The following is a 57,671-nucleotide window of genomic DNA, read 5'->3' on the forward strand; positions in this document are numbered from 1 at the left end:
TGGTATTCGTCATGAAGCTGATGACAGTATTGAACGTGAGTGATTGCTCCATCCCTCCGGTTCCATTCGGATTCATCGGTAGTGCGCCTTGCAGACGAAGGAACAAGTAGCTGAAGGCTACCAGTACAATGTTTGTCCCCAGGAAGCTGATAGCATAACCCTTCCAACTCATTCCCTCACGGTTCTTCAGTCCGCTCCATTTGAATATCCCGCGTTCGAACCCGCCAAATAGACGGTCTGTACGATTCGGCTCATTTGAGAATACATGATATAAATAAGTTCCTGCCGGTTTTACCAGCAGCAGCAGTATGACAATGACTACGGCAATTTGCACAATACCCACGAAGGCCCCTCCTTAAGTTGACACTCTCTCTTATAGCATCATTGAATGAATTTTTAGAATTTCTCTGGATGAATCAGGGCGTATACCAAATACAGAAACAGCAGCAAGGCAGCTGCAATAACGATAGTCATTGTTCCGTCCCCCTTGCATCATCAGTCATATGTCCACACCACTGAGCAAAGGTGTAGAGGAGTACGAATAGCACCGCCAGAGCTGCTACCATATACACATCCATCATTTTCTTTGCCACTCCTCTCTCTCTATCATCTTTTATTTTCTCTCCCTTATTACTTCAATCCAGCGTAACATTTCTGCCATTAGTTAAGGATTAGAGATTCTATAAGCGAATTAAGATTGTATTAAGATTTAGGAGGCTCCTTATCATCCTCGTTCTCCTCACTGAACAGGCTTTGCCAATAGTAATGGTCATAGAATTTTTTCACAATAAAAAGAAACATGGCTATGATGGAGATAAGACCCGCATTTTTCAAAAATTCATTCATACATAACTCCTTCTCTCTTCGGCTGTTCACTACCCTTCCAGCGTATCACTATCGTCATTTATTCAGGATTAGGGATTGCTGGAGCGGATAAAGATCACGTTAAGGTTAAGAGGGAAAACAGGATCATTCTCCGGGCAAAAAAAAGCGGAAGACCAAGGCTGTAAGTATAAGCCTTGGTCTTCCGCTTTTTACACATATTCGGCTAAATGGCTTTGTTGTCATCGCCAACCTGAAGCATCCGGTATCCGACGCCAATATGCGTTTGAATGAATTTGGGCTGAGAGGGAGTTCTCTCGATCTTTTTCCTTAAGGTGGCCATAAAAACACGCAGGGCAGGAATGTCGTACGTATGGCTGCCCCAGATTTCATGAAGAATGTAATTATGAGTCAGCACTTTGCCCACATTTTTGGCGAGCAGGCACAGCAGCTTGTATTCAATAGGGGTCAGATGAATTTCTTCATCATCTAGCCATACACAACCTGCCGCATAATCGATTTTGAGGCCCTCATTCGTAAAAACAGAGGCATCCTTCAACAGCTTGTCACTGTCATACCGGATGCGCCGCAGACTCACCCTGAGCCGGGCCAGCAGTTCCTCCACGCTGAACGGTTTGGTCAAATAATCATCCGCACCTGCATCCAGAGCATCGATTTTGTCCCGGTCCTCGCTGCGGGCGCTTACCACAATAATGGGGAGATTGGACCAGGAACGTACTTTTCGGATAATCTCCACCCCATCCATATCCGGTAAACCCAGATCCAGAATCATAAGATCAGGCTGCCCCGATACTGCTTCAAGTATTGAGGCTGCTCCAGTTTCAGCCGTATGGTATTTGTAGCCTTGGGTCTCCAGTGTGGTGGTAATCAGCTTCCGGATCGGTTTGTCGTCTTCAACTACAAGAATCAATGGTTTATTCATGAACGTTCACCTCCTCTGCCTGCAGGGTAAAGCGAAATATGGTGCCTTGCGGGAAATTATCATGCACGGCAAACATGCCGCCATGGGCATGGATAATGGATTTGCACAATGACAGCCCGAGGCCCAGTCCGCGGCGCCCGTCTCCACGGATATTATCAGCCGTATAGAACATGTCGAACACTCTAGTCTTCGCTTCATCGGATATGCCGGGACCATCATCGGCCACCTCAACCATGACCATTTGTTTATCTCTTTTGACCGAAATGGTGATATGAGAACCGGTTCCCGTATACTTAATTGCATTGTCTAGCAGGTTGATCAGCACTTGTATAATCAGCCTGGAATCCATTCTGGCCATAATTAGCCCATCACTCTGAACGGTACGGATGATGTGTTCACTGCTTTTCCGATTCAGGTGAAGCAGCGCTTCAGCAATGACTTCCTCCATAAGCTCTGCCTGAACGTTCAGATTCAGACTTCCATTTTCTATACGGCTAATCGACAGCAGGTTCTCTACGAGATTAATCAGCCACATGGAATCGTCATAAATATCTGTATACAACCCCGTTTTCTGTTCCTCACTCAACAGACTGGAATTCCCAATGAGAATACCGGCATTCCCTGAAATACTGGTGAGCGGTGTACGCAGATCATGAGAAATGGCCCGGAGCAGGTTAGTCCGGAGCTGTTCCTGCTGAATCTGGATGGAGATTTCCTTTTGTTTTTCATTCAATTGCTCTTTCTCCAGCGCCAGTGCACATTCTCCCAGCATGGCAATCACCAGGCTCTTGTCAAATACCTCGAGCGGATCTTCATTCTCCATTACAATGGCGGCTACGGCAAACACGCAGTCTCCCCCGCGAACCGCATGATACAGGCAGCCCGCAGCTGAAAAAGTATCCGTGGTGGCTCCGGCACGCTTGTTGTTTTTGTAGACCCAGTCAGCTACTGAACGCTCACTGTTACTTGTGTAAATGTGTGGATCGGCAGTTGAATCCTCTTTGGGGAAAATCATCGGTTCCGCCAGGGAACCAGGCAATACGGAATAGAAAATAACCGTTCTGTCCAATAGCTTAACCATTTGCTGCGCGGTTTCATTGATAATGGCAGCCGGATCTTTGGCTTGTTGCAGCTTGCGGCTGGTTTCCAGCAGGACCTCGGTACGAAAGGCTTTTTGAGCGGATTGCCGGGCCTGCTCCTTAACCCGCATAGTCAGAGTACTGGTTATAAAAGAAGCCGACAGCATCACCAGAAAGGTAATCGGATATCCCGAATCGTACGCCCGCAGGGAAAAGTAAGGCTCGGTGAAGAAATAGTTGAACACAATCACACTGAATACCGAAGTTGCCGCGCTGTACAGCCTTCCTTCAGTAATCATTGCACTCAGCAGAACACCCAGTATATACATTGTGATGATATTCGCTTCCCGAAAACCAAGCGCTTTGAACCACAGACCAATCAAGGTGCAGATCAGGAGTATCCCAAAGGTTATAAAGGTGTCGGCCAGTGACAGCTGCGGCGAAATCGTATATTGCGGAAACCTTTTGTAGAGGGAAGGCTGGGTGTCTGGAATGATATAAATATCAATATTCGGCAAGACGGCATCCAGTTTGTCCATGACATTTGTGTTGCCGAACCAGCTCTTTTTATGGTGTGAGCGGCCCAGAATGATTTTGGAGACCCGGCTTGTTTTGGCATATTCTGCGATCTGTACTGAAATATCCTCACCGTAAGTTGTCGCAATCTGAGCGCCGAGCTGTTCCGCCAACCGCAGATTCGCTCTCAGCTCGGTCTTATTCTTTTGCGTGAGTCCCTTCGTGTCCGGTGTTTCCACGAACAGCGCTGTGAATTTTCCGTGGAACGCCTCGGCCATTCTGGCGGCAATACGGATTACCTTTTTATTAGACGCTGCCGAAGACAGGCATACGAGAACATGCTCATTGGAGTAATGCTCATGATTAGACTCCTGTGCACTGATCTGGAGCGCAATCCGGTTCAACTGGTTCGATGTATAGCGCAGGGCAATCTCGCGGAGCGCATTCAGCTTATCCGGGCTAAATCCGCTAGAATCTTCATCTTGAGGGGGTTCATTAGAGATTTTCCCTCTATTCAGACGTTCGATCAGATCATCAGGTTCTATATCAACCAGCTCCACTTGATCGGCACTTTCAAATATTCGGTCTGGAATACGCTCTGGTACGGTGTGGCCGGTGACGGAAGCCACTATATCATACAGGCTTTCTATATGCTGAACATTAACGGTAGTGTAGACATCAATTCCCGCACGCAGTAATTCTTCCATATCCTGATACCTTTTTTTGTGCCGGCTTCCCGCAGGATTGGAATGTGCCAGCTCATCCAGCAGGATGAGCTCCGGTTGTCTTTGGATCGCCCGGTCCAGATCAAATTCCTGAAAGACAGTTCCTTCCCGGGATATTTGGATAGTTGGAATCCGTTCCAGTCCATCCAGTAGCGCCTCAGTTTCCGGCCTGTCCCGGTTCTCAATAATTCCGGCAACCACATCTATGCCGTCTTTTTGCTCTTCACGGGCAGCATTCAGCATGGCACAGGTTTTGCCGGCTCCTGCCGCATAGCTAAAATATATTTTTAACTTTCCCCGTACTGCCATTTCATGCCCTCTTTCTGTCTATCCGCAGCTTCAATATCTGAAAAAAACGTTATTACGTAAGTATAGCATGAGGCAAATCAGCATAACATTACGGTTTTGGAGCAGGCATTAAGATTGCATTAAGATTCTCTTGTGAACCCTGGGAATTCACAACTCTCCGGATAAACCCCCACAGAATTATCCATACTACACGGTATCTAATTATGGAGGGTTCAATATGAAAATGACAGGCGATCGGCTGTGGATTGCAGCGCTGGGTGGTGTATATGAAATCGGCAAAAACATGTATCTTCTTCAATACGCTGAAGACATTATCGTTATTGATTGCGGGTCGAAATTCCCGGATGAGACTCTACTTGGCATCGACCTTATCATCCCCGATATTACCTATCTACTCAGTAATCTGGATAAAGTCAGAGCATTGGTGGTTACTCATGGACATGAAGATCATATCGGGGGAATCCCTTATTTCCTCAAACAACTGAATATCCCGGTGTATGCTTCCCGTCTGACACTCGGCTTAATTGAGACAAAACTGAAGGAGCATGGGCTCCTGCGCCAGACTGAGCTGCATTGCATTGATACGGAGTCCACGCTGAATTTTGGTTCCATCACCACAACCTTCTTCCGGACAAACCACAGTATTCCGGATTGCCTTGGTATTGTCTTCGATACACCAGAAGGAACGGTGGTTCATACCGGCGACTTCAAGTTCGATATGACCCCTGTCAACAAGCAGTATCCCGATATACATAAAATGGCGGCTATTGGAGAAAAGGGGGTTAAATTTCTTTTATCGGAGAGTACGAATGCAGAACGGCCTGGATTCACTCCTTCAGAAAGGCTGGTAGGAGCGCATTTGGAGGAAGCCTTTCATAACGCGGAGAATAGAATTTTCATCTCTACCTTTGCTTCCAACGTGCACCGTTTGCAACAGATTGTAGACGCAGCCGAGCATACCGGACGCAAGCTTGCCCTGCTGGGCAGAAGTATGGTCAATGTGGTAGGGGTGGCTCAAGAATTGGGGTATTTGAACATCCCTGAAGGCATGCTGATCGAAACGGCCGACGCAGGCAAAATGGAACGTGATAAGATTGCTGTATTATGTACCGGCAGTCAAGGTGAACCTATGGCAGCATTATCCCGGCTCGCGAATTCCAGCCACAGGCAGCTTGAGATTAGCGCCGGGGATACTGTCCTTCTCGCAGCAAGCCCGATTCCGGGCAATGAGCGTAACGTGTCCAGGATCGTTGACAACTTGTATATGCTGGGTGCACGGGTAATCTACGGATCACGCAGTGAGCTTCATGTTTCGGGGCATGGCAGCCAGGAGGAACTGAAACTGATGCTGACCTTGATGAAACCTGAATATTTCATTCCGATTCACGGGGAATACCGGATGCTTCATCATCACAGCCTACTGGCTGAGGCCGTTGGGGTAAAGAGCGAAAATATCTTTATTGTGAAAAACGGGGATATTGTCGAATCTAGTGGTGGTGATGTCCGTCAAACAGGACGGATCACCGCTGGACAAATTTTCGTGGATGGACTGGGAATCGGCGACATTGGCAATGTAGTGCTGCGCGACCGCAGACAGCTGTCTGCCGACGGAATTCTGATTACAGTCATTACGTTAAGTCAAAATGACGGACGGATTCTGAATGAACCAGATACCATCTCTAGAGGTTTTGTATATGTACGCAACTCTGATACCCTGATGGAAGAGATCAATCAGCTCATAACAGCTACTTTGAAGAAGATGAATGATGCTGACCTTGGACAGTGGAACATCATCAAGGAGACCATAAGAGGCGCATTGAGTAAATTCCTATATGATCGAACAAAACGCAGACCCATGATTCTGCCTATTATCATTGAAGTCTAGAAATTAAAAATATCCGCAGACGATGGACTATTTGTCCCTTCTGCGGTTTTTTTATTAGTAAGAATGTATTAATGATGTCGCTGTTTCTACATATTTGCAGCTTGGCCCATACGAATACGTTTACAATTCGATCGTATGCTATACAGTATTACTTCTTTGAAATCATTATGAGGAGGAAAATGAATGTCGTTTGGTTTCAGGAAATTTGGTTTGCTGTTCGTTGCTTTGGTATTACTGGCAGGTGCCTATGCGTATCCGGGCCAAAAGATGAACGCTCAAAGTGCAGAGGGCTATTATCAAACTTCCGGTAGCCGGATTGTGGATTCCGCAGGCAACCCTGCAGTGTTCAACGGACTCAATTGGTTTGGCTTCGAAACCTCAAATTATTCTCCACATGGCTTGTGGTCACGTTCCATGGACGATGTACTCGACCAAATCAAGGCAAAAGGCTATAACTTGATCCGCCTCCCCTACTGTAACCAAATGTTTGATGCTGGTTCTGCTGTCAACAGTATCGATTATGCCAAAAATCCAGACCTAGTGGGTCTAAAGCCGATTCAAGTCATGGATAAGCTGATTGAAAAAGCGGGAACCCGCGGCATTCGCATCTTCCTGGACCGCCACCGCCCGGATTCAGGAGGACAATCGGCGCTGTGGTACACTGCAGCCTATCCCGAAACCCGCTGGATCAGTGACTGGATCATGCTGGCTGAGCGTTACGCGAATAACCCCACGGTCATTGGGGCAGATCTGCACAATGAGCCGCACGGCACGGCAAGCTGGGGCACCGGGAATCTTGCTACCGACTGGCAGCTTGCCAGTGAGCGCGCAGGAAATGCAATTCTTAACGCGAATCCGAACTGGCTGATCATAGTCGAAGGCATCGAAACCAACGTTCAGGGTAACTCTACAAGCTACTGGTGGGGCGGCAACCTGACAGGTGTGCGGAATCATCCAGTTGTGCTTACCTTGCCGAACCGGGTAGTCTATTCTCCACATGATTACGGGCCGGGCGTAGCTTCACAGCCTTGGTTCAGCGCTGCCAGCTTCCCGGATAACTTGCCTAAGCTATGGGATGATACCTGGGGATATATCAGCAAGGAACAAATAGCTCCAATTCTTACAGGCGAATTTGGCGGGCGCAGTGTAGATACCCTCACCGTAGAAGGAAAATGGCAAAATGCGCTCGTAAGCTACATCGGGAAGAATAATCTCTACTGGACCTACTGGAGTCTTAATCCTAACAGCGGAGATACCGGGGGACTATTACAGGATGACTGGACCTCATGGAATGAGCCCAAGCAAACCATGCTGAACCCTATCATGAAGCCGGTTACCTTTCCTACTGTGCCTGGCGGTCCAGGAGAGGAACCGCTTCCGGGTGACCTGCAAGCCACATCACTTTATCGTGTGGGTGAAACAGGGACTGCTGTTAACTCAATCAGGGCGAGCCTACAGCTGAGGAATGAGTCAAGCACCTCTATTCCCCTAAACGAACTATCGGTACGTTACTGGTATACAAGTGATGGAAGTACCCCACAAACCCTGGAGTTTGATTATGCGGCAATTGGAAAAGAAAAGCTGATTACGACGATCGTTCCTCTCATGCAGCCATTGACCGGTGCAGACACCTATGCGGAGATCAGTTTTACAGCTAGCGCAGGCTCTCTTGCAGCATCCGGCACAACCGGTGACATTCAATTCCGCATTCATAAAAATGATTGGTCGAATTACAATCAGGCGGGGGATTACTCATTCGCACCAGCCCTGACCAGCTATACAGCAAATAATCATATTACAGTCTATCATAAAGGAAAGCTGATTTATGGGATTGAACCTTAAAGACCTTAAAATGCAGACTTATATATTGTGAAATCATAACCGAATGAAAATACGGCAAGGTGTCCGTATACATCAATGAACGGACACCTTGTTTAAGTGCACGCCACCCGGTTAGGTGGTGTTCAGCTGTATTAAATTCTATTCCATGAAAGACCCATAATCAGTAATTTTCATCTTCACATCAAAGGTAACTGGAATCCGGCAAAATGCTTCATCCCAATGGTCTTTCAGCTTTTTCCACACCTGAGGTTTCTCAATACTGAGCCGATTCCCGAATCCGGCAACCTCTACTTTGTATTCCGACTGCATTTTTTGCATTAGTGACTGAATCATAGAATTCAGCCTCTCTTCAAAAATCCGCTGAACATTTTCAAGATAATCCTTATTAGTGGAAACCTTTCCCTTCCCCCATTTTTCAATTAATCTTCCTTCGGATTCTATGCTCACGTGAAATGCTGGCTGTTGTTCCTTGTTCAGCTTTACGGACACTTTAGAGTCTGCTGATTTGATCTCATAGGTTATAGGTTTATGGTCCTGATTATATGCCTTGATCGTCCCTCCCTCGACTTCCCCCTTAATCCATGCGATGCTCTCCACATCCTGCTGGTTCAGACTCCCGATCCACTTGCCGGTGTCCCCCTTAATAATCCCTCCTCCCGAAAACTCCAAATCCCTGTCCGCTTCTGCAATATTCTGTAATACAAAACTTTGCTTGGCATACATTAGAGCATCTAATTCGGATATAATGACACCTTTCATGATTTTACTGGTTCGAAAACGGTTACCAACCATTTGTTTGAGGTGAAAAGCGGGTATGTCATCTGCGAATTTCGATACGAGAGTGTCTGCAGCCCGTCCTTCACTTAAATAAATTAGGGTGCTAGGCCGAATATCATTATCCCTAAGCATAAAATCCATTAAATCCTCTATCTTCTGCTGTTGTAACAGCTCCTTGGAAATAATAAAGACTTTCAGATGATGCCCTATCAGCGGGCGGTCCAGACGAGTAGCGAACTGTCGCAAGATCTCCAATACAGAGTCTCCAGTCTCCGACATATTAACATATTTCGGGCTGTCGGAACTTGATTTGTTAGATTTACCCGAAGAGCCATTTGACTTTTTCGGGGCGATTTCAACCGTGACTGTGATGGTATTCTGTTTATAGTAGCCTCCACCCTTTTCCTCCAGACTCTGTTCTGCTGAACTTAGTTTACCGGTATCCAACGCGATGGCAGTATACAGACTCAAATCTTCAATTTCTTTGCTGCTCCAGCACCCGGCTTGTGTTAGCAGAAGAACGCATGCCAGGAACGTGAGCAGGTATCTGGACTTATACATTCTGCTTCAGCCCTTTCCTTCTGATTATCCAAACGACTGACAGTAAACAAGGAATCAATATAAACATTACGATTCCCATAATACCGATAGCATCACCAAGCGCAAAAACATCGTTAATCCGGACAGGAATCATGGTTGTAAGAAAAATGAGCGGCATCAATCCGAAAATAATCGGAGCAAGCTTAACATTGAATATCTGGGAGATTCCAAGCGAAGCATTGAAGAAAAAGCTGCAGAAATTGCAGAACATTTGCATCATCCAGATCACAAGCAGCGGAAATTCCATGCGTTCAAAGAAGAACCCTGAAACTTCAAAGCTGCGGATTAAGTCAATGGTTGGCCAGGTACTTGTGACTACGGAATCTATCGACAACCCGCCTATAGACATAACAACAGTCAACAGGTATAGTGCCAGGGGAACCGAGATTCCGCTTATCATAGCTTTGACGGCTTGCTTCGGGTGCTGCATATATGCAACCAACGTCATTACAACCTCGCCGCCTGTAAACACCAAAATCGTGGATTTCAAGCCTTTGATTACCGGGAGTACACCGTCGCCCAGCAGCGGACGCAGATGATTGATGTCAAAAAGTTTTACACTTAAGAAATAACATAACAGAAGTACAAAAAGGCTGACTGGAAAAAGAATCTGGTATACTCTGGCAATCGCATTAATTCCACCAAACACCAGATATCCGCCCACCCAGATAAACGGGATCACAATTGCCCAAATGGGAGTGCCTTCAAGTAAGAAAAACAAGGTGATCTCGGCAAATACGCGAATCTCAAAGCCTGCGATAATGACAAAGTAAATAATAAGAAGGATAGACAGACAACTCCCCGGGATCCTCCCTGCGATTTGTCTGGAATATTGGTATATGGTCTTGCCGGGAAATTGCTGACTGAGCTTAACCATCAACAAGATGACCAGCATGACAATTCCTCCGCCCAGCAGAACAGAAATCCATGCATCCGGTGTTTTAACGGTCTCTAGAACAGACCTCGGCAAGGTCAATATTCCCGCACCCAGAACCGTGTTCGTCAAGAATATAGCAGCCTGTGTAGCGGTGATTTTCTGATCAGAACGTTTAAACACCTGTATTCCTCCATTCTGGGTTCAGGTTAAGAGCGTCGTTTTTTCTTTTGCGGCTTCATCATTTCAGGTCTTCGCTTCATTAAAGACATGGGTGCACGGATGTAGAGATCCTTCCAATCGCTTAACCGGATTGGTGAAAAAGGAGTTACGTAAGGCACTCCAAAGCTCGTAAGCTTAGTTAGATGAATGAGGATTAGCATGATAAACAGGATCGTACCGTACATCCCCAACATAGCTGCAAACAGCATGCCAACGAACCGCAAAATACGTAATGTAATCCCTGCGCTGTACATGGGGATAGAGAAAGACGATATGGCTGTGACCGCTACTACGATAACCAGAAATGGGCTTACAATTCCCGCCTGTACCGCGGCATCGCCAATTACTAGACCCCCCACGATACCCATTGCCGGTCCGATCGGTTTAGGTAGCCGTATCCCTGCTTCACGAAGGATCTCAATAGATATTTCGAGAATGAGCACCTCGATAAGAGACGGGAATGGAACGCCTTGCCGGGTCTCAATAATACTGATGACTAGCTCCGTTGGGATTAGTCCAGGATGGAATGAGATAAAGGAAATGTAGAGTGCCGGTGCCAGCAGGGCCATAAATGCTGAGAAGAATCTGAGCATACGGAGCAGTGTTCCCGGGAGCCAGCGCTCATAATAATCCTCTGGGGATTGCAGAAGCATACTGAAGGTCACAGGAACAATAAGAGCAAACGGGGTACCATCCAGCAAAATCCCTATTCTTCCCTCCAGTAAAGAAGTTATGACCCGATCGGGACGTTCCGTATTCTGCGTCTGCTGAAACGGACTTAAATAGTTATCCTCGATTAATTGTTCCACATATCCGGATTCGGCCAGGAAGTCCATATTGATCTTTGAGACCCTATTTGTTACCTCTTCCAGCAAATCAGGATTGACAATATCCTTGATGTAAGCGATGACTAACTTTCGTTTGACTTGGCTTCCAACCTCATAAAGCTTCATCTCCAGATTTTTATTCAAGCCTTGACGCCGGAGAATGGAGGTATTCTCACTCAGCACCTCGGAAAAGGCGATTCTGGGCCCCCGGAGGAGTCCTTCTGACGTCGGTTCAGTAATTGCCCGGATCGAACCATGAGGTATCCCGACTAGAATCCCAGCGTCAATCCCGTCTATGATCAGAGCAGTGTAACCAAAGAGAATGAATTCCTGCAGCTTCTCCAATTCATTCACTTCATTAATTTCCGATAGTGGAAGCAGACGTTCTTTAAGAGCAGATAGAGTGACCGGTCTCTGAGGGACATGCGGTACCCCGTGATTCTCCATAGTGCCAGACATCAACGGCTCCAGTACCTGCTTGTTGATCATTGCTTCATCCTGCATGCCTTCAACAAAGACAAGTGCTGCCTTTAGGTCATACCCGCCTACCAGGAACTCCCGAAAATGAACATCACTGTTCATACCTATACGATCCTTAATCGAAGCCAGATCGGTGCTGTAATCTCCACTGAGTATGCTGCCCGGAGGCTTATTGCCTTTGGTCAGTGTGGATGAATGTCCCTGGTTGAGTTGAGGACCTCTTCCGCTGCCTACGAATGCGTACAGTTTTCTGTATACAAAATAGATTCCCAGTGGACAAATCAGTGTAATTGCAGCTTGCACAAAAACAGCCCAGCCAGGAATGAAGGAAATAATACTCGACCACATTCAGCTCATTCCCTTAATTATAATTTTTAGGCACAGTCCTATTTAAGCGTGTAGTCTTTTAAGTGTGCCAAATAACAGTAAAATTTAGTCATAAACAAATAACCCTCATTCTCCTTGGAGAAATGAGGGTTATGTTTGCTTGAATTAGGATGGCTGAGATGGTAGTAAATTGGAGGGATTTTATCTTAGGAGTGTAGGGAAACCTCTTTGTACCAAGCTTTTAGATTTGAACTGAAGTCCTTGTGTTTCTTGATGTAAGCCCCTATGTGTTCTTCCTTGACCGAGTTCAACCCCATCCCAAAATGATCATAGAGCTCTTGGATGATGAATTCATAGATCTGATCTGTCTGCTTACCCTGTTCAAGCAACTCTAAGAGATGCAAGGTGATGCAATCATATTCATCTGAAGGTGCTCTACTTCCAATGAATCCAACAGGGTCCCAGGAGTTCACAAGCATCCTAGCTTGCGGAAATAGTTCGGTGTGCTTCTGCTTTAATATCCTCATTTCAGAGGGTGAACAATGTTCCAACATGAGTCTCACCTACCTTTTATTCTATACCTGTATGATAAACCGCAAGATCTAATCGCACTATGAAAAGGAACATACTCCAGGGTAAACTGACCAGTCTTAGCTTTCGCAAAGGAATATCTGTGTCTTCCTATAAGGGAAGTAGCACCGTGAAGGTGCTGCCTTCACCAGGAATACTGTCCACATGGATGGAGCCAGCATGTGCTTCCACAATCCACTTGGCAATTGACAAGCCGATTCCATAGCCGCCAAGCTCACGGGTTCTTGACTTATCCACCCGGTAGAATCGTTCGAATAGGCGGGACAGGTCACGGGCATCAATTCCGATTCCATTATCTTTTACTTCAATACCAAGCATATGGGCTCGTCCTTCAGTACGGAACAGCCTAAGCTCCACCTTACCACCTTCCGGTGTATACTTAATCGCATTATCCAGCAGAATGACGAATAACTGAGATAGTCTCTCTTTATCGGCATTGATCATTATTTCTTCTCCGGCACTGAAGTGGAGCATTATTCTTCTTTCGCTGGCAAGAGCTTCTAAAGATCGCACAATCTGGCCGGCACATTCGGTAACATTATAGGATGATTTCTGTACCACAGCTGCATCGGAGTCAGAGCGTGCCAAGGTGAGCAGTCCGTCGGATAACCGGATCATTCTTTTGGCTTCATCCCTCATGTTCTCTAGTACTTTACGGGCGAATGGCTGATCATCGCCTACTCCCTCCATCTCCAGTGCATCGATCGAGGACAGCATTACGCTAAGCGGTGTTCTCAACTCATGGGACGCATCCCCGACGAATTCCTGTTGTCTGGCAAAAGACCGCCTTACCGGAATCATTGCTTTTTTGGACATCGAATAACTGAGAAATATCGCCAATCCGAAGAATAGTATTGCAACTGCAAACAGAATTACAATTAGCCACTGAAACAGCCGAAGCTGTGCGGAGGTGTCTTTGACGGCGTAGAGAATACCTGCTGCTTTTCCCTCATGGAATATTGTTTTGCCAGCAACGAGAAGTTCTCCTGATCCTTGGTGATTGGCTGTATCTGCTTCCGAATAACGGATAGTGCGATAGATGGTCTCTTTTGAATCAGGAATCAAGCCTTCCAAATCCCCACTCAATTCACTGAAGCTCCGAGAATACGGAAGATTCGCAGTGATGAGTTTCCCCTCAAGGTCTGCCAGAATACCGGTAATTTCACCGGATTCATTGGGGTTCTTCCTTAACCAATCCTCTGGACTGTTCCCGTTCCTGTTCAAACCGTGCACACCATATTCATGCATCGAATTCACCCGGTCATTCAGCCAAGATTCCAGCTGCTGTTTTTGCTGATTGATTAACAGATAGTGTAACAGTCCATAAAGGGTCACAATAAATAAAATCAGAAAGGTAATCAGCACGGCGCTGTACTGAATGGTGAGCTTTCGCTGCGTCTGTTTGAGAAGATCTGTAGATCCTCGTGGTCTATTTATCAATTTTATACCCGACCCCCCTTATGCTCTGGATCCAGTTGTCTCCTGTAATACCGGAAAGTTTCTTGCGTAATAGCTTCACTGTCGCATCGATGGTTTTGGGTCCGACATCAGCGTCAAGCCCCCAGATCCGGTCAAAAATAACATCACGGGTCAGCACAATACCTATATTCTGCGCGAGCAGATCCAGTAGTTGGAATTCACGCGGCGTTAGCTGAATCTCAGTGTTGCCGAGCCGTACACTCTGGGCATTCCGGTTAAGGCGGATATCCCCGATTCGTATCTCTTGCTCCAGAATAGGCGCGAAATTCCGCCGCTGTAGCGCCCGTATGCGTGCAAGCAGCTCTTCAATTTCGAAAGGCTTGATTAAATAATCGTCAGCCCCGGCATCAAGACCTGTTATTTTATCGAGCAGACTGTCTTTGGCCGTTAGCATCAGCATAGCACCCATATAACCTTCACTTCTTAACCGGCGGCAGATACTCACTCCATCCCCGCCCGGCATCATCCAGTCCAGAATCAACAGATCATAGACCATTCCTGAAGCGTAAATGTATGCATCTTCTCCGGTGGTTACCCATTCCACATCACATTCAGCTTTTTTCTTAAGCATATGGGCAATCAGTTCACCCAGACGCAGATCGTCTTCAGCCAGCAATATTCTCATCTGTCTTTTCTCCTCTTATCGATGTGCTGATTAAATCATAGCATTTGATGATGAAATTAAAATGAAATTTACCGTCTGTTACTTTCACCATATTTTCACCAACTTGAATTAATCTGTGAATACATTACAACAAGGAAATGAGGTAAATCACAATGAAAAAGCAAAACTTGATTAAATGGTTAATTGGAGTGACAGGCGCTGTCCTGTTTACCGGCTTTATTGGGTATATCAATCATTCAGAAGCCGCACAAAGTGATTCCTCTCTTGCCATATCTTCAGGCTATGAACAAGCTCAGGAACCAAACAGGGATTCTACAGCGGATGGACCAAGACAGCGGCGCGGGGATTTCGGATCCGGATTTTCGGGCAGCACAGGTTCAGAGGATAGCCGGGGCGAAGGAAGAATACGAACTCAGGCATCATAAAGGGGGAAGCAGCATGAGCCATTTCAAAGCAATGAATACTAGCTTTCATACACACGGGCTGACTGCAGATATAGATGAACAAGCGGAACGCTGGTTTCATTTCGTTGAAATGGAGCTCAGCCGGTTCAACCTGGATAGCGGCCTAATGCGGCTGAACCAATCACCGGGAAAGCCAGTAACAGTCTCGCCGCTCCTGTTCGAAGTTCTGAACGAAGCGGATAAATATTATACAGAGACTGGAGGTTTGTTCAACCCCTTTATGGGTAACATTCTGGCTTCGGCGGGCTACCGGGTAAGCTTTGAGCAGATAAGCAGTAGTAAGTTGACTGAGGAAGAAAGTACATTGTCTGAAGCTGAACCTGGGATTAGTTCCATACCCAGTTCTATAATGCGGCTTAACCGCAATCCGGATACAGTTCTTCTCTCTCCCGGCTATTCCGTTGATCTGGGGGGAATTGCCAAAGGCTGGAGTGCGGAGAAGTTCTCCCTAAAGCTGCAGCAACAAGGTATTGAGAGCGGAGTGATCGACGCCGGCGGTGATGTGATCCTGTGGGGAGATGCTATACGGATCATTGACGTAGCCTCACCCTTCATTCCAGGGGATGACCTTGCAGCTATTCGCATAAGAACAGGGGCGGGTATTGCCACAAGCAGCAGCATAAAGCGAAGCTGGATCCATGCAGACGGGAGCACACGGCATCATATTATGGATCCGCGTACATTGCAGTCCAGCGCTTCGGATCTGGTCCAGGTCACAGCAATCTGCCCAACGCTTGTACAAGCAGAGGTGTACGCCAAATGCTTGCTTATTCTGGGCACGGAACAAGGTATCCCTTGGCTGGAGAAGAATTATCCCGATTGTGCGGCTATTGCCGTCAAGGCAGACGGGACGGTAATTCCGATAGGAGTAATCGAATGTATTCTAGCCAAACAACAAGGAGGCGGTGTCCATGCAACAGTGGCTAAATAGTCTTGCGGAGCACCTATCGGTGTGGACTACAGTAAGAGCTGCCGGTTTCACTTCCTATCTGCTTCTGTTCTTAGCCGTTACTGCAGGTCTGCTACAAGGCGAGCCGTGGGTGAAAGGCCAGCGGCGCGTGCAGCTGAATCTTATCCATCAGTGGACAGGCTGGTTCGGCCTGCTATTCGGTCTTGTACATGGACTAGTGCTTACTTATGATCAAAATGTAGGATATTCGCTCTTTGAACTTGCCATTCCTTTCGCATCCCATCATGAACCGCTGTGGACCGGACTTGGAACCCTTTCCTTCTATATGCTCCTATTGATCCTAATCAGCTCAGATATGATTCGTACCATTGGAAAAAAACTATGGCGGGCTATTCACTTTTTGGCTTTACCGATGTTCGTTATGGCTCTTCTTCACGGAATCATGCTTGGGTCCGATACCAGAGAACCCGGAATTCAGGTTATGTATATGCTGACAGGATTGACGATAGCCGGATTGGTAGTCCGACGAATCTATGTTGGCCGGCAAATTCAGGCGAAACGCTTGGTCTCAGTAGCAAGAAGATTATCGTAAATGAAACGAAGCAGGAACACTTTGCGGAAACAACAAGGATGCAGATTGTCCTCATGACCATGGCTCGCGCTATTGGCATGAAGGCAGCTGCATCTTTTGCTGTTGTCCACAATGGTTAATGGATTAAATCTTTGATGTACCAGGCATCACAGGCATAATGTTCGGAGCCGGCAAGCGGGGCGTCTAATAGCAAGAACCCTTGTTTGATGTAAAATTTATTAGCGGCTTGCATGCTTTGCAGAGTTTCCAGATAACACTGCTTGTAATGGAGAGAAGCAAAATCCAGTGCTATCCTCAATAATTCTGTAGCGATACCACTTCCGCGAATGCTTGAAGATAAGTACATCTTCTGAAGCTCACATACCTGATCTGACCCATCGAAGGAAGCTATTCCGCAACCACCCAGCACTTTCCCGTCTTCTTCCACGATCCAGTAAGCCCGGTCAGGCTCATTATTATAGTAATGATACAAATCATGCATACTCTCATCAGCCCACGCCAATCCTTCACGGTTCCCGCCGAACTCGATCAGGCATTCTCTGATGATCTGTTCAATTGAAGCATTATCTTTAAATTCAATATTTCGGATGATCATTGCTTTGGTTAGCCTCCATGTCTTAAGTTAAATATAGGTTTAATTCTAACATAACATAAAACCATCATTGATTCAGGTAGTCGGATCTTAAGATTTCCAGGTGTAAACATGATAGGATAGGTAAATGATGACTATAGTTAGGAGAGACAATGATGAACAAACTTGTATTCTTCCTGGGACCGGCGGGTGCCGGCAAAACAACCTTGGCCAAAGCAGTCGCATCTCGCCGTAAAGCTGCTATCCTGGATATGGATATTCTCCTCAGGCCTGCTGCAGATGTGATCATGAGCATGCATGGTCTGGACCCCGATGACCGGGATTCCACAGAGTATAAAAGATTATGCCGCGATCTAGGCTACCGGATCACCATGGATGCCGCGCTGGATAATATGGGACTGGAATGTGACGTATTTGTAGTAGGTCCATTTACCAAGGAAGTCCAAGACCCTGGATGGATCGGAAGTGAGCTGGCCCGGATCGGCCGCAACCTGGAAGAAATTGAAGTAAGAGTGGTTCTGGTAAGTCTGGGTAACTACGAATTATACCGGGAACGGATTGAAGGCAGGCACTCTCCCCTGGATGATTGGAAGTTCCGGAACTGGGAGACTTTTAGCACTTCACTTGAGAGCCGAACGGTTGCCTGGCCTCTTCAGGCGGAGAACATCCTGCGGATTGATAATTCGAGTTCGGATGTTCAAGCGGCTGCTGTAATTGTAGAAAGGTTTATTTACGGCTAGTTAAAAAGGAATTGCAGTACCTACCCCTCCAGCCCATGAAGCTGCTTGAACTCCTCTGGCCGCATGCCCGTGACCCGTTTGAAGACGGCACAGAAATAGCTGGTATTCTCAAACCCCGCCTCCTCGGCAATCTCATAAATCTTTTTCTCCCTGCCGCTGAACATAAGCTGTTTGCTGCGGTTGATCCTCTGTTTATTAATGTAAGTCACAGGCCGTTCATGCAGTGTCCGCTGAAACAAACGGCATAGATATTGAGGTGAGATCGACACTACCTCCGCTAATTCCTTAAGCGGCAGGGTCCGGTGCAGATTCAGTTCGATATGCTGCAGTACCGGCTTGATGCGTTCCAGTTCATCCTGACCGCCTGCCGGTGCCGACAGCTGCGCCTTGAGATCAAGCATTAATGCATACATCAGCTTGGAACGCTCCATATTAACATCAAGACTGTTGGCATGTGACAGCTCAAGCATTTTTTGCAGGGGATTCAGTAATGAGAGATCATTCAGCCTTCCAGGTCCCGATTCCCGGATTCCGGCATACGTCAGAAGTCGTCCCGCTTCTCTTCCATTAAAAGAAACCCAGGACAGCTTCCATTCAGCACTAATTGGTGCATAGGCATGGGCAACATGCGGAAACAGAAAGAAAACGTCCCCCGGTTCTACAATGTAACGCCGATCCTTTAGAAACAATTCACCTTTGCCTTCAAGGACCTGATGCATCTGATAGTCCGGGAACCCCGTGGGTCGCTCCAATTCCGGTTGATGCTCCCAGAACCCGATAGTTGTGGCATACAGCGGCAGTGCCTCTATTTCATCTGTTTCGCAAAAGATCAATGTGCTCTCCATGTTAGTTCTCCTGTTTCATATTGTGTTATGCAAGCGAATATTCTTCTATATATCTTGAAGTATTGGCATTTTATAATATGAATATAATAATATAAGGAGATGTTAATGTGCGCAACAAATTTACCTATGAACCCCCTGCAAATGGATACCCGGAATGGAATAACAACCCGGAGATTTTTCAGCTGAACCGCTTGGATGCGCATGCCTCCATGATCTCATATCCAAGTATCCCCGAAGCACTCAAGGGTGACAAGACCGCTTCGCCTAATTATCATCTGCTGAACGGAAATTGGAAGTTTGCATTTGCAGAGACGCCAGAGCAGCGGATCAAGGACTTTTATGCCGCAGATTATGACAGCAGCAGCTGGGCCGAAATCCCCGTCCCTTCCCATTGGCAATTTCAGGGTTATGACTACCCTCAATATACGAATGTCCGTTATCCATGGGCGGTATCCGAACCAGACTTGAAGCCTCCTTTTGCCCCAACCAAATACAATCCTGTAGGTTCCTATATCAGTACCTTTACAGTGCCTGAAGATTGGGCTGGCCAGCCAGTGTATATCAGTTTTCAGGGCGTAGAGTCTGCATTTTATGTGTGGGTCAATGGTGAACTTGTAGGTTATGGTGAAGATACCTTTACCCCTTCCGAATATGATATTACAGCTTATCTGCAAGATGGAGACAATACGCTGGCGGTTGAAGTGTACCGTTGGTGTGATGCCAGCTGGCTGGAGGATCAGGACTTTTGGCGGCTCAGCGGGATTTTTCGTGATGTCTACCTATATACGGCTCCTCCTGTGCATATTGCCGACTTCTTCGTGCACACCGACTTGGATGAGAATTACGCCAATGCTGAACTCAACGTTGATGTGAAGCTGGAGAACTATTTTAATACGGCAGCAGGCGCCTTTACGGTTGAAATGCAGCTGTATAACGGTGATGGCAAGAACGTATGGACCTCCCCGGTAACTACTGGCGCTTCCTTTGGAGAGGGTGGATTGCAGCAGCTTAAGCTTGGAGCCGAAGTTATCGGACCGGATAAATGGAGCGCCGAAAAGCCGAATCTGTATACTCTTGTCCTCTCATTGAAGAATGAACAGGGTGAATTGCAGGAAGCGGTCAGCACTAAGGTTGGCTTCCGTACCTTCGAAATTAAAGACGGACTGATGAAGATTAACGGCAAACGCATTGTCTTCAAAGGCACGAACCGTCATGAGTTCTCCTGTGAGACCGGACGTGCGCTTGGTAAAGAAGATATGATCCGTGATATCGAGCTGATGAAGTCTCATAATATCAATGCCGTGCGGACCTCTCATTATCCGAACCAGTCTATCTGGTATGAGCTGTGTGATGAATACGGACTCTACGTAATCGATGAGACCAATCTGGAGACACACGGTTCCTGGCAATATGGCCAAAAAGAGCTGAATGAGTACAACGTTCCTGCCAGCAGACCGGAATGGCGCGCCAATGTGCTGGACCGCTGTAATTCCATGATGCAAAGAGACAAGAACCATCCATCTGTTATCATCTGGTCGCTCGGTAATGAGTCGTTCGGAGGCGATAACTTTATCGCTATGCATGACTATCTTCGTGAAGCTGATCCGAGCCGGGTCGTTCATTATGAAGGCATCTTCCATTACCGGCCATCTGATGCGGCAAGCGATATTGAATCCACTATGTACATTAAGCCGCGTGATGTTGTCGAGTATGCTAAGAATGATCCGAAAAAACCTTATATCCTCTGCGAATACAGCCATGCTATGGGTAATTCATGCGGAGGTCTGCATTTATACACAGAGCTGTTCGATCAGTACGATATTATCCAGGGCGGCTTCATCTGGGACTGGGTCGATCAGGCGATCCGCACCACAACTGCCGACGGTATTTCTTATCTGGCGTATGGTGGAGATTTCGGCGAAACGCCGCATGACGGTAATTTCAGCGGTAACGGGTTGCTGTTCGCTGACCGATCCGTTACACCTAAACTGCTTGAAGTTAAGAAATGCTATCAGAATGTGAAAATAACCGCTGCGGACCTGGCTCAAGGCCGTTTTGAGATCCGCAACAACTACCTGTTTACAAACATCGCAGAGTTTGAGTTGAAATGGACAGTAGCCTTAGATGGTGTTGTTGTGCAGGAAGGTGTTGCACAGGTCTCTGCTGAACCAGGAGAAACGGCCGAATGTGTCCTTCCTTACGATCAGAGCACTTTGGTAAATGGACAAGAAGCAGTATTGACGCTGTCCTTCACGCAGCCTGCAGCGACCGCATGGTCTGAAGTTAACCATGAGATCGCCTGGGAACAATTTGTATTGTCTCCGCGTGTCGCAGTAAGCCCATCAGTGAATGCTGCCACTGGAAGTGCATTAAGTATCACAGAACAAGCGGATGTTCTTACCGTCCAGGGAGAAAGCTTTGCGCTGGCATTCCATAAGGCAAATGGCGACCTGTTCTCCTATACTTCGTCCGGGAAGGAACGCTTGCTTGCCCCGGTAAGACCTAATTTCTGGAGAGCGGTAACTGACAATGATCTGGGGAATGGACTCGATAAGCGTTGTGCAGTGTGGAGAGAGGTGTCCTACAACAGAACACTTACCGGGTTCTCCTACTCTGCCGGAGACAACCTTTGCATTGTGACAGTGAACTACCTGCTTGGCACTGAGCCTGCCTCCACTCTACTGCTGCAATACAAGATTACGCCAGACGGAAAGGTCGAGATTTCACAGGAGCTGAATCCAGGAAGCGATAAGCTGCCTGAAATCCCTGAATTCGGATTGCTATTTGAACTGGACAAGGAACTGGATACAATCTCCTGGTACGGTAAAGGTCCTCATGAGAACTATTGGGACCGCCAGACAAGCGCCAAGCTGGGACGTTATTCCGGCAAGGTAAGCGAACAGTTCGTGAATTACCTCAAACCGCAGGAGTGCGGCAACAAAACCGGAGTTCGCTTTGCTTCCCTAACGGAAAGTTCAACCGGCAACGGGCTTCACTTGGAGAGCAGCTTGCCGATGGAGATCAATGTGCTCCCTTGGACACCGGAAGAGCTCGAAGCGAGTGATCATGGCTACAAATTGGCGCCTTCCACCAAAAGTGTGCTGAGAGTTAATTACAAACAAATGGGTGTCGGCGGAGATGACAGCTGGGGAGCTCCAACACATGATGAGTTCACCCTGCCATCCAACCGTCCTTACAGCTTCCGCTTCACGTTATCTGTTCTTTAATCGTTCCTTTTTAAATGTTAGAAATTAGAAAAGGCGCATTTCCCTTCTTGAAGAGGGGAAACGCGCCTTTTTGATATCCTGAGAACACTTGGGCGGATATTCCATAAGATACGGTATACATGATCTAAACCAATTCTACTGGTACCAGTAATTACGAAGCTGGCGCCAGACAGTGATGCTACTCATTCTAAGGAGGAAATTCCATGCAATATGATTGGCGACCCTACTATCCCGCTGAGGGCAATCCGAATGCCAGTCACCAACCCATGTCAATGTACATGGCGGTGTCTTCTGAATGCCTGAGCAGACCGCAAGTGGATCTGATGAGTCTCATGAGGTCGCTCTGGGAGCAGCATGTAACGTGGACTGTGATTGCAATCCGCAGCCTTGTATATGGCTTACCTGACACAGATGAGACTTTGGCACGTCTCCTAAGGAATCCTTCAGACATGGGTGATGCCCTTAAGCCCTTTTACGGTGCGGCTGCAGGTGATGCTTACGCGCAGCTAATCAAAGAACATCTAGTCATTGCTGCCGACCTGGTAAAAGCCGCAAAAGCTGGAGATGAGACGGCTGCTGCAGCTGCCGAGAAGAAATGGGTTGCTAATGGCGATCAGATTGTCGAATTTCTCAGCCGCATTAATCCTTATTTCCCCAAAGAGGAATTCAGGCAAATGTTCTATCAGCATCTTGCATTAACCAAGGCGGAAGCTGTCAGTCTGCTCCAAAAGGATTATAAACAAAGTGTGCAGCTGTATGACTCCATTCAAAAGGGAGCGCTGGCCATGGCCGATATGATTACGAATGCGATCGTCAGCCAGTTCCCGCAAAGCTTCAGATGACATGCTTCACCCGGCGAACAGTAGCTTCATCCTAAGTATTGTCCAGCTTCCTTGAAGCTTCCAATCATCCCGGCGCCAACTGCCGCGCATAAGGCTGCTCCCACAGCAGCTTCCTCCGAAGCTGAACTTAGCGTAAGGGGCAGTCCGAACCGCTCTTCCACTTTCGTGCACAGAGCCGGATTTGCGCGCAGGGCGTTGCCGGAACCAATAAGTCCAGTCCAATGATTCTCCGGACTCATTTTCATAATGCGATCATAAAATGCATACAGCTCGTCAACCATACCCTGGAGAAATGCTTGGATCAGCAGACCTGGAGTGAAGTTGTCCAGCGTAATCCCTTCTATACTTCCCCGCGCATCAGGTTTCGACCTCGTGCCCATAAACTGCGGGTTGACTGACAGGCCGTGACCGGGCGTGTGACCGTCTCGAAGCAATATATCCATAAATGCGTACATATCTTCATGAGATTCTCCCGTGTATGCTTCTATCAGTTGACGAATGAACTTCTCCAGTAGCGCATAGGATTTGCCGCCGCTCAGCGCGGCTCCGACCATTAGCACACCACCACCCGGATAAGGCCGTGCTTCCAGCCCCTCAACCGGGATGCCAGAGTGATTCAGCATTACGGAGAACTGGCTTCCGGTCCCGATGTTCAGCAGCAGCGATTCTTCCGGAAACGGTACACTGCCAAGGAAGCTTGCCTGATTGTCCCCCAAAGATGTGAATACCGGAACCCCTTCGAGGGTTAAGCCAAGAAGTGTTCCGGATGGAGCTACCTTCGGCAACAGTTCAGTACTTATACCTGATCGTGTGATGGCCTCCTTATCGAAATCCCCCTCCGTGATGCTATAGCATCCCAGCCCGGCAGCTTGGGTGGAATCAATAAGTGGCAATGTTCTCCCGGCAAGTCTCATAGCGGCATAATCGGCAATGGTACAAAAGCTGACGGTTTCCGGCGGAACAAGACTGTGCTGCAGGTTATAGAAATGAGTTACCAGCCCATAGCCGGGAAAAACCGCGTATCCGGTATTTTCACCCAGTTTTTGTGCAAAGGTATAATCCTTATCGTAAGGCTGACCTCCTCTGCCATCCTGCCACGTATACAGTGGGGTCAGATGTTTCCCCGAAGCATCTGTATACAAGATACCGTGCATTTGTCCGGTCAGTCCGATACCTTGTATCCCTGGCTGCCATTCGAGTAGTTTGCTAAGTATGCCATGAACTATATTAAGAATGATTGAAGGATCTTGAAGACGCTCCCATTCTTGCTGGCTGACATTCAATTGTGCTGCATTCTTTTCAGTAATGGAGTGCAGGGTACGGCGTTGTTCCAGATCATAGACCATACCCGTAATGGAAGTCGTTCCTATATCGATTCCGATGATTCTCAAGTGCTTCCTCCTCTCAAAACTTAGCCCATACATGAATTATAGCTTGTTCCGTTTTGGTCGCCAGTTCTAAATCAAGCCATTCTTTGCGTCCGCACAGACTTACACTTTCTTTGAGAGGGCAATTGGCTGAGTGATGATTATTCTGCTGATGGCATATCCAATCAGTCCTCCGAGCACGTTCAGAATAAGATCATCCACATCAAAGCTCCCCATGGCTAAAAGAATCTGGGTGCCTTCCAGTGCCGCGCTCCATGCGAAAGAGTATATGAAAGCAGTGAACAAGCCTCCTCTTCCAATTAACCTTACGATTATTCCTTGCGGAATAAAAAGTGCAATATTCCCGAACAGATTTATGAAATCATTGGGATTCGAGAGCCGTTCCAGATTACGGTTAATGGAGACAAAGGGTGTAAAGTTGGCAAACGCCAGGCGGTTCTGAATCATCCCGGGAACCTCCAACACATTATGCAGCTGATACCAGAGTGCTCGGATGTCTACAGGCCCATATTTGAACAAAATTATTTTGACCAGCAGGTACAAATATACAGCATATCCTAAGATAATAAGCTTCCTGTTCCATTTCTTCATGATGTCACCCACTTACTCAGTTGCACAGTGACTATTACCCCATCCATGTTGTTGCCGGATATTTCATAAGGATGCCCTGCCGGCAATTGAACACTGTCAAGCTCTAAACCCGGTACATATAGAATCAGATACTTTCGATTGTCGACCATAACCTGCAGACGCTTCCGTTTCTTCAAGTCAGCAAGATATTCCTCCAGGACCTGGTGCTTCTCCTTCATCAGCAGACTGTGCGGCAAACCGACATAACGGAAATGCCAGGCCTCGTATTGAATTCCGGTGATATTCGTCTTATCGGCAGGATACCTCAGTATAAATCCATAATGCCACGCATTAGCCTGTAGCCACTCCCCCTCCGGAGAATGGGCAATCTCACCTTGCGAGGAGCCGATGTCCAGCGATAAGCCTGTGTTATGCTCACTGTGACCTGCGGGAAGCGCGTAATCCGCTCCTTTTTCACGATAGAGCTTGCGTTGTTCCGCTTGATCCCGGTACCCGCTGCTGATGCGGAAATGCTCCACTCCGTCCTTGGCAGCCGCTTCGGTCAATTTCGAGAACCTTTCGGTTACACTGCGTGACATTTCAATGGATGGATCCAGCAGTTCAAAGCCTTGGGTTAACTCATCATGCTGTGAAAGTGCAACGATATCCTTAGATACCCCTTTCTTATGTACAGAATAATCTTTGTTGACCAAAATGAGATTCCCCTGGTGAATTTGTTCTTTGTCTATCTTTATAGTGATGTAGTCTTCTGCAGATGCAGATAGAGCAGCCGGGTGCTCCTGAATGGAGGGTTCTTTTGCCAGCAGTCCTTCCTTTAGACAAAACCTGAATGCGATGACCAGCAAAACAATGAACAAAAAAAGCCACTTTTTCAATGCAAGCATCTCCCTTTACCGTATGTTTCACCAGAATATAGGAAAAAGCTTAAATACAAAGTGGCCTAAAAATTAAATTTTTCTTAAATTACAGCTTGGATTCATATCAGGGCTTAAGCGGTAAGGTCACTTTGAAAATCGTAGAGGTTACACTACTCTCTGCGGAGATGGTGCCACCATGGCGCTCAACGATATTTTTGGCGATAAAAAGCCCTAGTCCCGTACTCTTCGTATCCGATGTGCGTACCTGGTCCCCGGTATAGAACATATCAAACAGAAATGGCAGCTCTTCCGGTGAAATGAAATGTCCGTAATTCATGACCTCAACAACCGCATGGCTGTCTTCCACTTTACAATGGATATCCACATATTGACCATCCCTGCCGTAACGTGCGGCATTGGTCAGAAGATTCTCAAAGACACGGGCCAGCAGTTCTCCTTCCGCCGGTATCATCAGTTGCGGTACGATATGGAGCCTTGCAACCAGCTTGTTCTTCTCGAACAGCGGATACAGCTCTTCATTAAGCTGGAACAGCAGCTCGCTGAGATCGATGGGTTTCTTCTCCACCGTAAGCATTCCGTAGTTCATTCGGGTAATCTCGAATAGCTCTTCAATCAGCTTCTCCAGACGCTGTGATTTGGTATACGCAATCCGGGTGTAATGCCTTGCCTGCTCCGCAGACAAATCGGTAGTATTCAAGATATAGTCCAGGTAGCCCAGCACCGAAGTCAGCGGCGTACGGATATCATGCGCCAGATTCAGTACCAGCTGATCCTTACTGCTCTCAGCAAAATCCCCCCTTGCGACAGCCCCTTGCAGCTGCTCACTAGCCCGGTTAATATCATCAGCAATTGCCTGGAACTCGTCATGGGAGGCAATGTCCACGCGGGCACTGAATTCTCCGTTGGCGAGACTGTGAATGCCTGAGGATATTTGTTCAAAATAGGTAGCATAACGTTTGGTCAGCAGGAAGAAAAACAGGATCGCGAGCGGCACAAACAGAATTAAAAAAAAGTTAACATCCCCGACCCGGTTCATGAAGACCCGCACGCGTACAATATCATCTTCTGCCAGGACCTGTTCATGATAGTACATCTGGAGCCCTTTATAGACCAGATAGGTGAAAAAACCGGAGATCAGCATACTGAGTCCGAACAGCATCAGCATACTTGTACGGAAACTGCGTTGTGGTCTAGCCATTGAACGTATACCCTACTCCCCACACGGTTTTGATGAATTTCTTAGGGTCCTCACCCAGCTTCTTCCGGAGGGTGCGGATATGGACCATCACCGTATTCCCGCTGTCGTAGTATGACTCGCCCCATACCTGCTCGAAAAGATTCTCTGCACTGAATACCTTGTTCGGATGGCTGGCAAGCAGGTACAAAATATCGAATTCCTTCGGGGTCAGCTCCGCCGTCTGCCCATAGATTGAAACTGTGCGTTTATCCGGATCAATGATCAATCCTCCCACCTGCAGGATGGACGTAATGTCTGTATCCGGCTGATTCAGCTGCATGGCCCGGCGAAGCTGGGCATTGACCCGCGCCACCAGTTCCATGGGGTTGAAGGGTTTGGTCATGTAGTCGTCGGCACCAAGAACCAGCCCCGTGATCTTATCCAAATCCGAAGCCTTAGCACTCAAAAAAATGATCGGCATGCGGTGCTGCTCACGAATCTGCCGGGTAACCTCATGACCATCAAGCCCGGGCATCATGATATCCAGTATGGCCAGATCGACAGGCTGTGTTTGCACGGTCTGGATAGCTGCAAGCCCGTTCAGAGCTTTGACCGTAAGATAGCCCTCCTTCTCCAGGTTCATGGCTATCAGATCAGCGATCTCCGCCTCATCATCCGCTATTAAGATTGTAATCGGCTTCATTGGTTACAGCCTCCTGTTTCAGATTCCACTATTATACTGGAAACTGCTTTTGGGGTCACTCTTTCGGTCCATCCACTTCCACACACAAACAAATCGCTCTTTATAGAATGGGGGGTTATCCCGCCATTATAAAGAGCGATTCGTTATGTCAGGGGACCTTCATCCTTACCGGAGATCCTTAATTCTTAGGTTCGAGCTTAACAGTCCGGATGGACTCGTCAGCTTATAGGAAGGGTAGTTCTCTTCTGCTTGCAGCGTCATAGTGGAATCAAACAATGATTCCTGCTGGCGGTCACACACGAAGACGAAGGGCTCGTTCTGTATAACGATGTCCGTATCGTTAGGTCTGTCTACAATCTGGATCACAAGAACTCCATTGCAGCCGCAATCCTCGGTATCGTAGAACAGCTTAAGATATCCCGGCTTACCACCCAAATTTTCTTCAAGGCGTCCGCTTGTCACTTGGTCTAGTAGAATCTGCATCTCACCGTTCTCTCCCTTGCATCAGTAAAGTTCAACACTGTAATCTGTGCAAAGTATAGTCCGTTTGAGGCTCTAAGTCCAGTGATTGGGGTCACTTCAATTATGACACTCCGGCAAATTGGCATAAGCAGCATTAACCGATCCGAGAGCGTACACCCTTCTCCAGCCGCAGTAGCTGATCTCTTACCGCCACGGATTCACCAATAATAATAAGTGCCGGATTGCTGATCTTCAGTGCGGTAGCGAGCTTATCTATATTTCCCAGTGTTCCTGTGATGACCCGTTCATGGACAGTCGTTCCATTCTCGATCAGGGCAGCCGGAGTCGCTGGACTCTTCCCGTACTTAAGTAACTGCTGCCGGATGTCACTTAGCGTACTGACACCCATATAAATAACGAGCGTATCTACACTATGGACAAGACCCTCCCAGTGTGCAGCTGAAGTCTGATCGTGGCAGCGGCTTCCAGTCACAATTGCAAAAGACGCAGCCAGCCCGCGGTGTGTCAGCGGAATGCCGGCAGAGGCGGCGGCGCCGATAGCCGAGGAGATACCGGGAATGACTTCATAATCGATGCCGGCTGCAGCAACAGCCAATGCTTCCTCTCCGCCTCTCCCGAAGACATAGGGGTCTCCTCCCTTTAACCGGACAACATGATTACCTGCAGAAGCGTATTTAATAATTAGATTCTCGATAGCTTCCTGTGGCATGGAATGATGTCCGGGCGCTTTGCCGACATAGATCCGCAGTGCCTCTGGTTTGCCGTAACTAAGAATTTCATCGTTCACCAGCCGGTCATAGAGAATTACATCAGCGGTTTGAATTCTGCGCATGGCTTTGACTGTAAGAAGTTCTGGGTCACCGGGACCCGCTCCTACAATAGACACGCTTCCCTGGATCATAGGCTTCCCTCCAGAGTTAAATAGATGGAACCGGTTCTCCTGTCCACTTCGACCTCATAAGTGACTACGTGACCATGATCCGGCGCCTGTACATCCCCGCTGTGCAGATCAATGCGCCAATCATGCATCGGACAGTGCACCTTAGAACCACAGACCATTCCTTCCGACAAGACTCCGCCTTTATGTGGACATTTATTCTCTAGAGCAAGCACTTCGCCATCTGAGAGGCGGAATAGTGCGATTTCTTTGTCACCCATTCTGACGATCCGGGAGCCCTTCACATCAATATCCGTCACCTTGCCCACCAGCATTTTGGTCATTGTCATATGGCTTCCCCCTTCAGTACCGTCTTCGTCTCAGACAGTTGCTCGAAATTTTTACGCAGCTCCGGTTCATTTACGATTTGCTTCCAAGGATCGGTTGTAAGACTGAGCGCATGCTGGATTCTCTCCTGAAGGGCCAGACGATCCTCCTGTAACTCCAGTGCAGCCTTGATACTGTCCAGGCCCACCCGTTCAACCCACTGTGCGGTCCTTTCGTTCCATCCGGCATTCTCGCGGTAATATTGAAGGAAAGCGCTGGCCCACTCCATAACCTCATCATCCGTTTTGACCACACAGAGCAGGTCAGTTGCCCGTACATGTACGCCGCCATTGCCTCCAACATGCAGTTCCCATCCGCCATCAATCGCGACTACGCCAAAATCCTTAATCGTAGCTTCCGCGCAATTGCGGGGACAACCGGATACAGCAAGCTTAACCTTACCTGGGGTGTTGAGCCGTTCGAATGCTTTCTCAAGCTTGATCCCCATCCCCATGGCATCCTGGGTTCCGAACCGGCAGAAGGTGGAGCCCACGCAGGTTTTAACCGTACGCAAGGTCTTGCCGTAGGCGTGACCTGAAGGCATATCCAGCTCTTCCCACATCTTGGGCAGATCTTCTTTTTTGACTCCGAGCAGATCCAATCTTTGACCACCGGTAAACTTCACCAGAGGAACATCAAATTTAGCAGCAACCTCTGCGATCTTCATGAGTTCAGCTGGTGAGGTTACCCCGCCGTAGATTCGGGGAACCACAGAATAGGTTCCATCTTTCTGGATATTGGCGTGATAACGTTCGTTGGTAATGCGTGATTCCTTCTCATCCACATATTCTTCCGGCCACAGCATTCCCAGATAATAGTTCAATGAAGGCCGGCATTTGGGGCAGCCCTCTTCATTGTTCCATTCCAGGACATTCATGACTTCCTTGACGGTCTTCAGCTCCATGCGCTTGATCTCCGCGACAATCTCGTCACGCCCCAAGGTGGTACAGCCGCATATTCCTTCTTTAATTGTCACGACATGATCTCCAGCATATAATTGCAGAAGTCCTTCTACCAGAGGTTTGCAGCCGCCGCAGGATGCAGAGGCTTTGGTGCAGGCCTTGATCTGGCCGACACTCGTGCAGCCGCCAGTTTGAATCGCTTCCGCGATGGCTCCTTTGGAAACTCCATTGCAGCCGCAAATAATTTCATCATCGGCCATCCCCTCAAGCCGGTTGCCTTTGGGAGAAGCCAGCGCGTCGGAGGATATGCCGAGCAGCAGCTCTTTTTCTTTCCCTTTAATATTCTCTCCGTTCTTAATCATGGAGAAGAGCTGTGCACCGTCACCGGTGTCACCGAACAAAACCGCGCCGACCAGCTTGTCATCCTCAATCACCAGCTTCTTATAGACCCCGTCTATCTCGTCCTGATATCGAAGCGCCCGGGTACCGGGCCGCTCAATGAACTGTCCTGCCGAGAATACATCGACACCCGATACCTTGAGTTTGGTTGAAGTTACAGATCCGGAATAACCTTCCGTTGCGACCCGTGCCAGTCTTTTGGCAAGAACCGCACCTTGTTCATACAGCGGAGCTACAAGTCCATAAGCAATCCCTCTATGCTCTGCACATTCACCCACAGCGTAGATTCCAGGAACATTGGTCTCCATAAAATCATTGACGATAATGCCCCGGTTAATCGCTATGCCGCTTTTCTGCGCCAGCTCAACATTCGGTTTGATGCCTACTGCCATAACGATCAGATCCGCCTCAGCAACTTCCCCGTCTGCGAATAGCAGACTTTTGACTCTCTTTTTGCCGAGAATCGCTTCGGATTGTTTGCTCAGCAGGAACTTCATCCCCTGCTCTTCCAGCTCCTTACGGAGCATGATGGATGCCGGTTCATCTAACTGGCGCTCCATAATATAGGGATGAATGTGCACAACGGATACTTCCATTCCCAGATGCAGCAAGCCTCTGGCCGCTTCCAATCCCAGCAGCCCTCCGCCGATAACCACTGCTTTACGGTACACTTGTGAGGTTTCCTGCATAATCTGACAATCCTTAATGTCGCGGAAAGCAATTACGCCTTCCTTATCAGCTCCCGGCAGCGGCAGCATGAACGGATTGGAGCCTGTAGCCAGAATCAGTTCATCATACGGCAGCACCACCCCTTGATCCGAGTATACTTTGCGCTGCACAGTATCGATATTTGTAATGGTATGACCCATGTATAGACGGATCCCGTGGCTGTGATACCACTCCAGATCATTGATTACGATTTCTCCCATGCTGCTCCCGCCTGCCAGAACAGAGGACAGCATAATCCGGTTGTAATTCGGATGCGGTTCGGAGCCGAAGATGGTAATCTCGTAAGCCTCCGGGGATAACTTCAATAAATGTTCGATGGCCCGTACCCCCGCCATTCCGTTACCCACCAATATGAGTTTTTTGCGAATATCTGACATCTGTCTCTCTCCTCTCCATGTGAGCAACAGAAAAAGCCCGCTTCACTCCGCACGGAAACATACATCTTCCGTTTGCGAAAAAGTGAAAGCAGGCGCCATTGCCGCTTCAAGCGAATACACCATTGTATTCGTAGACTTGATGAATTTGTTAAAACGACTATACTACAGGAACTCCAATTACGTCAATATTGTTAACACATAAATTTTTGATTTTTAAATTTATCGACAAAGCAACCTCTTCTGTGTTATATAATATTACATCATCTATCTTTCGTGCACGCTGCTGCTGGTTGATCACAACCGGTGACTACGATATAAAAGGAGCGTCAAACTATGCATTCCCTGTTGATTATTCAGAATAACAAGACAGAGAACGTCAGAGAAGAGCGTTCATCAACAGGCCCGGATACCCTGCTTCGTTCATGCGGCTATGTAATCTCAGCGGCAGCTTCGCCAGAAGAGGCCATGCGGATGATCAGAGATGCGGATGCCTCTATCCTTGATCTTCCGATTACGGAGATCCAGACCTGGAGAACCTCGCTGATGAAGTGCAAAACCGCTCCAATTCTATGGTGGTGCACTTCATCCACCTCAACCTTATCGGTCGCTGCCTGTGAAGACGACATTATGGTGGACGGAATCTTATCCCCTTCCATGCAGCCGCAGGAAATTCATTGGATTCTTCATTTCAGCGCCAGACAATGCTTTGAGCGCCAGCAATGGCTGAAGGAGCGGGAGCAGCTTCTATCGCGGATTGAAGAACGCAAATGGATTGATATGGCTAAAGGAATCCTCTCCAAAGCCAAAAACATCAGTGAATCCGAAGCCTATGATCTTCTTCGTAAGCAGGCTATGAACGAACGCAAGCGGATGGTTGATGTAGCCACTTCTATCGTCAAAGTGTATCAGCTGCTGCAGGATCAAACTTAAGGAGAATCCATATGATTAATATTCTAAAAGAAGTCGCCCGGGGTAAACGGGGAGCCCGTGACTTAACGTATGAAGAAGCGGAAGCCGCAGCTGAATCGATACTGAATCTGACGGCTTCTCCGGTCCAGATCGGCGCCTTTCTGATTGCCGAGCGCATCAAACTGGAAAGCTTCGAAGAGCTGGAGGCCTTTGTATCGGTCTGCCGCAAACATGCCCACCGTGAACCGGTTCTACAGGGACTGGATTGTGCAGGTCCATATGACGGCCGGAAAAAATCGTTCGCCGCCACCTTTCCGACCTCTTTTGTCCTAGCGGCAGCCGGCCTTCCTGTCACACTTCACGGATCAGCTTCCTTACCGCCAAAATGGGGAATTACCCTGCAGGATATTATTCAGGAAACCGGGATTGAGATTAGTGCACTCAGCAAAGCTGAAATGATTGAGTCCGCCGGCAAGAGCGGTGTGCTGTTCGTCGATTCGGAAAAGTGGTGTCCGCCTCTAGCGGACATTCGCAATCTCCGTGAGGATATTGGTATGCGTACCATCTTCAATACGGTAGAAAAGCTGATTGACTATTCCTGTTCGCCTTACATTGTATATGGTATTTATCACAACACTGTGTTTGACCGTATATCCAGAATGATTATCAAGCTTGGTTATCGAAAAGGCTTGGTTGTGCAAGGTGCCGAAGGGTCAGAAGATCTATACATCGACCGCCCCAACCGCGTATATTCCATTTCCGGCGGTACCGCCCAATTGGATATTATTGATCCGGAATCGCTTGGCCTGGAGACTCCTGTGCCGGAAATGGACTGGACCCCGCGTCAGCAGCTGTTGATGGCGGAAGCTGTACTTCAAGGCGAAGGCCACCTGGCCTTTTATAATCAAGTGCTGTTAAATGGTGCAGCACGGCTCCATCTGGCCGAGAAGGTTAATTCGATTGAAGAAGGTGTGTATACCTGCAAGCATCTGCTGGATAACGGGGATGCCTGGGAAGCCTATCAGCAATGGAAACACTCGCTCCTGGGCAGCAAAGCCCCTTCCGGATACGGACTGTCCATCTAAGATTATAAAAAGCGCGCATCCGTGGCATTGCGGATACGCGCTTTTTGTTCAATTATGGACATTGTAAGGGTTATGGATTCTCACTTCAGATTCAAGGCCTGCTGCGGCTTGCCGGACGAAGGTTCACTCTCAGGTGATCGCGCCCCACCTAATTTGAACACCAGAATCCCCCCAACGATGACCAGCACCCCAATCAGTTTATTGATGGTAAATGGTACCTTTTCCAGACCCAGCCAACCCAGTGAATCCCACAGAAGCGCAAAACCAAGCTGTGAAGTAAGCACGATCGAAATTGCATAAGTGGGTCCGAGCAGCCGGGTAGCCTGCACCAGACAGATGACCACGCCAACACCAATCATGCCGCTGAACCAGTACCAGGGCTGCATATGCTGCAGTGTGAACATGTCGGCGCCTTCCATAATCACTCCCATCAGAAGTGAAGCGATAAATCCCATTCCCAGCACCAAGGTTGTAGTCGTCCAGGAACCCGTATGCTCATTAACTTTAGTGTTAAAAATATTCTGCAGACTCACCAGCGAACCGGCAATTAACGCCAGTAAAATTCCTATTAACATTTCTTACTCACTCCATTTCACGTGTGTACGATATTTGCTCCAGATGACTCAGCTCTGTTCATAAATGTTGCGGCTCGCAAGTTTGATAAGTCCTGCCCTATCTTTTACTAGAATGTGACCGTTACTCCGTTCAATCAGACCCTCCAGGCTAAGCTTCTGAATGATACGGTTCAGATGCCTGTAGCTCGTGCCAATAAAATTGGCGGTATCTGTAAGGTTGATCGTATTCAGCTGCCCAGTAAAGTTGGGGTCAGATTCATCGAATGAGATCGACAGCAAGTAGCTGGCCAGCCGCACCTCCACCGGATGCATCAGATTGAGGCTCAGGAAATTAGATTTGCGGTAGAACTTTTGGGTGATAATCTCCAGTAAGAACTGCAGCAGCGGCGGATGATCCTTACCGTATCTATTCAACCAGCGGTACTCTATACCAAGCATATACACAGGAGATACAGCCTCCACCGTGTTGAGCCGTTCCGTGTTTTGAATATATTCCACATCACCGATCAGCTCCAGCGGGGTTTTGAAAGAGATGATCAGTGTTTTCCCTTCAGGCGTTGTGGTATAGATTTTGAGCTTTCCCTTGACCAGAATATATAAATATTCGGAAGGATCTCCTTTGGAGCAGATATGCTCCCCTTGTTCGAAGCTGTACAGGTGCATGTGTTCTTTCAGCGGTTCATTAAGTATAGACTCCAGATCATGTGCTGCAATGTATCCCTGAACCTGCTCCGAATCCAGAATTTCTTTCATGGTCTGCACCCGTCCTTAGAATTTCAATATGACCACACCGACAATCATCATACCAATCCCGATAAATTGCGGAAGCCGCATCTTTTGCTTCATGACGCCAAACCACCCTTTAATATCAATCACAAAGGTCAGGCAGAGCTGGGCAATAAGCAGGGCAGAGATCGTCAGCGTAACGCCAATACCTTGAATTGCAGTAACTTCACTGAAAATAATAAAAGCGGCCAGCGCACCACCCAGCAAATATAAAGGTTTGACCTGCTTGAATCCCTGTTTCTTCGCATCGCGTACGAACAGCAGGATCATTAGCGCCATCAGGAATCCGATGAACTGCGTTATCGTTGCGGCCTGCCATGTGCCGATATCCTGACTAATCCTCGCGTTAGCTACTCCTTGTAAGGTTATACAAGCCCCAGCGATAAATGCAAAAATAATCCCTTTCATAACTTCTCTCCTCTATGTTTATCTCTGTCTTCATTAAAAGTCATAATCCCCATTTACGGTAGGACATATGTCCTGAACAGATATTTCTGTTTAACCGTATCGCATTCTATAGACAAAACAAAGCCCGTCTCAGGCCTAAAAAGGCTTAAAACGGGCATACACATTGCAATAGTATTAGTCCAGTAGCTTCATCTCATGTAGCTGATCAAAAATGATCCGGCTGACAGCCGAGACCCGCTCCCGGTCTTCATAGACAAGCCAGTTAAGCTCGGCAATCTCCGAGGCCGGTGACAATTCTCCAGTGTAATCGGCGGTAAAACAGGTCATCTTCACCTGTATACCCTCTGTTTTGCCATGTGCCGGTGCTTCAAAAATGCCAAACCGTATAGCAGTATCCGGAAGAATTTCTACTGACAACTCCTCCCTCACTTCCCGGATCAGCGTCTCTGCATCCGTCTCACCGGGTTCTCTTTTTCCACCGGGAAAATAATAGGTATCTTTACCATGGGAACGTGCCCCCAGCACACGCCCTTCCCGGATCAGAATCCAGGCAACCTTATCGATTATTTCACGCATAACGACATCAGCCTCCTGAGCATTTCCCCGCCGTTCAGCTTACGGGCAAAAAATCATTTTTGATATGCATATACTCTTGTGCTTCATCCCAAGGTACTGAATAAGACTGCCCTTTGGAACAAAAAATTGATGAAGAAGGATAGGCCGGATCAGCATCCTTATTATAGTTTTTGAGGGCGACTACCGTTTCTGTCTGGTGGCAAGGCTGGTACTCGGAGACTTTTAGCGATAAAGCCCCTTTTCCTTGGGTCATAGAAGCAAGTCGCACTGCGTAATTCATAAAAGTAGCTACGGGAACCTTGCCGGTAACCACTGCTTTGCTTTCGGTTATCTCCGGTGGATCAAATGTACCGCTGGCCTGCTGTATATCCGTCATTACTTTACCTAGATAATCTGAGTCTATCCTGATTTTGAAGTCGTAGACAGGTTCCAGCAGGATATTCTCTGCTTGTTCAAGCCCCTGACGCAAGGCCCGCAGCGCCGCTTCCCGAAAATCTCCGCCATGAGTATGCTTGTTATGCGCTCTTCCGCTAAGAAGCGTCATCCGCAGATCGGTGAGCGGAGAACCTGTAAGCAGGCCATGGTGTCCGCTCTCCAGCAGAACTTGTCCGATCTGATGCTGATAACCCACCGCAAGCTCATCGGGATGGCATGCATTAATGAAATGTAGCCCGCTGCCCCGTTCTCCCGGCTCCAGCTTCAGCAGAACCTCTGCATAGTGCTTCAATGGCTCAAAATGTCCGCAGCCATACACTGCCGCAGCAATCGTCTCCTTGTACAGAATCTCTGGCGGGCCAAAAGCTACCGGGATCATGAACCGTTCCCGCATCATCTGCTCCAGAATCTCCAGCTGAATCTGGCCCATCACCTGGATATGGAGCTTCTGCAATGTCACATCCCAGCTCACATTCAGTGACGGGTCCTCTGCCCCCAGCAGTTGAAAGGCATTCAGAACCTCCTTCAAATGAACGGGAGGCTCGAACAAGACCTTGGACTTTAGCGTGGGAACCAGTTCGCTGTCTCTTCTGTCCTGCAAAGCTCCCACACCATCGCCCGGCTTCGCCTTCGACAGACCGATCACAGCAAACAACTCTCCTGCTGCAGCCCAATCCACGGAAGTATGTTTCACACCATTTACTTTACGGATTCCGGTAATCCGTTCAGGATCAGCCTCATCCTCAGGCCTGCAAACCAGCTCATCTCTTACTTTGAGCATACCCTGCAGCGCTTTGATATAGGTAATGCGGGTCCCTTTGTCATCATGGCGGATCTTGTATACTCTTCCGGCAAAAGGAAGGCTAGCATCATAATCGGAATAGGTCAGGTACTCCAGCTTATCCAGAAAAGAATCGATTCCGAGATCCAGCAATGCTGATCCCTGCATGCACGGAAATAACTTACCCTCACGGACCATGGACCTCACCGCTGCCTGCCAATCCGATTCACTCATGGACCCCTCAAAATAAGCATCCAGAATATGCTCATCACGTTCAGCAAGGCTCACCTTCAGCTCCTCGGGCAATACTGTACCTACCCATTCCGGGAGAAGAATTGCGCCATCACTAAGCTGGGTGAGTATTTCTTCGTACACACGCTGTGGATCTGCACCCCTACGGTCCGTTTTGTTGATAAAAAAGAAGGTTGGAACCCCGTGACTGCGCAGCAGATGCCATACCGTTTCTGTATGGCCTTCCACACCTTCAACAGCGCTGACAATCACCACGGCATAGTCCAGCACCTGCAGCGTACGTTCCATCTCTGGTGAGAAATCGACATGTCCGGGAGTATCCAGCAGAAAGTACCGCGTATCTCCGCGCACAAATTCAGCCTGATCGGCAAATACAGTTATTCCGCGTGCCTTTTCAATCTCATGGGTATCCAGAAACGTATCTTTATGATCTACTCTACCCCGGCTGCGAATGGCCTGGGTATGATAGAGCAGCTGCTCGGCAAATGTCGTTTTGCCAGCATCGACATGTGCGAGCAGTCCGATGGTTAAATTCTTCATATTGTAAGGCTATACACCTCCACGGATATGCGGTGCAACTTCAGTATTGTAAAAAGCGCTTAGCCGTTCCATTTCAACTGTGCTGAAGGATGGAACTTCTGAGGCAGCCAGATTGTCAGAGACCTGGGCTTCATTCTTGAAGCCTGGAATCACGCAGCTGACCGCTGGATGATCGAGAATCCAGCGCATGGCCGCTCTGGCCATACTGCCGCGTCCTTCCACAATCCAGTCAAGTTCCCGCGCGAGCTCCACACCTTTTGCAAACGGAAGTCCGGCGAAGGTTTCCCCCACATTGAACTGCTCTCCGTTGGCATTGAAATTCCGGTGGTCATTGGCAGCGAAAGTGCTGTTCTCCTTAAATTTGCCGGTCAACAGTCCACTGGCCAGCGGCAGCCGCACAAGGATTCCCGCTCCTGCAGCTTCCGCCCGGGGCAGCAGTGCAAGTGCCGGCTGTTGACGGAACAGATTGAAGATGATCTGGAGTGCTTCTACACCCGGATACTCCAGACTAAGCAGTCCTTCTTCAATGGTCTCAACACTGACTCCATAATGACGGATTTTCCCGTCTCTCTTCAGCTTGTCCAGCACTTTGAACACGCTTCCGTCACGCAGGATCTCAATGGGCGGACAATGGATCTGATATAGATCTATAGCCTCCCGGTTCAGACGGCGAAGACTCTGCTCGCAGTAATCGCTTACCTTACGCTCCGAATATGTCTCCGGATCATGGATGTCACCCGCACGGCAAAATTTAGTCGCGATATGGATCTCATCCTCTTTGCCTTTGGTTGCCTTCGCGAGCAGCTCCTCGGCATGGCCGGAGCCATACACATCTGCAGTATCAAAGAAGTTAACGCCCTGTTCCATCGCCAGCTTAAGCCCTTTCAACCCGTCTTCATCCCGGCTCACGCCCCAATCGCCGCCGATCGCCCATGTGCCGAAGCTGACCTCGCTTATTGATAATCCTGTATTGCCAAGTTTGCGGTAGTTCATAGAATTAGCCTCCCGTTCTGAGATATATTCCTGTTCTATTATGATCGGTTTGCAGAGCTTGGTCCAGTCTCAGGAGTGAGAACATCATCAAATGGTCATCTTTTATTGCGAATCGGTTGAGTTAAGAACTACTCTTTGTTAAGGATGTATACCACCGTCTTCACTTCACTGTCCGAGAGGGCCGAATAAGTGAAGGTCATTACATTCCCTTCGCGTTTTTTCAGTGTCAACATTTTGGTCAACACATAAGGGTCAGAGCCGTCTGCTGTGTCCCAATCCTTGCGATCCTCAGAACGGATTAATTCCGCACTGAGATTCGTATATTCTCCAGAAAGTGTATGGATTGCAAACAGCCCGGTATGTTTCAAATCACGAACAAGCAGCACATCTTTAGCCGCGTATTCGACGGTGAAGTCTCCCGTTATTCCGCTTCCCTGCTCCAGTTCAAACAGCTTACCGAGACTGCCATCGGCATTAATATACTGAACGTTCTTGCCGTCAGTCATGTACAGCTGTTCCGACGGGAGCCCTGTAGAATGGGGGTAAGAGGGAATAATGGTATGATAGTTCATTTGCTTCACTATTTTACCGTTCTGGATGAGTGCCTGATAGCTATTACTGAAATCATTGAACATTGCGTAGTGCTTGTCGATCAGAAGCAGCAGATCGTTGCCCTTCCCTGCATTCTTGATCTGAAGCCAGTGGGTATAGGGGGATTCACCCAGTTGAAAAGTACCGATGGACTCTGGCTTGCTGTCTGTGGAAGATCTAAAGAAGATTTCCCCACTCTTCTGGGATACCCAGTAGGCCCTGCCCTTAATGGATGTAGAAGTGAATCTCGGTTCATCTACGAGCATGATGTTGCCCGTGCTCTTATCTGTCCAGGTTTTGCCGCCCATAGCACTTACAGCTGATACCAAGTGAACGTATAACTTGCCATTGAGAATATTCGGTGCCTTCGCAAGCAATAAAGGCGTGCTATTCGTAGTCGCTGTTTTTGAATTTGCCTTCATGGTCACTTCACGGCCTGGACGTATCAGTACGACTGCTCTTGTCTTCTGATTCCAGGACAACGCATAGCCCATAGACTCAGCCAGTTCCTTCAGTGGAACCCATGTTGCCCCCTTTACTATCATTTGACTGCTGCCCATTGTGGTGCTTTTGTCATTTAATAAAATTCCGCTTTCCCTGGCTGCATGTACTGTACCGGTGCTCAAGGCAAAAAACAAGGCTGCCGTTAAGTAGCCCATTGACTGCTTCCATTTCCTCATTCGCAAAGTCTCCTTTATCATAATTCTTACAAATTGGACGCACTTCGTTGGATAAAGTTTCAAAATCATGTCTTTAGGTCCTGATTTTACTACATGAGATCCGCTCTGCTATGATAATTCTGGAGGCGACTGAAATGACACTTGAATTCATGACTTTCGAAGAGTGGGATGATACACTGTGGGCAGCGATCGAGCCGATCTACTGTGAGGCTTTTCCGCACGGGGCCAAGCCGGTGAAGATCCTGCATGCCATGCTAGACAAGAAAATCGCCTGGCTGCATGCCGTTTACCTGGACGGGGAAATCGCCGGGATGGCGGTTACAGGTCTTACCGGTCCAGCCGCCGAACGGATGCTAATCATCGACTATTTGGCCATAGATACCCGATTACGCAGCCAAGGTCTAGGAAGACGGTTTCTGGAGATCATCCGCGATTGGGCAGTCCAAGAGCATCACATTCAGGCAGTTCTAATCGAAGTAGAAGCTGGCGATACAGAAGAAGATGCGGCACGGGTCCATTTCTGGGAGCACTGCGGGTTTATTCCAACGTCGTACGTACATCAGTACATCTGGATTCCCGAGCCTTACCGGGCTATGGTGCTGCCGTTAAGCCAGGATTTTGTCATTACAGATGAGGGTCAAACCCTATTCCGCCATATTACTAAATTTCATACGAAATCTTTTCGTAACAGCGACAAGTAGAACAACCTTGAGGAGGACGAAGTATGCTGTTTGAACTTATCAAATTTCCTGAAGTCGTGCCGAGTATGGGCCAACTTGTCGCTGTCCAGGCGTTAAAAGGAACCGGGGAAGGAGCAGTCTCTTTGCTTGCGCTGGATCGGAATAGTGATCTCTGGCAATTTGACTTACACACAGGACAAGCAAGAATGCTGCTGCATGTCGATATACCCGATTTGATATTGGAGGAACCTGTTCAGATTGTAATTTCAGCAGACGAATGCTTCGCTGCGATTTCGGGTAGATTCAGCCAGCACGCAGCGTTGTATGATCTCCAAGATTCCAAACAGATCATGTCATTGTCTCGGGACAATTATCATTATGATGTATGTACCTTCCCGCTTGCTTTTGCTGAACATGAGGGCAGGACACTGTTGATTCACGGTACAGAATGGAACCGGCTGGATTTGCTCGATGTTCGTTCGGGTGAGAATCTGTCTACACGTCAGTCAACAGTTTCCTTAGCTGAAGGTGGAGAACAGCTCACGAAACAAGTCCTCGATTATTTTCACGGTAAAATCTATGTCTCCCCTCAAGGAAAATGGATCGTCGATACGCGGTGGCACTGGCAGCCTGTCGCATCCATACGCTCCTGGAGTCTTCCAGCCTGGATCTCGAACTGCTGGGAGTCAGAGGATGGAGATACCTTACGGGTGCTCGGAGACTACATGGAAGATTGGGATCAACCGGCAGCCTGGCTCGATTCTTCAACCTTAGCTGTATGGGGTCAACTGGCAATTGATTTATTCGATGAAGAGGACACGAAAGATTACGGTGAAAACCCTTATTCTCATTTTCTGACTATATTTGATCTGCAAACCGGGGAACGTAAGAAACTGTTCATTCCAGTACCTGAATACCGGACAAAACCCTTGATCGATGGGAAACATTATTATCCCCGCGGACATATTGCTGCAGTGAACGGCAAGATTGTAATGTGGGGACCGAAAAATGGCTTATCCATCTTTAATCCTGATACGGGTGAAATGGAGTATACCGACAAAACTTTATGCCCCTATTTCTATCATCCTTATGCAGAGGTTTTTCTTGAGATAGATACATCCGGCCGTATTGTTGGCAAGCGGTTTATCTAAGTTGAGGTTATACAACAAAAGCCTCCCAGAGACCTGAGAGGCTTTGCTATCTCACTGAACAGAGAGATAAAATCTTATTCGTAGGGATGACGTTCAGTTCTATAACCGGTGATTATTATACTACAGTCTTCCTTTTGCAAACTCATAGAATCCAAGTGCATGTTCCCAGTCCGGGAACCCGGCTTGGGCCATTTTGTCGCTGCCGCCACCTTTTCCCTGGAATTCTCCGAGATTGGCTTTGAAGAAGGTGCCACAAGACAAATCCGTATTGCCGCAGGAAGCCAGCACTACCTTATTCTCCGCAGCCGTCAGCAGCAGCACGGGAAGTTCTGTATGAGCAGTCAGCTTCATGGCCAGACTCTGCAAATCCTTAAGGGATTTATCCTCAAAGACTTGAGCGGCTACCCTTGCTTCGGACTCAAGTCCAGACAAGAGCTCTTTGGCCAAATAATGATCATTCTGTTCCTTAAGTGTACTCAGTTCGGCTTGCAGTTGATTCTGCTCGGCTTCCCATTTCCCGATCCGGTCCATAATTTCATCTTTGCCTGTATTGAACTTCGCAGAAAGCGCGCCAAGGATACGCTGGTTATCGTTAGCTTCGTCGAGTGCACGCCCGCCGCATTTGAAAGTGATCCGGATGTTCCCCTTCTGCTTCTCCGCTCTTACCAGCTTGATCATCCCAATTGCTCCTGTAGCAGATACATGAGTCCCGCCGCAGGCGTTATGCTCCACTCCCTCAATCTCTACAATGCGGATGTTCTCTGTAACCTTGGGCAGCTTCACCAGCGGCAGGTTAGCCATTTCTTCAGCGGTGACAAAATAGCTTACGATTCGGTGGTCAAGCACAACCTGACGGTTGACTTCCTGCTCTGCAGCAGACAGCTGATCCGGGGTTAGCTCCTGAAGCTCAATGTCGATGGTTGCGTAATCATTCCCCAGGTGAAAACTCAACGTATTTGCTTCAAACCGTTCAAGGAATACCGCCGACAACAGATGCTGGCCGCTGTGTTGCTGCATATGGTCAAATCTGCGGTTCCAGTCTAGCTGACAGCTCACTTGGTTTCCTTCGGGTAGACGATCCACCTTGTGCAAGACCTCGTCTTCTTCTAGAATGACGTCCTGTACGAGGATTCCGTCTATGGTTCCTGTGTCGCAAGGCTGCCCCCCTCCATGAGGATAGAAAGCCGTCTCTTCCAAAATCAGATAATGCCCGTCCTCACGATCTACCACTTTACTAACAGAGGTCTGCCATTCCTTCAAATAGGCCGAATCATAATATAGCTTCTTAGTCATATCAGTGTTCCTTTCTGAATCGTCTTTTGTGCATCAGTGCATCGTATCCCATATTTGTTTCCCGATCAAGATCAGAGTAACCGTGATGAACAGGGGGCGAATATAGCTGGATCCCTTGCGGATAGCTATTCTTGAACCCACTAGAGCACCGATCACGATCGGAATGCCCAGCAGCAGGCCATAATACAAGCTTACTGAGCCAAATGCGGCAAACGTCAGCAGACTTGCGATATTACTGGCAAAATTCAGTACCTTCGCGTTGCCTGCGGCCGTTACGAATTCAAATCCCAGCATGAGAAAGGCGAAGATCAGGAACGAGCCGGCACCCGGACCAAAGAATCCGTCATAAAATCCAATGACAAGCGCAACACCCATGCCTATTATTAACGATCTTTTGCTGTCTTGGGAGTAGGTGGAGACGTCACCCCATGACTTTTTGAACAAAGTATAGACCGTAATGACAACCAGCATCACGATCACAAGCGGCTTCAGAAATTCTGAAGGTACTTGCCGGACGGTCAATGAGCCAGCCACCGCGCCAACAAGTGAGAACGGAATTAGAAACTTGACCATTCCAAAATTGATCTTCCCGGAACGGACAAAAGACGCGGTACTGGTGAATGAGCACATGGTCCCGGCTAATTTATTACTGCCCAGCAGCAGCGGGAGCGGAATGCCGGCAGCGAGCAGCGCTGGAATGGAGATCAGACCTCCGCCTCCCACTACAGAATCAATCACACCCGCCAAAAAACCGCAAATCACCAAAATCAAAATCATTGCTATACTGCCATGTTCCATAATGCAAAAAAGCCTCCTGCCAGTATGTAAGTGTCATACAAACAAATTTCAGCATACACAATTTCGCGGGCTTGTACCATAGAATTCTTTGAATACTTTATATATATCAGTCTGTACATCCCATACACGAAAAAAAGTGACAGGAACCTTCCCTGCCACTCTTGTCCAATCCGTGTTTGCAAATGCTCATTTATACGTATTCTGTTCGTTTTTCTTATACGTGGTTTTGTCATCCCGCAGCGCTTCCTTGCGGATATCGCTTTTCTTCTGTTCCATTTGCTGGGCTTCCTGGCTGGTCACCGCCACCTGATCCAGCTCCTCTACGGTGTTGATCAGATTCTTATCCGGTTTGGTGTGATTATCCATTGTATTGCCTCCTGAAAAGTAGTTGTAGGGTGATGGGTCGCATCAGTTTATTGTGGCAAGATATGGGGCGGATTATGCGCTGTTGCTGGATTAATGATGAACATGTGCGCACAAAAAAACCGGATAAGCAGATTCATGATCTGCTTGTCCGGCTCATGCGTACAATAATTCTATTCTTCCGAATCTACGTTGTGGTAGACCTGCTGTACATCATCCAGTTCCTCCAAAGCATCAATCAGCTTCTCAAACTGTGCTTCGGCATCCTCTGGAAGAGCTACATAGTTCTGGGGGAGCATCGTCAGCTCTGCAACAGTGAAATCGGTAATTCCCGCACCGCGGAATACTTCTTGAACTGCATGGAACTGGTCAGGCTCGGCATAGACGATGACAGCATCGTCTTCTTCCAGCACATCACGCACATCCAGATCCGCTTCAATCAGCAGCTCCATCACTTCGTCGGCTGTTTTACCTTCTAGACCAATGACAGCTGTAGGCTCAAACATATAGGTTACCGAACCGCTGACACCCATATTGCCGCCGTTTTTACTGAATGCAGAACGCACCAGAGGAGCAGTACGATTGACGTTGTTCGTCAATGCGTCAATGATGATCATCGAACCGCTTGGTCCAAAACCTTCGTATCGAAGTTCTACGTAGTTCTCATCACCGCTGCCTTTGGCTTTGTCGAGTGCCCGGTCGATAATGGCCTTAGGTACATTGTACGTTTTGGCACGCTCCAGCACGACTTTTAGTGCCCGGTTCGATTCAGGATCAGGTTCACCCTTCTTCGCGGCTACATAAATTTCTACACCAAACTTGGCGTATACCTTACTTGTATTGGCATCCTTGGATGCCTTCTTTTCTTTAATATTATTCCATTTACGACCCATATTGTTCCCGCTCACTTTCCAACATTAATTATAAACAGTCCAATATATTATACCTCTGCTCTGTGTATCCCGTAAAGGGCAGTCCCGGTGTACGCTAAAAATCCAGCAAAGCCAGTAACCTCTCCTGTCCGACTGCCTGGATCAGTACAGGGATTCGGGGACCGGTCTCCTGACCCAGCACCAGCTGATAGATTAGGGTGAACAACCGTTTTTGACGGTTTTTCATTACTTTTTTATCCTCGTCATAACAAATCGCGTATATCTCTGTCATCATCTGCTCATCCTCCATCCCTCCGGTTCTAATCAGCCCGCAAAAGGCTTCCAGCCACTGTTGTTCATGAGTCTCCAAAGTTTCATACAGGGCAATATCACGGCTGCCATTTACGGTAACCAGCTTTTGCGGCATCCAGTGTTTGATCCAATATTCCGCCCGCTCCGCTATTTGCAGAAGCCCGTTCACATCTACTTCCTCCCCGTTATGTGTCATCATCTCATGCAGCAAATTTTGATCGAAATGAATCAGAGGCAGCAGTCCTGCAATAGGGCCGAAGCTAGGTGTATTCAGGTCCAGCGGATGAATCAGCGATAGTTCTACCGCCGAATGAATATCATCAGTGAGCGTATGGGAACTGTAAGCCTTCCGATAACGTTCAAATTCCGTATAATTGCGCAGCACATCTTCATCCATCCCGATATGAAACTCAGCATTGGGCTGGTATTTGGCAAACAGAAACAGAATATTCTCCGGTAAATAGACCTTCAGCAGATCATCTGGGGTGTAGTTGTTCCCGGACGAGCTGGACATTTTGGCAAAACTGCCTTTGATTCGAATAAATTCGTAAGGCTCATACATTGGCGGTGGATTCCCGTATATCCGCTCGGAGATCACGGAGGCTACATTGTAGCTGCCAGTTTCTGATGAATGATCACGGCCTCCAGGCTCGAACAGTACTTGCTCCACATTCCAGCGCATCGGCCAGTCGATTTTCCATTGCAGCTTGATATTATCCGCCTTAGCAACAGACACAATACCGTGATGACCGCATGTACAGCTATAAGTTAGGTGCTCTTTCTCTTCATCAAAAGAATGTACACTAGTCGAGTCCCTGCCACAATCCCCGCAATACACACTCACAGGATAAAATGCGGCTCTCTCTGCTTCGCTGGCTTCCCCTGTTTTGAAGGACATCAGGATGTCATAGATCTCTCCCCTACTCTGAAGTGCATGAAGAATTCCGGGTGCATACCGGCCGGATTGATACTCTTTACTCTGATAGATGAATTCGGGTCTGATCCCAAAAGCGCTCAGCGCCTGTTCAAATTCCTGTTCGTAATGCTCCGCATAGGAGTTGTGGCATCCGTATGGACAAGGAACTTGCGTGTAGGGCCTGCCAATATACTGCCCGAAGCTTGGATCGACATGAACCGGAACTTTGCGGAAACGGTCAAAGTCATCCCACGAAAAAATAAACCGCACTTTTTTGCCTGCTTTTTCAAGTGCTTTACTTACAAAATAAGTGGTCACAATCTCCCGGAAATTCCCGATATGGATGTGACCTGATGGACTGATCCCTGATGCGCATACAAATGTCTGCTGCTCCGGGTGGCTTTCGATTAACCGTTTTGCTATTTTTTCGGACCAATGCATGGATAATCACCTCAACAATTATTGTGTAAACGCAAAAAAGCTCTCATCCGCAAGATTGTCATCTTGAGGACGAGAGCTGTAATCAGCGCCGTGGTACCACCTCTGTTCGCGAACATGTCTCCATGCACGCCTCTTCAGGTACGGCCATTACGCTTATACCCTATCTCTGTAACGGGAGAACCCGTCATAGCATCCTTGGGCATGTTGCCCAATTCCGTATGAAGCTCGGAGACTTTTTTCGTTAGGCACACCGCTGCTCCGTTTCACCATTCCGAAGCTCTCTGTGAACTATGCCGCCTAACTACTCTTCTCGTCATTGCTGAAGTGATATGTAATTTTTCAATATAATTCACTATAACAAAACTAGTACGGTATGTCATTATTCAATCTGACTGAGAATATTTGCTACTCCATCAAACCCACACTTCATTCGCCGTTTCAATAATCAGCCTAACCTTATCCCACTGCTCTTCCTCGGTCAGCATATTCCCTTCCTCAGAGGAGGCGAATCCGCATTGGGCGCTGAGGCACAGCTGGTCAATCGGGACAATCTGTGCGGCTTCTTCGATACGTGCCATGATCTGCTCTTTGTTCTCCAGACCGCCGTGTTTCGTAGTTACCAGGCCAAGCACAACCTGCTGCCCTTGAATGAAACGGAGCGGATTGAAGTCACCGGAACGTTCATTGTCGTATTCCAGGAAAAAGGCATCTACTTCAGCCTGTCCAAACAACGTCTCAGCTACGGGCTCATACCCGCCGGCGGCAAACCAGGTAGAGCGGAGATTCCCCCGGCAGACATGCAGTGCAATCGTCATATCCTGCGGCCGCCCGGCTATGCTGTCATTGATCAGCCTTACGTAATCCTTGGCGAGCTGATCGGGATCAATACCGCGGCTGCGCAAGTGCGCCCTGTGTCTACCGCTGCACAGCGTCCCCCAAGTTGTATCGTCCAATTGCAGATAACGGCAGCCTGCTTCATAGAATGCCTGGATGGCATCCTGATAGACTTGGATGATATCACGGAACAACGTCTCACGATCCGGGTAGATCTCATTGCCGTTGTAATCCTGTACGAAGTGAAACAATGCCGGAGAAGGAATGGTCATTTTGGTAAGGGTATCGCCAGCCATCTGCTGCAGCTCCATGAATTCTTCAACCATGGGATGATCCCCGAAGGCGATTTTGTCTACGATCCGGAAGCTTTCAGCACGTTGAACAGTTTCTTTGGCGCCTTTTCCCTGATCCAGACTGATCTTCTGTGTACCCGTGATCCCAAGAAAGAAATCGAGATGCCACCAGGATCGGCGGAATTCCCCGTCAGTAACGGCTTTTAGTCCCAAAGCCTTTTCCTGTTCCAACAGTTTGAATATTTCCCTATTCTCGACTTCATGAAGCTGCCCGTCTGTGATTGCTCCATGCAAACGTTGATTGCGTGCGGATTTCAGTTCCTCTGTGCGGAGGAAGCTGCCGACGATATCGTAGCGAAAGGGTGGAGTATTTCGTGTGGTGCCGGTAACTGGACTGATCATACGTCCCTCCTGCGTTTAGAGTAAGAAAGATTTAAGGTCGAAGTAATTACGGGATACCAGATCATTCAAAATATCAATGTATGCGGACATCATCTCACCTGGCTTGCGGTCCTTATGGGCGATCCAGCCGACGGTGAATACCTCAGGACTGTCAAAAGGAATCGTTACCAGCCCCTCGCCATTCAGCTCGGTATCCATTATTCCCGTACCCACCGTGTAGGAATCACTGCCCAGCAGAAGATGGGTCAGCGTCGCACGGTCGGTAACCTGGATATTTTTCTCAATCTGTGTGAAGCTGAGCATCTCTTCGGAAAAATGCAGCGAGTTGTTCTCCCCCTGCTCAAAGGTAATGTACGGAAAAGGAAGAATATCTTCCAGCTGGATCATTTCCTTAGCGGCGAGGATATGCCCTGCCCTCACATATACATGAGGGTTCGTGTTGAACAGCGGGGTGAACTTCAGGTTCCCGTCACTGAACAGCTTGTTCATCACCTTATAGTTACTCTCATTGATATAGAGAATGCCCAGATCACTGCGGAGAGTCCTGACGTCCTCAATGATCTCATAGGTCTGCGTCTCTCTCAGACTAAAGTTATATTCAGGCACCTTGCTCTCTGTCATCAGCTTTACAAAAGCATCCACTACAAAAGGGTAATGCTGGGTGGATACGGAAAAGTAGATTGGACTGCGTTTCTTGCCGGTATACCGGTTCTCCATAAATTCAGTCTGTTCAATAATCTGCCGGGCATATCCGAGAAACTCCACACCTTCGGCTGAAATGCTAATACCCCGGTTATTCCGCTCAAAGATGGTAATCCCCAGCTCATTCTCCAGCTCTTTAATGGCATTGGAGAGGCTTGGCTGAGAGACAAAAAGTCTTTTGGCCGCTTCATTCATCGAGCCGCTGTTCGCAATCTCAATGGCATAGCGGAGTTGCTGCAATGTCAAACCTGTACCTCCTTTTAGCAAGGACTTTTTTGCTGATGCATCACTATCCGGTTACATCAGATGCCGTCCCTCGGAAGGAACGGCACCTGGGTTTCTGCTTATAGTAGCATAGAATCACTGTTCCATCCATGCCTGATGCCAGAAGTGCTTGCAGTTTGTTATTGGCTCCGCTTCTTGCCTGCATCAATCTTGGATGGGTCGAGGCCTTCCCAGATGTTCTTGATATCCGCCTGTTCGGGATGTTCAAACACTAGAAATGCGGTGGGCAGATAACGCTCTCCATATTGGGAGGAGGGTTTGTTGATAATTTCATTATCTTTCACCAGAACAGTCGATGATCCTCCGTCCAGGTTGGCTGCGATCACCGCTCCATGCTTCAGCATAATCTGCTGCACATCATAGAGATTCGCACCAATACTGTAACCTGGCTGTCTGCCGTCTATCACTACGAACAGCAGCGCACCGTCAGCACGCTGGCCCATCGCCGTTCTGGGAGCAATCCCCCAGCCTTCGGCTGCATTCTTGATCAACCCTTTACCGTTCACAATAATCCGCGGCTGAAAAGATACCGCCTCCTGCACCCCCATCTTGCTAAGCTCCTCGAGAGTATAGTTCCCGGCGATCATTTTGCCCTGCTTGTCCAAGCCTACGATCTGTGTGGAGTTTTTGCCTCCGAGACCGTTATAGAAAAGCTTGCCCTGCGAAATAACCAGGCCGATTGGCTTAAATCCGTTTCCCTTCCAGTTGGGGTCTGCGAACCCTCCGCCGTTCACGCCGGCAATGGCTCCCGTACGGGCGACCATACTGGTTACTTTTTCACCTGAGCCTATCGTATCAGGTACGCCTAAGCGGACCTTCGTTGGATCATTTACCGTCATCACATACCCGGTATAACCACTGCCGGATACCTTATCGATTTCAACCAGCGGTTTATCTTGTTCTTCGGCTGTAGGTTCCTTAATCACGTGGGTGTCCTTCTCGTCCCCCATATGCTGAAACCGCAGATTGTATTCTGTGACCCGTTCCTTCAATTCATCTTCGCCTATAATATATTTCGCCATATAGCGGTGCTGTGTAGTGATTAGCGTATCTGCTATCAAATAGCGGGTGTTCCGGGCAGAAGGTGCAAAATACAGCCAGGCACCGCCGGCTATCAGCAGGATTATGAAGAATAGAAAAAGTCTGGAGAGCGTGCGGAAAAAGCTTTTTTTCTTGCGTTTACGAACGGGCTTCTTCTTGCGGACGGTGTTGCGCTGAGGTAAAGATGATGAAGAGTTCACTTCTTGATTTCCTCCCTGGTACTGCCTGATAATGGAAATGGGCATCGGCTCATCTACCCCATCATAGACGATATTACCAGATTAAAGGTTTCAGTTTGTTAAATTGTTGGAACATTATATAGAAGGATAGGTGATCCGGGTAATTTCTAACCTCTCATATTCACAACTACTGATCTTCGGTGGAGCAATAGCTATGATATGACTTTATTTTATTGAGTATCTAAACGCCACTGGATGATGCACAACCTATCTTAAATCTTTGTTATGCAAAAGAGCTGCCTCGGGGCAGCTCAATTTTGTATGTTCCCATTTATTCGGTTATATCTCTCTAGCGATTACGTCCATTGCCACTACCGCTGCTTCTGTTGCTGCTGGAAGGTCCGCCATCACCGTGATCGGTGGAACGGTTGCTGTATGGATTCACCGGCACGCCATACAGAGCCATATACCGGTTGCGCCGCGAGGCCAAAACAATGCTAAAGACAAACACTAAGAGAAATAAAGCCATTATTACATATCCTTCAGATTTGGTAAGAGGATAAGTTACCGTATCTGATACTGAAGCTGAGGTACTATGTGTAGACTGGAAGCTCAAAGGCTCCGAATGGACAGGTTCAGAGCTTGTGACTGCCGGAGTCGTGGCATTCAGGGCATTATCTGCCCGGGTCAGAAAAAAGCTGTAAAAAGCATTAACCGTGGCGGTTGCGCCAGCAGCATAATTCTTCTGGGCGAATAACGGTTCAAGCTTCGCACTCAGAATATCGCTGACTATGTCATTGGTCAGTATGCCGTCGATACCTTTGCCCTGCAGCACATAATAGTTGTCGCCACTGACATCCAGCACAAGCATGACATCATCCGGTCCGGCCCCCATGGATGCGAACTTAGCATATGTGTAATCCTCCAGGCTCTTATCTCCCAAATTCTTAACGGTTACGACATATACTCCGCTATGGGTTGTGAGCTGATAACGATTGCCGGATTGATTCAGATCATCTCTGGTAACCTGTGTGAACACTCCGGCGTTATCGCCCACAAAATTAGTGGTTCCTAAGGGTTCAGGGTTATAGGTTTTGTATGCACCTGCCCCATAATCATCCAAGGTGTGATCTGGAACAGCAGTCTGGGCAAAGCTGAAGGTTGGAAGCAGCATTACACTGAACAGCATCGCAAGACATATGGTTTTAATAGTTATTCGATTCATACGTACCCCCCGGCTAGTCATAGATTTTATCTTCTATTTCGGTTCTGCACGGAATGGGACAATGTTTCTTTATACTGGCATGGATCAGAAATTAAAATTATCCGGATTAGATCCAAACCTCTTGTTCTGATTCAAGCCATTAATGCGTTCAACCTCAGCTGCTGTTAATTCAAAATCGAACACATCGGCATTCTCGATAATCCGGTGTTCTTTGATCGATTTGGGTATGCTCACAATGCCGTTCTGCAGATCCCAGCGGATCATCACCTGTGCGAGAGATTTGTTATGACGGGCAGCAATATCGGCCAGCACCTCGTTATCCAGCAGATGACCTTGAGCGAGGGGTGCCCATGCTTCAATCTGTATACCCTGCGCTTTGCAATAGTCACGGAGCTCTACCTGTGTAAGCAGTGGATGCAGTTCGACCTGATTGACCATCGGCTTCACTTGGGCAGCCTCCTGCAAATCCTCCAGGTGATGGATCTGGAAGTTAGAGACTCCTATGGCACGGACCTTACCATCTGCATACAGCTTCTCGAGCGCTCTCCAGGTATCTTTGTATTTCTCTTTAACCGGCCAATGAACGAGATACAAATCCACGAAGTCCAAGCCTAATTTACTGATGCTTTTGTCAAATGCCGCCAACGTAGATTCATAACCCTGATCGGAATTCCAGACCTTGGTCGTAACGAACAGATCCTCGCGATTTACTCCAGATTCATGGATGGCCTGTCCCACACCTTCTTCATTAGCATATAAGGCTGCAGTATCGATGCTCCGATAACCCGCTTGGATTGCTGCTTTAACGGAGTCGATGACCTCTTGACCCTCTTGCACCTTGTATACTCCCAAGCCAAGCCAAGGCATCTTTACGCCATTAGCCAAAGTTGTAGTTGATTGCAGATTCTTCATGAGTGAATTCAATCCTTTCTACGAGCTCTGTAATATAAGAATCAGAATAATGAAGCCGGAATCAGCTTGCGTCCGCCCTTTATGAGCGTGGATTCCAGCATTTCTCCCTTTTCACCGCCAAAATACAGCTGCCAGTACACCCCGAACCGGACACTTACATCGTTCTTTACCAGCTCCGGCGGAGTAACGATCAACCACTGGAATCTCAGGGCTTTGGAAATTTCAAATACGGGGTCAAGCACGTTGTTAGAGACCATTTCACCAAATGGATTATCATATAAAAAGACCGTCCAGCCTTTGTTCTCGCGGTTGACCCGTTTATGGGTCATGATCATCATCGCCACCAGCAGCTGAACCGATTGGCGTTGCCCGCCGCTGCCGACCGCCTCATCCAATGCTCCGCGGTTAATAACCTCCCAGTCGGAGTAATGATAATCCTCGGGTGCTGCATACAGGAAATAGTTCTCAGTCACAGGCTTGTACACCTGCAAGACAGGGAAGCGGTTCTGCATGGCGGCGTACACAATTTTTCCGTCACTGATCAGATCCTTAACTGCCGCTGCCGGAACCTGCTCAATCTTCGGGAATTTCTCCAGCAGGCTACTGATGCAGCGGTTGAAGTAATCGCTGACCAGCGGTTCGATATCTTCGGTGGTCTTCGGTACATTAATGTTCTTATAATTCAAACGTACCAGCGGGAAGGAATGACCGTTCTCATTGTGGACAATCATCCGTCGTTCCATCCGCTTCAGGATGTCTACAATTTGCACTACCCGCTTGGCAGCACGGCCGACCCACATTTTGCGGGAGAGCTCCATGCCTTCTTTATCACCGCGGATGCTTTCGATCTGGTCCTGTGAGCTCTGTAGCATCGAGTCCAGCACTTGAAGCGCAATAGTGAAATCCTCCCAGTGAACGGTGTTTAAGCGTTCCTGGATTTTGGTCTCCAGCTCAGCATTCCAGCCGCTTTTGGCAAGTGTGCCGCTGAGGGCGTTCTTCTCTTCCTTAACCCGCCGCGAAATTTCGTTCCGTACAGTACGGCTCTCCCTGCTGCGGAGCAGCCATGCACTTACTGCCCGCTCGCAGTCCTCTCTTGTGCTGAGCTGAACCTCTTCTGGAACGTCCCTCAGCTGCAGCCTTCCTTCTACGTGGGTCTCCATGATTTTACTTTGACTGGCAAGCGTCTGAAGCCACTGATCCAAGGACGTCAGCTTCAGCTTACAGCTGTTAATCGCGTATTCATTGTCCCGGGACCGCCCCCTAATCTCTTCATCCTTCTGATCGAGCGAATCATTCCAGTGCTCTACTGCCCGCTCATGCTTCTCCTTTATCGACTTCTCTGCTTTGTTTAACTGCTTCTGCAGATGATCCAGCTCGGTCTGGCAGCGGATGAAAGAATCATGTACATCCTGGTAGTCCTCATCCAGTATTTTCGTTTCGCTCTTCTGCCTCGTCCGCGCTGACATGATCGAATCCGGGGTATCTCCTGGTTCCTGCACACTGCGCCAATTACTGTCAAGCTGTTGGACTGCGGCTTCAAGCTCAACCAGTTGTCCGGCTGCAGATTTGATCTGTGCAGACCTCGTACGGATCTCCAGCTCATTGCGGCTAAGGGATTGCTGGAGGCTTTCAAGTGTGCTTAAGGTCTCTAGCAGCTTGTCCTGAATCGAAGCATCACGTGGTAAGTCTGGTTGTTCTTCTTGATTACCGCCGGTTGTGGCCGCCTGAAGCCCTTCAGGAAAGATCAGCTCAGGGAACCAGGTTTGCAGTCTCGGAAATAATGAGTATCGGGTATCTCCGATCCATTTTTCCCGCTCCAGAGAGTTGCTGTTAAGTTCCGCCTTTAACTGCGCAAGCTGGTGTTCCTTGCCTGTGATCTCTTTATTCAAATCACCTTTGCGGTCGAGCGCCTCCTGCTTGTCCTTATAATCCTGTTCCTGCTTCTTGGTCCGTTCATTCCACTCGCGAAGTGCTGCCGCCTTGTCTTCCTGCTCGGATTTGCCGGCTTCACATTCAGCTGTTTCTCTCACAATCAACGCTATGGCTGCTTCGTTATCACTGATTTCTGTATTCAACGCGCTTACTGCTGTACGAAGCTCGTGCTGCGAACTATTAAGTGCTGTCAGCTTGTCCTTCAGAGTAACAGAATGCTCCCCTTGGAATAACCGTTCAAATTCCTGCCTTGCGGATTTCAGCTTGGCCAGATACCCTTCCGCATCCTGCAGTTCGACTTCCTGCTCCTTCAGCCGGGCAGATATCCCCTGCTTCCATTCCAGAAAACGGTCCGGCTGCAGCACCATTTGCGAACCTTGCCCGTCCAGTATAAGGTAGGGCTGGACCGCAGGCTGCGCCATCTGTTCGCGGATGAAGATCGGAACCGGTGATTTTACCAGCAGATCCTTCACCATATCAGGCTGCAGCTTGGCCGCCTCGCGTTCAGTAAGGATAAGGCCATAAGGCAGCAATGGATTTCGTTCCAGCTCTTCCTCGCGAATCAGATAAGGCTGATCGTTCAGGAAGGCACTGCCCGGCATCGAGCTAATCTTCAGCGAATCAAGCCTGTCCTTAACCGTCAGCAAATCGCTGTTCGGCAGCCAGTAGGCCTCATGCTGAAGTTCAACATCCAGCAGCTGATGATAGTAATCTCTTCTGAGCCGTTTGGTCTGTACCTCTGCTTCGTCCAGTCTGCGGATGAATCGCTCCTGTACAGCAGCTTTCGCTTCGAATAAGCCAGTAGCTCCAAACGTGTTATGCTCCTCATATAATTCCAGCAGCACCACGAGCTGCGACCAAAGCTGTGACTCTTTGTTCAGCTGTATATCCAACTGTTCTTTAAGCCCGCTTTCATGCTGTTCATGGCTAAGTAGCTTCTCGCTTAGCTGAGTATGCCTTTTATGCAGATTGAAGCGGTCTTCTTCAGCAGATTTGCGCCGTTCATTCAGCTCGCTGATATTCTCTGCGAAACTTCTCGCATATCCGATAGCCCGCTGTAGCGAGGCAGCAGGTGAATGAGCAGCTTCTTGACCATGGCGGGAAGCGAACACTCCCAGCGCTTCCGTGTATTGGCGGATGGAGGCGGTCAGCTCGTTAATCCGGCTGTCCAGGCCACCCAGCTCCAGTAAATAGCTTTCCCGTTCTTTACGAAGCCCTGTTTCTTCGGTTGTCAACGATTGCTGGCGGCCGCTGAACACGTTGATCTGCTCTTGCCACAGTTTTGAGACAGCCGTCCACTGCTGGCGAAGATTCTCCTTCGCAGCTTGTACCACCTCCTGGCGCTCCTTCATTTCCAGAGAGCCTTCGATGGCTTCAATCTCCTTCTGCCATTGCTCCATCTGACGGAGGTGAACTTTGCGTCTGGCCAGATAATGAGCTACTTCAAGAGTCTTTTCCTCTGCTTTGGACTCTTCCAGCCGCTGACGGGCACGGGCCTGGTTATCCCCGATCTTTTTGAATTCCTCCTGCTTCCGTTCCGCTTCCTCTTTGCTGCGCAGGTACATCAGGTTATCTCCCGCGAAGCGCAGTTGTCGGGCCTCCTGGTGCAGCTGCACCAGCTCGTCTGCTTTTTTGCGTCGTTCCTCTTCGGCTGTTCTCAGTTCGTCATGGATAACCGTGTACATTTGCCGTCCCAGCAGTTCCGTTTCACGGTAGCCCCGGTCCGCTTCTACTCCCTGCTTCACCAGTTCAAGCAGCGGTGCTGCCAGTGTGGTGAATTCGGCAAAAGCCTTCTCCCGCTGCTCCAGCATCGGAAGTCTTTGTGCAACAATTGCTGCATCCATGAACATCTTTTGCAGAGAACCTTCCTGTTCGGGCAGCCCTTCGTTCAGGCTGGTGCCGATTTCGGGAATGATGAGCTTTTCGAACAGGTTCTGGTTCGTAAAGGCATCGTTTTTCTGGAAATAGCCTTTGATACCACCCTCTTCACCGTTAATCCGTCGCATATTGCGCCACTCACCGATATGGATATCCCGTTCTGCCAGGAAATTGTAATACCTTTTCAGATCTGAGCTGTGACTTCCGAAGGAAGCTATTTCGCCTCGGCGGTCGCGTACGAACTGCTGTATACTATCGAAGCTAACAGGCCCCCCGGCATTGGCATCATATAGAGGCAAAGTGGACAGCGTAAGCTCTGCATGCTCTTCATAATCCAGCAGTGCATAGAGCAGATAGTCGACTTTGATCTCCAGTTGATCCGCAGAGCTGTGGGCTGTCATTGCAATGCCCGTAGTCATATATTCATTACGATCACTGTTGTCCAGCCGCCACTCAATGGCCACGTGGAAGGTGTAGGGCTTGAGCTGTTTTTTGTGATTATGGAAAAATGCCTCGACCTGGTTC

At 48.2% G+C, this 57,671-nt stretch carries 52 protein-coding genes and 1 other annotated feature (2 of these 53 cut by a window edge); of the genes, 12 read left to right on the forward strand and 40 right to left on the reverse strand.

All coding sequences use genetic code 11. The features are described from left to right. The 5 genes from kdpA to ACAN54_RS07375 all read right to left on the reverse strand — a co-directional run. A protein-coding gene (gene kdpA, locus ACAN54_RS07355) for a potassium-transporting ATPase subunit KdpA (protein WP_379152505.1) crosses the window boundary here: on the reverse strand, positions 1 to 343 show its beginning. Its footprint begins 1,334 nt before the window's first position; only the first 343 of its 1,677 coding nucleotides appear in the window; the start codon lies at positions 341 to 343; its stop codon lies beyond the left edge, outside the window. A gap of 53 nt (positions 344 to 396) precedes the next feature. Beyond that, positions 397 to 474, reverse strand: a complete 78-nt coding sequence (kdpF, locus tag ACAN54_RS07360) for a K(+)-transporting ATPase subunit F (RefSeq protein WP_379154139.1) — start codon at positions 472 to 474, stop codon at positions 397 to 399. Between the two features lie 228 nt (positions 475 to 702). Continuing rightward, positions 703 to 846, reverse strand: a complete 144-nt coding sequence (locus ACAN54_RS07365; protein ID WP_379152508.1) for a hypothetical protein — start codon at positions 844 to 846, stop codon at positions 703 to 705. Between the two features lie 202 nt (positions 847 to 1,048). After that, positions 1,049 to 1,765, reverse strand: a complete 717-nt coding sequence (locus ACAN54_RS07370; protein WP_379152511.1) for a response regulator — start codon at positions 1,763 to 1,765, stop codon at positions 1,049 to 1,051. After that, positions 1,758 to 4,394 (reverse strand): DUF4118 domain-containing protein, encoded by a 2,637-nt coding sequence (locus tag ACAN54_RS07375; RefSeq protein WP_379152514.1) that lies wholly within the window; start codon positions 4,392 to 4,394, stop codon positions 1,758 to 1,760. Before ACAN54_RS07375 ends, ACAN54_RS07370 begins: the two co-directional genes overlap by 8 nt. A gap of 217 nt (positions 4,395 to 4,611) precedes the next feature. On the opposite strand from ACAN54_RS07375, the gene ACAN54_RS07380 reads away from it, so the two are divergent. Together ACAN54_RS07380 and ACAN54_RS07385 are read left to right on the forward strand one after the other, a co-directional pair. Next, a complete protein-coding gene (locus tag ACAN54_RS07380) occupies positions 4,612 to 6,279 on the forward strand; it encodes a ribonuclease J (protein ID WP_379152517.1) in 1,668 nt (555 codons plus the stop codon). 183 nt (positions 6,280 to 6,462) lie between these two features. After that, positions 6,463 to 8,121 (forward strand): cellulase family glycosylhydrolase, encoded by a 1,659-nt coding sequence (locus ACAN54_RS07385; protein WP_379152521.1) that lies wholly within the window; start codon positions 6,463 to 6,465, stop codon positions 8,119 to 8,121. A 138-nt stretch (positions 8,122 to 8,259) separates the two neighbouring features. Here ACAN54_RS07385 and ACAN54_RS07390 read toward each other — a convergent pair whose 3' ends face one another. From ACAN54_RS07390 to ACAN54_RS07415, 6 genes are all read right to left on the reverse strand, one after another. Further along, complete coding sequence (locus ACAN54_RS07390) at positions 8,260 to 9,459, reverse strand: Ger(x)C family spore germination protein (RefSeq protein ID WP_379152524.1); 1,200 nt, start codon at positions 9,457 to 9,459, stop codon at positions 8,260 to 8,262. Beyond that, positions 9,452 to 10,555, reverse strand: coding sequence for a GerAB/ArcD/ProY family transporter (locus ACAN54_RS07395; RefSeq protein ID WP_379152527.1), 1,104 nt, complete (start codon positions 10,553 to 10,555; stop codon positions 9,452 to 9,454). The genes ACAN54_RS07390 and ACAN54_RS07395 overlap by 8 nt, the downstream gene beginning before the upstream one ends. Before the next feature lie 26 nt (positions 10,556 to 10,581). Next, a complete protein-coding gene (locus tag ACAN54_RS07400) occupies positions 10,582 to 12,249 on the reverse strand; it encodes a spore germination protein (RefSeq protein ID WP_379152530.1) in 1,668 nt (555 codons plus the stop codon). 185 nt (positions 12,250 to 12,434) lie between these two features. Next, the gene (locus ACAN54_RS07405; protein ID WP_379152533.1) at positions 12,435 to 12,755 is read right to left on the reverse strand and encodes a hypothetical protein; all 321 of its coding nucleotides are present in this window, start codon (positions 12,753 to 12,755) and stop codon (positions 12,435 to 12,437) included. A 154-nt stretch (positions 12,756 to 12,909) separates the two neighbouring features. After that, the gene (locus tag ACAN54_RS07410) at positions 12,910 to 14,184 is read right to left on the reverse strand and encodes an ATP-binding protein (RefSeq protein ID WP_379152536.1); all 1,275 of its coding nucleotides are present in this window, start codon (positions 14,182 to 14,184) and stop codon (positions 12,910 to 12,912) included. Between the two features lie 64 nt (positions 14,185 to 14,248). Next, positions 14,249 to 14,923: a response regulator transcription factor gene (locus ACAN54_RS07415; protein ID WP_379152539.1), complete on the reverse strand. Its 675-nt coding sequence runs from the start codon at positions 14,921 to 14,923 to the stop codon at positions 14,249 to 14,251. Between the two features lie 152 nt (positions 14,924 to 15,075). Between ACAN54_RS07415 and ACAN54_RS07420 the strand changes: the two genes are divergently transcribed. The 3 genes from ACAN54_RS07420 to ACAN54_RS07430 are packed head-to-tail and all read left to right on the forward strand — an operon-like array spanning position 15,076 to position 16,889. After that, positions 15,076 to 15,348, forward strand: a complete 273-nt coding sequence (locus ACAN54_RS07420) for a hypothetical protein (RefSeq protein ID WP_379152542.1) — start codon at positions 15,076 to 15,078, stop codon at positions 15,346 to 15,348. 13 nt (positions 15,349 to 15,361) lie between these two features. Continuing rightward, positions 15,362 to 16,318 carry an FAD:protein FMN transferase gene (locus ACAN54_RS07425; RefSeq protein WP_379152545.1) on the forward strand — a complete coding sequence of 319 codons (957 nt, stop codon included), beginning with the start codon at positions 15,362 to 15,364 and terminating at the stop codon, positions 16,316 to 16,318. Further along, the gene (locus ACAN54_RS07430; RefSeq protein WP_379152548.1) at positions 16,299 to 16,889 is read left to right on the forward strand and encodes a ferric reductase-like transmembrane domain-containing protein; all 591 of its coding nucleotides are present in this window, start codon (positions 16,299 to 16,301) and stop codon (positions 16,887 to 16,889) included. The genes ACAN54_RS07425 and ACAN54_RS07430 overlap by 20 nt, the downstream gene beginning before the upstream one ends. Before the next feature lie 115 nt (positions 16,890 to 17,004). Here ACAN54_RS07430 and ACAN54_RS07435 read toward each other — a convergent pair whose 3' ends face one another. Next, complete coding sequence (locus tag ACAN54_RS07435) at positions 17,005 to 17,484, reverse strand: GNAT family N-acetyltransferase (RefSeq protein WP_379152551.1); 480 nt, start codon at positions 17,482 to 17,484, stop codon at positions 17,005 to 17,007. A gap of 152 nt (positions 17,485 to 17,636) precedes the next feature. On the opposite strand from ACAN54_RS07435, the gene ACAN54_RS07440 reads away from it, so the two are divergent. Further along, positions 17,637 to 18,221, forward strand: coding sequence for a P-loop nucleotide/nucleoside kinase family protein (locus ACAN54_RS07440; protein ID WP_379152554.1), 585 nt, complete (start codon positions 17,637 to 17,639; stop codon positions 18,219 to 18,221). A gap of 20 nt (positions 18,222 to 18,241) precedes the next feature. Here ACAN54_RS07440 and ACAN54_RS07445 read toward each other — a convergent pair whose 3' ends face one another. Next, positions 18,242 to 19,066, reverse strand: a complete 825-nt coding sequence (locus tag ACAN54_RS07445) for a helix-turn-helix transcriptional regulator (protein WP_379152557.1) — start codon at positions 19,064 to 19,066, stop codon at positions 18,242 to 18,244. 107 nt (positions 19,067 to 19,173) lie between these two features. Here ACAN54_RS07445 and lacZ point away from each other — a divergent pair, with 107 nt between their 5' ends. Then, on the forward strand, positions 19,174 to 22,293 hold the full coding sequence (lacZ, locus tag ACAN54_RS07450) for a beta-galactosidase, LacZ type (RefSeq protein WP_379152560.1): 3,120 nt from the start codon (positions 19,174 to 19,176) through the stop codon (positions 22,291 to 22,293). Between the two features lie 266 nt (positions 22,294 to 22,559). Next, the gene (locus tag ACAN54_RS07455; protein ID WP_379154141.1) at positions 22,560 to 23,135 is read left to right on the forward strand and encodes an acetylglutamate kinase; all 576 of its coding nucleotides are present in this window, start codon (positions 22,560 to 22,562) and stop codon (positions 23,133 to 23,135) included. A gap of 26 nt (positions 23,136 to 23,161) precedes the next feature. On the opposite strand, the gene ACAN54_RS07460 is transcribed toward ACAN54_RS07455, so the two are convergent. The 9 genes from ACAN54_RS07460 to nirB form a co-directional block, all read right to left on the reverse strand. Then, positions 23,162 to 24,526, reverse strand: a complete 1,365-nt coding sequence (locus tag ACAN54_RS07460) for a sedoheptulokinase (RefSeq protein WP_379152563.1) — start codon at positions 24,524 to 24,526, stop codon at positions 23,162 to 23,164. A gap of 99 nt (positions 24,527 to 24,625) precedes the next feature. After that, the gene (locus ACAN54_RS07465) at positions 24,626 to 25,114 is read right to left on the reverse strand and encodes a VanZ family protein (protein ID WP_379152566.1); all 489 of its coding nucleotides are present in this window, start codon (positions 25,112 to 25,114) and stop codon (positions 24,626 to 24,628) included. Next, positions 25,111 to 25,989 (reverse strand): M15 family metallopeptidase, encoded by an 879-nt coding sequence (locus ACAN54_RS07470; protein ID WP_379152569.1) that lies wholly within the window; start codon positions 25,987 to 25,989, stop codon positions 25,111 to 25,113. Before ACAN54_RS07470 ends, ACAN54_RS07465 begins: the two co-directional genes overlap by 4 nt. Before the next feature lie 106 nt (positions 25,990 to 26,095). Continuing rightward, positions 26,096 to 27,190, reverse strand: coding sequence for a sensor histidine kinase (locus ACAN54_RS07475; protein WP_379152572.1), 1,095 nt, complete (start codon positions 27,188 to 27,190; stop codon positions 26,096 to 26,098). Beyond that, entirely contained in the window at positions 27,183 to 27,872 is a 690-nt protein-coding gene (locus ACAN54_RS07480) for a response regulator transcription factor (RefSeq protein ID WP_379152575.1), read from the reverse strand. The genes ACAN54_RS07475 and ACAN54_RS07480 overlap by 8 nt, the downstream gene beginning before the upstream one ends. A gap of 165 nt (positions 27,873 to 28,037) precedes the next feature. After that, entirely contained in the window at positions 28,038 to 28,355 is a 318-nt protein-coding gene (locus ACAN54_RS07485; protein ID WP_379152578.1) for an iron-sulfur cluster biosynthesis family protein, read from the reverse strand. Between the two features lie 133 nt (positions 28,356 to 28,488). Then, positions 28,489 to 29,256, reverse strand: a complete 768-nt coding sequence (cobA, locus tag ACAN54_RS07490; RefSeq protein ID WP_379152581.1) for a uroporphyrinogen-III C-methyltransferase — start codon at positions 29,254 to 29,256, stop codon at positions 28,489 to 28,491. Beyond that, the gene (gene nirD, locus ACAN54_RS07495; protein ID WP_379154143.1) at positions 29,253 to 29,576 is read right to left on the reverse strand and encodes a nitrite reductase small subunit NirD; all 324 of its coding nucleotides are present in this window, start codon (positions 29,574 to 29,576) and stop codon (positions 29,253 to 29,255) included. Before nirD ends, cobA begins: the two co-directional genes overlap by 4 nt. A gap of 2 nt (positions 29,577 to 29,578) precedes the next feature. After that, the gene (gene nirB, locus ACAN54_RS07500) at positions 29,579 to 32,026 is read right to left on the reverse strand and encodes a nitrite reductase large subunit NirB (RefSeq protein ID WP_379152584.1); all 2,448 of its coding nucleotides are present in this window, start codon (positions 32,024 to 32,026) and stop codon (positions 29,579 to 29,581) included. Between the two features lie 333 nt (positions 32,027 to 32,359). Here nirB and ACAN54_RS07505 point away from each other — a divergent pair, with 333 nt between their 5' ends. Together ACAN54_RS07505 and ACAN54_RS07510 are read left to right on the forward strand one after the other, a co-directional pair. Then, entirely contained in the window at positions 32,360 to 32,956 is a 597-nt protein-coding gene (locus tag ACAN54_RS07505) for an ANTAR domain-containing response regulator (protein WP_379152587.1), read from the forward strand. Positions 32,957 to 32,961: 5 nt separating this feature from the next. Continuing rightward, the gene (locus ACAN54_RS07510) at positions 32,962 to 34,020 is read left to right on the forward strand and encodes an anthranilate phosphoribosyltransferase (protein ID WP_379154145.1); all 1,059 of its coding nucleotides are present in this window, start codon (positions 32,962 to 32,964) and stop codon (positions 34,018 to 34,020) included. An 80-nt stretch (positions 34,021 to 34,100) separates the two neighbouring features. Here the strand turns inward: ACAN54_RS07510 and ACAN54_RS07515 are convergent, their stop codons facing one another. The 7 genes from ACAN54_RS07515 to ACAN54_RS07545 form a co-directional block, all read right to left on the reverse strand. Then, positions 34,101 to 34,595 carry a DMT family transporter gene (locus ACAN54_RS07515; protein WP_379152591.1) on the reverse strand — a complete coding sequence of 165 codons (495 nt, stop codon included), beginning with the start codon at positions 34,593 to 34,595 and terminating at the stop codon, positions 34,101 to 34,103. A 48-nt stretch (positions 34,596 to 34,643) separates the two neighbouring features. Next, positions 34,644 to 35,348, reverse strand: coding sequence for a Crp/Fnr family transcriptional regulator (locus tag ACAN54_RS07520; RefSeq protein WP_379152594.1), 705 nt, complete (start codon positions 35,346 to 35,348; stop codon positions 34,644 to 34,646). A 15-nt stretch (positions 35,349 to 35,363) separates the two neighbouring features. Continuing rightward, positions 35,364 to 35,789, reverse strand: a complete 426-nt coding sequence (locus tag ACAN54_RS07525; protein WP_379152598.1) for a DMT family transporter — start codon at positions 35,787 to 35,789, stop codon at positions 35,364 to 35,366. 174 nt (positions 35,790 to 35,963) lie between these two features. Next, the gene (locus ACAN54_RS07530; protein ID WP_379152601.1) at positions 35,964 to 36,365 is read right to left on the reverse strand and encodes an NUDIX hydrolase; all 402 of its coding nucleotides are present in this window, start codon (positions 36,363 to 36,365) and stop codon (positions 35,964 to 35,966) included. A 34-nt stretch (positions 36,366 to 36,399) separates the two neighbouring features. After that, positions 36,400 to 38,373 (reverse strand): GTP-binding protein, encoded by a 1,974-nt coding sequence (locus tag ACAN54_RS07535; protein ID WP_379152605.1) that lies wholly within the window; start codon positions 38,371 to 38,373, stop codon positions 36,400 to 36,402. Between the two features lie 9 nt (positions 38,374 to 38,382). Next, a complete protein-coding gene (locus ACAN54_RS07540) occupies positions 38,383 to 39,366 on the reverse strand; it encodes an aldo/keto reductase (protein ID WP_379152609.1) in 984 nt (327 codons plus the stop codon). 128 nt (positions 39,367 to 39,494) lie between these two features. Beyond that, positions 39,495 to 40,637 (reverse strand): copper amine oxidase N-terminal domain-containing protein, encoded by a 1,143-nt coding sequence (locus ACAN54_RS07545; protein ID WP_379152612.1) that lies wholly within the window; start codon positions 40,635 to 40,637, stop codon positions 39,495 to 39,497. Between the two features lie 134 nt (positions 40,638 to 40,771). Here ACAN54_RS07545 and ACAN54_RS07550 point away from each other — a divergent pair, with 134 nt between their 5' ends. Both ACAN54_RS07550 and ACAN54_RS07555 read left to right on the forward strand, forming a co-directional pair. Then, complete coding sequence (locus ACAN54_RS07550) at positions 40,772 to 41,338, forward strand: GNAT family N-acetyltransferase (protein ID WP_379152615.1); 567 nt, start codon at positions 40,772 to 40,774, stop codon at positions 41,336 to 41,338. A 23-nt stretch (positions 41,339 to 41,361) separates the two neighbouring features. After that, the gene (locus tag ACAN54_RS07555) at positions 41,362 to 42,468 is read left to right on the forward strand and encodes a hypothetical protein (protein ID WP_379152618.1); all 1,107 of its coding nucleotides are present in this window, start codon (positions 41,362 to 41,364) and stop codon (positions 42,466 to 42,468) included. A gap of 120 nt (positions 42,469 to 42,588) precedes the next feature. Here the strand turns inward: ACAN54_RS07555 and ACAN54_RS07560 are convergent, their stop codons facing one another. The 11 genes from ACAN54_RS07560 to ACAN54_RS07610 all read right to left on the reverse strand — a co-directional run. Continuing rightward, positions 42,589 to 43,761: an alanyl-tRNA editing protein gene (locus ACAN54_RS07560; RefSeq protein ID WP_379152621.1), complete on the reverse strand. Its 1,173-nt coding sequence runs from the start codon at positions 43,759 to 43,761 to the stop codon at positions 42,589 to 42,591. Positions 43,762 to 43,794: 33 nt separating this feature from the next. After that, complete coding sequence (locus ACAN54_RS07565; protein WP_379152624.1) at positions 43,795 to 44,559, reverse strand: TSUP family transporter; 765 nt, start codon at positions 44,557 to 44,559, stop codon at positions 43,795 to 43,797. A gap of 186 nt (positions 44,560 to 44,745) precedes the next feature. After that, positions 44,746 to 44,925: a hypothetical protein gene (locus ACAN54_RS07570; RefSeq protein WP_379152626.1), complete on the reverse strand. Its 180-nt coding sequence runs from the start codon at positions 44,923 to 44,925 to the stop codon at positions 44,746 to 44,748. Between the two features lie 170 nt (positions 44,926 to 45,095). Beyond that, positions 45,096 to 45,815, reverse strand: a complete 720-nt coding sequence (locus ACAN54_RS07575; RefSeq protein ID WP_379152628.1) for a YebC/PmpR family DNA-binding transcriptional regulator — start codon at positions 45,813 to 45,815, stop codon at positions 45,096 to 45,098. 94 nt (positions 45,816 to 45,909) lie between these two features. Beyond that, on the reverse strand, positions 45,910 to 47,463 hold the full coding sequence (gene lysS / locus ACAN54_RS07580) for a lysine--tRNA ligase (protein WP_379152629.1): 1,554 nt from the start codon (positions 47,461 to 47,463) through the stop codon (positions 45,910 to 45,912). Between the two features lie 62 nt (positions 47,464 to 47,525). Then, positions 47,526 to 47,789: a binding site (T-box leader), on the reverse strand. Positions 47,790 to 47,876: 87 nt separating this feature from the next. After that, positions 47,877 to 48,992 carry a 5-methyltetrahydropteroyltriglutamate--homocysteine S-methyltransferase gene (locus ACAN54_RS07585; RefSeq protein ID WP_379152630.1) on the reverse strand — a complete coding sequence of 372 codons (1,116 nt, stop codon included), beginning with the start codon at positions 48,990 to 48,992 and terminating at the stop codon, positions 47,877 to 47,879. A gap of 15 nt (positions 48,993 to 49,007) precedes the next feature. Beyond that, positions 49,008 to 49,940, reverse strand: coding sequence for a LysR family transcriptional regulator (locus ACAN54_RS07590; RefSeq protein WP_379152632.1), 933 nt, complete (start codon positions 49,938 to 49,940; stop codon positions 49,008 to 49,010). Positions 49,941 to 50,098: 158 nt separating this feature from the next. Then, positions 50,099 to 51,220: a phosphodiester glycosidase family protein gene (locus ACAN54_RS07595; protein WP_379152634.1), complete on the reverse strand. Its 1,122-nt coding sequence runs from the start codon at positions 51,218 to 51,220 to the stop codon at positions 50,099 to 50,101. Positions 51,221 to 51,548: 328 nt separating this feature from the next. Then, entirely contained in the window at positions 51,549 to 52,424 is an 876-nt protein-coding gene (locus ACAN54_RS07600) for a TPM domain-containing protein (protein ID WP_379152636.1), read from the reverse strand. An 84-nt stretch (positions 52,425 to 52,508) separates the two neighbouring features. Continuing rightward, positions 52,509 to 53,336, reverse strand: coding sequence for an aldo/keto reductase (locus ACAN54_RS07605; protein WP_379152638.1), 828 nt, complete (start codon positions 53,334 to 53,336; stop codon positions 52,509 to 52,511). 41 nt (positions 53,337 to 53,377) lie between these two features. After that, positions 53,378 to 57,671, reverse strand: the 3' portion of a protein-coding gene (locus ACAN54_RS07610; RefSeq protein WP_379152640.1) for a coiled-coil domain-containing protein. The gene runs 206 nt beyond the window's last position; 4,294 of the gene's 4,500 nt are visible here — the last part of the coding sequence; its start codon lies beyond the right edge, outside the window — the gene reads right to left on this strand; its stop codon occupies positions 53,378 to 53,380.

The sequence above is a fragment of the Paenibacillus diazotrophicus genome (assembly GCF_042610465.1).

Bases quoted from the DNA above. Each gene is read 5' to 3' on its own strand.
- ACAN54_RS07515 (WP_379152591.1), bottom strand. From the start codon at position 34,595: ATGTTAATAGGAATTTTACTGGCGTTAATTGCCGGTTCGCTGGTGAGT.
- ACAN54_RS07535 (WP_379152605.1), bottom strand. From the start codon at position 38,373: ATGAAGAATTTAACCATCGGACTGCTCGCACATGTCGATGCTGGCAAA.
- ACAN54_RS07545 (WP_379152612.1), bottom strand. From the start codon at position 40,637: ATGAGGAAATGGAAGCAGTCAATGGGCTACTTAACGGCAGCCTTGTTT.
- ACAN54_RS07465 (WP_379152566.1), bottom strand. From the start codon at position 25,114: ATGAAGAAATGGAACAGGAAGCTTATTATCTTAGGATATGCTGTATAT.
- ACAN54_RS07475 (WP_379152572.1), bottom strand. From the start codon at position 27,190: ATGGCTAGACCACAACGCAGTTTCCGTACAAGTATGCTGATGCTGTTC.
- ACAN54_RS07555 (WP_379152618.1), top strand. From the start codon at position 41,362: ATGCTGTTTGAACTTATCAAATTTCCTGAAGTCGTGCCGAGTATGGGC.
- cobA (WP_379152581.1), bottom strand. From the start codon at position 29,256: ATGATCCAGGGAAGCGTGTCTATTGTAGGAGCGGGTCCCGGTGACCCA.
- kdpF (WP_379154139.1), bottom strand. From the start codon at position 474: ATGACTATCGTTATTGCAGCTGCCTTGCTGCTGTTTCTGTATTTGGTA.
- ACAN54_RS07380 (WP_379152517.1), top strand. From the start codon at position 4,612: ATGAAAATGACAGGCGATCGGCTGTGGATTGCAGCGCTGGGTGGTGTA.
- ACAN54_RS07415 (WP_379152539.1), bottom strand. From the start codon at position 14,923: ATGAGAATATTGCTGGCTGAAGACGATCTGCGTCTGGGTGAACTGATT.
- ACAN54_RS07600 (WP_379152636.1), bottom strand. From the start codon at position 52,424: ATGAATCGAATAACTATTAAAACCATATGTCTTGCGATGCTGTTCAGT.
- ACAN54_RS07455 (WP_379154141.1), top strand. From the start codon at position 22,560: ATGTCAATGTACATGGCGGTGTCTTCTGAATGCCTGAGCAGACCGCAA.
- ACAN54_RS07480 (WP_379152575.1), bottom strand. From the start codon at position 27,872: ATGAAGCCGATTACAATCTTAATAGCGGATGATGAGGCGGAGATCGCT.
- ACAN54_RS07445 (WP_379152557.1), bottom strand. From the start codon at position 19,066: ATGGAGAGCACATTGATCTTTTGCGAAACAGATGAAATAGAGGCACTG.
- ACAN54_RS07585 (WP_379152630.1), bottom strand. From the start codon at position 48,992: ATGATCAGTCCAGTTACCGGCACCACACGAAATACTCCACCCTTTCGC.
- lysS (WP_379152629.1), bottom strand. From the start codon at position 47,463: ATGCATTGGTCCGAAAAAATAGCAAAACGGTTAATCGAAAGCCACCCG.
- ACAN54_RS07605 (WP_379152638.1), bottom strand. From the start codon at position 53,336: ATGAAGAATCTGCAATCAACTACAACTTTGGCTAATGGCGTAAAGATG.
- ACAN54_RS07365 (WP_379152508.1), bottom strand. From the start codon at position 846: ATGAATGAATTTTTGAAAAATGCGGGTCTTATCTCCATCATAGCCATG.
- ACAN54_RS07405 (WP_379152533.1), bottom strand. From the start codon at position 12,755: ATGAGGATATTAAAGCAGAAGCACACCGAACTATTTCCGCAAGCTAGG.
- ACAN54_RS07550 (WP_379152615.1), top strand. From the start codon at position 40,772: ATGACACTTGAATTCATGACTTTCGAAGAGTGGGATGATACACTGTGG.
- ACAN54_RS07570 (WP_379152626.1), bottom strand. From the start codon at position 44,925: ATGGATAATCACACCAAACCGGATAAGAATCTGATCAACACCGTAGAG.
- ACAN54_RS07375 (WP_379152514.1), bottom strand. From the start codon at position 4,394: ATGGCAGTACGGGGAAAGTTAAAAATATATTTTAGCTATGCGGCAGGA.
- ACAN54_RS07400 (WP_379152530.1), bottom strand. From the start codon at position 12,249: ATGTGGTCGAGTATTATTTCCTTCATTCCTGGCTGGGCTGTTTTTGTG.
- ACAN54_RS07560 (WP_379152621.1), bottom strand. From the start codon at position 43,761: ATGACTAAGAAGCTATATTATGATTCGGCCTATTTGAAGGAATGGCAG.
- ACAN54_RS07435 (WP_379152551.1), bottom strand. From the start codon at position 17,484: ATGATCATCCGAAATATTGAATTTAAAGATAATGCTTCAATTGAACAG.
- ACAN54_RS07520 (WP_379152594.1), bottom strand. From the start codon at position 35,348: ATGAAAGAAATTCTGGATTCGGAGCAGGTTCAGGGATACATTGCAGCA.
- ACAN54_RS07485 (WP_379152578.1), bottom strand. From the start codon at position 28,355: ATGCAGATTCTACTAGACCAAGTGACAAGCGGACGCCTTGAAGAAAAT.
- ACAN54_RS07370 (WP_379152511.1), bottom strand. From the start codon at position 1,765: ATGAATAAACCATTGATTCTTGTAGTTGAAGACGACAAACCGATCCGG.
- nirB (WP_379152584.1), bottom strand. From the start codon at position 32,026: ATGTCAGATATTCGCAAAAAACTCATATTGGTGGGTAACGGAATGGCG.
- ACAN54_RS07565 (WP_379152624.1), bottom strand. From the start codon at position 44,559: ATGGAACATGGCAGTATAGCAATGATTTTGATTTTGGTGATTTGCGGT.
- ACAN54_RS07425 (WP_379152545.1), top strand. From the start codon at position 15,362: ATGAGCCATTTCAAAGCAATGAATACTAGCTTTCATACACACGGGCTG.
- ACAN54_RS07530 (WP_379152601.1), bottom strand. From the start codon at position 36,365: ATGCGTGAAATAATCGATAAGGTTGCCTGGATTCTGATCCGGGAAGGG.
- ACAN54_RS07525 (WP_379152598.1), bottom strand. From the start codon at position 35,789: ATGAAAGGGATTATTTTTGCATTTATCGCTGGGGCTTGTATAACCTTA.
- ACAN54_RS07420 (WP_379152542.1), top strand. From the start codon at position 15,076: ATGAAAAAGCAAAACTTGATTAAATGGTTAATTGGAGTGACAGGCGCT.
- ACAN54_RS07505 (WP_379152587.1), top strand. From the start codon at position 32,360: ATGCATTCCCTGTTGATTATTCAGAATAACAAGACAGAGAACGTCAGA.
- nirD (WP_379154143.1), bottom strand. From the start codon at position 29,576: ATGACCAAAATGCTGGTGGGCAAGGTGACGGATATTGATGTGAAGGGC.
- ACAN54_RS07540 (WP_379152609.1), bottom strand. From the start codon at position 39,366: ATGAACTACCGCAAACTTGGCAATACAGGATTATCAATAAGCGAGGTC.
- ACAN54_RS07440 (WP_379152554.1), top strand. From the start codon at position 17,637: ATGAACAAACTTGTATTCTTCCTGGGACCGGCGGGTGCCGGCAAAACA.
- ACAN54_RS07575 (WP_379152628.1), bottom strand. From the start codon at position 45,815: ATGGGTCGTAAATGGAATAATATTAAAGAAAAGAAGGCATCCAAGGAT.
- ACAN54_RS07390 (WP_379152524.1), bottom strand. From the start codon at position 9,459: ATGTATAAGTCCAGATACCTGCTCACGTTCCTGGCATGCGTTCTTCTG.
- ACAN54_RS07430 (WP_379152548.1), top strand. From the start codon at position 16,299: ATGCAACAGTGGCTAAATAGTCTTGCGGAGCACCTATCGGTGTGGACT.
- ACAN54_RS07385 (WP_379152521.1), top strand. From the start codon at position 6,463: ATGTCGTTTGGTTTCAGGAAATTTGGTTTGCTGTTCGTTGCTTTGGTA.